The 55862-nt window shown below is 60.7% G+C and carries 56 protein-coding genes and 3 pseudogenes (2 of these 59 running past the window's edge); 39 read left to right on the forward strand and 20 right to left on the reverse strand.

Annotated elements, in window-relative coordinates; all coding sequences use genetic code 11:
* The 5 genes from HJB84_RS21485 to HJB84_RS21505 form a co-directional block, all read left to right on the forward strand.
* A protein-coding gene (locus HJB84_RS21485; protein WP_207585051.1) for an Ig-like domain-containing protein crosses the window boundary here: on the forward strand, positions 1–283 show its final stretch. 431 nt of this gene lie to the left of the window's left edge; only the last 283 of its 714 coding nucleotides appear in the window; its start codon lies off the left edge, out of view; the stop codon is at positions 281–283.
* 174 nt (positions 284–457) lie between these two features.
* Positions 458–646, forward strand: coding sequence for a hypothetical protein (locus HJB84_RS21490; RefSeq protein ID WP_207585052.1), 189 nt, complete (start codon positions 458–460; stop codon positions 644–646).
* A 482-nt stretch (positions 647–1128) separates the two neighbouring features.
* Positions 1129–2628 (forward strand): DUF4173 domain-containing protein, encoded by a 1500-nt coding sequence (locus HJB84_RS21495; protein WP_221116824.1) that lies wholly within the window; start codon positions 1129–1131, stop codon positions 2626–2628.
* Positions 2629–2675: 47 nt separating this feature from the next.
* Positions 2676–3380, forward strand: coding sequence for a response regulator (locus HJB84_RS21500; RefSeq protein ID WP_207585054.1), 705 nt, complete (start codon positions 2676–2678; stop codon positions 3378–3380).
* Positions 3380–4387, forward strand: a complete 1008-nt coding sequence (locus HJB84_RS21505; protein ID WP_221116825.1) for a HAMP domain-containing sensor histidine kinase — start codon at positions 3380–3382, stop codon at positions 4385–4387. Before HJB84_RS21500 ends, HJB84_RS21505 begins: the two co-directional genes overlap by 1 nt.
* A 63-nt stretch (positions 4388–4450) precedes the next feature.
* On the opposite strand, the gene HJB84_RS21510 is transcribed toward HJB84_RS21505, so the two are convergent.
* Positions 4451–5044, reverse strand: a complete 594-nt coding sequence (locus HJB84_RS21510; protein ID WP_221116826.1) for a TetR/AcrR family transcriptional regulator — start codon at positions 5042–5044, stop codon at positions 4451–4453.
* Between the two features lie 117 nt (positions 5045–5161).
* Here HJB84_RS21510 and HJB84_RS21515 point away from each other — a divergent pair, with 117 nt between their 5' ends.
* On the forward strand, positions 5162–5590 hold the full coding sequence (locus tag HJB84_RS21515; protein WP_207585057.1) for a Tautomerase enzyme: 429 nt from the start codon (positions 5162–5164) through the stop codon (positions 5588–5590).
* A gap of 78 nt (positions 5591–5668) precedes the next feature.
* A complete protein-coding gene (locus HJB84_RS21520; protein WP_221116827.1) occupies positions 5669–6064 on the forward strand; it encodes a VOC family protein in 396 nt (131 codons plus the stop codon).
* Between the two features lie 52 nt (positions 6065–6116).
* On the opposite strand, the gene HJB84_RS21525 is transcribed toward HJB84_RS21520, so the two are convergent.
* The 7 genes from HJB84_RS21525 to otsB form a co-directional block, all read right to left on the reverse strand.
* Positions 6117–6881, reverse strand: coding sequence for an SDR family NAD(P)-dependent oxidoreductase (locus HJB84_RS21525; protein WP_207585059.1), 765 nt, complete (start codon positions 6879–6881; stop codon positions 6117–6119).
* Positions 6882–6922: 41 nt separating this feature from the next.
* Positions 6923–7651 (reverse strand): SDR family oxidoreductase, encoded by a 729-nt coding sequence (locus HJB84_RS21530; protein WP_207585060.1) that lies wholly within the window; start codon positions 7649–7651, stop codon positions 6923–6925.
* A 27-nt stretch (positions 7652–7678) separates the two neighbouring features.
* Entirely contained in the window at positions 7679–8938 is a 1260-nt protein-coding gene (locus HJB84_RS21535; RefSeq protein WP_207585061.1) for a sugar ABC transporter permease, read from the reverse strand.
* A complete protein-coding gene (locus HJB84_RS21540) occupies positions 8935–9756 on the reverse strand; it encodes an ATP-binding cassette domain-containing protein (protein ID WP_207585062.1) in 822 nt (273 codons plus the stop codon). The genes HJB84_RS21535 and HJB84_RS21540 overlap by 4 nt, the downstream gene beginning before the upstream one ends.
* Positions 9757–9826: 70 nt before the next feature.
* Positions 9827–10900, reverse strand: coding sequence for a sugar ABC transporter substrate-binding protein (locus HJB84_RS21545; protein WP_221116828.1), 1074 nt, complete (start codon positions 10898–10900; stop codon positions 9827–9829).
* 250 nt (positions 10901–11150) lie between these two features.
* Complete coding sequence (locus HJB84_RS21550) at positions 11151–12035, reverse strand: AraC family transcriptional regulator (RefSeq protein WP_207585064.1); 885 nt, start codon at positions 12033–12035, stop codon at positions 11151–11153.
* Positions 12036–12236: 201 nt separating this feature from the next.
* Positions 12237–13016 (reverse strand): trehalose-phosphatase, encoded by a 780-nt coding sequence (gene otsB, locus HJB84_RS21555; RefSeq protein WP_221116885.1) that lies wholly within the window; start codon positions 13014–13016, stop codon positions 12237–12239.
* Positions 13017–13140: 124 nt separating this feature from the next.
* On the opposite strand from otsB, the gene HJB84_RS21560 reads away from it, so the two are divergent.
* The 13 genes and pseudogenes from HJB84_RS21560 (at position 13141) to HJB84_RS21615 (ending at position 23627) form a co-directional block, all read left to right on the forward strand.
* Positions 13141–14226, forward strand: a complete 1086-nt coding sequence (locus HJB84_RS21560; RefSeq protein WP_221116829.1) for an ROK family protein — start codon at positions 13141–13143, stop codon at positions 14224–14226.
* Between the two features lie 236 nt (positions 14227–14462).
* Positions 14463–14633: a hypothetical protein gene (locus HJB84_RS21565; RefSeq protein WP_221116830.1), complete on the forward strand. Its 171-nt coding sequence runs from the start codon at positions 14463–14465 to the stop codon at positions 14631–14633.
* A 518-nt stretch (positions 14634–15151) separates the two neighbouring features.
* Positions 15152–15991, forward strand: coding sequence for a transporter substrate-binding domain-containing protein (locus tag HJB84_RS21570; protein WP_207585066.1), 840 nt, complete (start codon positions 15152–15154; stop codon positions 15989–15991).
* A 167-nt stretch (positions 15992–16158) separates the two neighbouring features.
* Positions 16159–16821, forward strand: coding sequence for an amino acid ABC transporter permease (locus HJB84_RS21575; protein WP_207585067.1), 663 nt, complete (start codon positions 16159–16161; stop codon positions 16819–16821).
* 5 nt (positions 16822–16826) lie between these two features.
* Complete coding sequence (locus tag HJB84_RS21580; RefSeq protein WP_207585068.1) at positions 16827–17486, forward strand: amino acid ABC transporter permease; 660 nt, start codon at positions 16827–16829, stop codon at positions 17484–17486.
* A gap of 12 nt (positions 17487–17498) precedes the next feature.
* Positions 17499–18269: an amino acid ABC transporter ATP-binding protein gene (locus HJB84_RS21585; RefSeq protein ID WP_207585069.1), complete on the forward strand. Its 771-nt coding sequence runs from the start codon at positions 17499–17501 to the stop codon at positions 18267–18269.
* Between the two features lie 426 nt (positions 18270–18695).
* Positions 18696–18851 (forward strand): annotated as a pseudogene (locus HJB84_RS34135) (GntR family transcriptional regulator); the annotation flags it as partial.
* Positions 18852–19053: 202 nt separating this feature from the next.
* Positions 19054–19446, forward strand: a complete 393-nt coding sequence (locus HJB84_RS34140) for an FCD domain-containing protein (RefSeq protein WP_405048954.1) — start codon at positions 19054–19056, stop codon at positions 19444–19446.
* Between the two features lie 4 nt (positions 19447–19450).
* Positions 19451–20236, forward strand: coding sequence for a transporter substrate-binding domain-containing protein (locus HJB84_RS21595; protein ID WP_221116831.1), 786 nt, complete (start codon positions 19451–19453; stop codon positions 20234–20236).
* An 80-nt stretch (positions 20237–20316) separates the two neighbouring features.
* Positions 20317–20988 (forward strand): amino acid ABC transporter permease, encoded by a 672-nt coding sequence (locus HJB84_RS21600; protein WP_221116832.1) that lies wholly within the window; start codon positions 20317–20319, stop codon positions 20986–20988.
* Positions 20985–21644, forward strand: a complete 660-nt coding sequence (locus HJB84_RS21605; protein WP_207585072.1) for an amino acid ABC transporter permease — start codon at positions 20985–20987, stop codon at positions 21642–21644. Before HJB84_RS21600 ends, HJB84_RS21605 begins: the two co-directional genes overlap by 4 nt.
* The gene (locus HJB84_RS21610) at positions 21622–22347 is read left to right on the forward strand and encodes an amino acid ABC transporter ATP-binding protein (RefSeq protein ID WP_207585073.1); all 726 of its coding nucleotides are present in this window, start codon (positions 21622–21624) and stop codon (positions 22345–22347) included. The genes HJB84_RS21605 and HJB84_RS21610 overlap by 23 nt, the downstream gene beginning before the upstream one ends.
* Positions 22348–22745: 398 nt before the next feature.
* A complete protein-coding gene (locus HJB84_RS21615; protein ID WP_221116833.1) occupies positions 22746–23627 on the forward strand; it encodes an alpha/beta hydrolase in 882 nt (293 codons plus the stop codon).
* 66 nt (positions 23628–23693) lie between these two features.
* On the opposite strand, the gene HJB84_RS21620 is transcribed toward HJB84_RS21615, so the two are convergent.
* Positions 23694–24803, reverse strand: a complete 1110-nt coding sequence (locus tag HJB84_RS21620; protein WP_221116834.1) for a LacI family DNA-binding transcriptional regulator — start codon at positions 24801–24803, stop codon at positions 23694–23696.
* Between the two features lie 325 nt (positions 24804–25128).
* On the opposite strand from HJB84_RS21620, the gene HJB84_RS21625 reads away from it, so the two are divergent.
* The 3 genes from HJB84_RS21625 (at position 25129) to HJB84_RS21635 (ending at position 28782) form a co-directional block, all read left to right on the forward strand.
* Positions 25129–26091 carry a sugar-binding protein gene (locus tag HJB84_RS21625; RefSeq protein ID WP_207585076.1) on the forward strand — a complete coding sequence of 321 codons (963 nt, stop codon included), beginning with the start codon at positions 25129–25131 and terminating at the stop codon, positions 26089–26091.
* 81 nt (positions 26092–26172) lie between these two features.
* Positions 26173–27714: a sugar ABC transporter ATP-binding protein gene (locus tag HJB84_RS21630; RefSeq protein WP_221116835.1), complete on the forward strand. Its 1542-nt coding sequence runs from the start codon at positions 26173–26175 to the stop codon at positions 27712–27714.
* A 42-nt stretch (positions 27715–27756) separates the two neighbouring features.
* Positions 27757–28782: an ABC transporter permease gene (locus tag HJB84_RS21635; RefSeq protein ID WP_221116836.1), complete on the forward strand. Its 1026-nt coding sequence runs from the start codon at positions 27757–27759 to the stop codon at positions 28780–28782.
* Positions 28783–29098: 316 nt separating this feature from the next.
* Here HJB84_RS21635 and HJB84_RS21640 read toward each other — a convergent pair.
* Positions 29099–29209, reverse strand: a pseudogene (locus HJB84_RS21640) (fumarylacetoacetate hydrolase family protein); the annotation flags it as partial.
* Positions 29210–29262: 53 nt separating this feature from the next.
* The gene (locus HJB84_RS21645) at positions 29263–30405 is read right to left on the reverse strand and encodes an AraC family transcriptional regulator (RefSeq protein WP_221116837.1); all 1143 of its coding nucleotides are present in this window, start codon (positions 30403–30405) and stop codon (positions 29263–29265) included.
* Positions 30406–31072: 667 nt separating this feature from the next.
* Between HJB84_RS21645 and HJB84_RS21650 the strand changes: the two genes are divergently transcribed.
* Together HJB84_RS21650 and HJB84_RS33625 are read left to right on the forward strand one after the other, a co-directional pair.
* A complete protein-coding gene (locus HJB84_RS21650) occupies positions 31073–31273 on the forward strand; it encodes a hypothetical protein (protein WP_207585080.1) in 201 nt (66 codons plus the stop codon).
* A 260-nt stretch (positions 31274–31533) separates the two neighbouring features.
* Positions 31534–31770: pseudogene (locus HJB84_RS33625) on the forward strand (Curdlan synthase); the annotation flags it as partial.
* A 234-nt stretch (positions 31771–32004) separates the two neighbouring features.
* On the opposite strand, the gene HJB84_RS21655 reads toward HJB84_RS33625, so the two are convergent.
* Positions 32005–32595, reverse strand: a complete 591-nt coding sequence (locus HJB84_RS21655; RefSeq protein WP_221116838.1) for a TetR/AcrR family transcriptional regulator — start codon at positions 32593–32595, stop codon at positions 32005–32007.
* 102 nt (positions 32596–32697) lie between these two features.
* Between HJB84_RS21655 and HJB84_RS21660 the strand changes: the two genes are divergently transcribed.
* Complete coding sequence (locus HJB84_RS21660) at positions 32698–33768, forward strand: trans-acting enoyl reductase family protein (RefSeq protein WP_221116839.1); 1071 nt, start codon at positions 32698–32700, stop codon at positions 33766–33768.
* A gap of 193 nt (positions 33769–33961) precedes the next feature.
* Here HJB84_RS21660 and HJB84_RS21665 read toward each other — a convergent pair whose 3' ends face one another.
* The 8 genes from HJB84_RS21665 to HJB84_RS21700 form a co-directional block, all read right to left on the reverse strand.
* Positions 33962–35005 carry an ABC transporter ATP-binding protein gene (locus HJB84_RS21665; RefSeq protein ID WP_207585083.1) on the reverse strand — a complete coding sequence of 348 codons (1044 nt, stop codon included), beginning with the start codon at positions 35003–35005 and terminating at the stop codon, positions 33962–33964.
* Between the two features lie 20 nt (positions 35006–35025).
* Positions 35026–36744 carry a GH32 C-terminal domain-containing protein gene (locus tag HJB84_RS21670; RefSeq protein WP_207585084.1) on the reverse strand — a complete coding sequence of 573 codons (1719 nt, stop codon included), beginning with the start codon at positions 36742–36744 and terminating at the stop codon, positions 35026–35028.
* A 4-nt stretch (positions 36745–36748) separates the two neighbouring features.
* The gene (locus HJB84_RS21675) at positions 36749–37642 is read right to left on the reverse strand and encodes a carbohydrate ABC transporter permease (RefSeq protein WP_207585085.1); all 894 of its coding nucleotides are present in this window, start codon (positions 37640–37642) and stop codon (positions 36749–36751) included.
* Positions 37635–38573, reverse strand: a complete 939-nt coding sequence (locus HJB84_RS21680; protein ID WP_207585086.1) for a carbohydrate ABC transporter permease — start codon at positions 38571–38573, stop codon at positions 37635–37637. The genes HJB84_RS21675 and HJB84_RS21680 overlap by 8 nt, the downstream gene beginning before the upstream one ends.
* A 197-nt stretch (positions 38574–38770) precedes the next feature.
* Positions 38771–40063: a sugar ABC transporter substrate-binding protein gene (locus HJB84_RS21685; protein ID WP_207585087.1), complete on the reverse strand. Its 1293-nt coding sequence runs from the start codon at positions 40061–40063 to the stop codon at positions 38771–38773.
* A gap of 36 nt (positions 40064–40099) precedes the next feature.
* Positions 40100–41104: a LacI family DNA-binding transcriptional regulator gene (locus tag HJB84_RS21690; protein ID WP_221116840.1), complete on the reverse strand. Its 1005-nt coding sequence runs from the start codon at positions 41102–41104 to the stop codon at positions 40100–40102.
* A gap of 153 nt (positions 41105–41257) precedes the next feature.
* Positions 41258–41578: a hypothetical protein gene (locus HJB84_RS21695; protein WP_221116841.1), complete on the reverse strand. Its 321-nt coding sequence runs from the start codon at positions 41576–41578 to the stop codon at positions 41258–41260.
* Positions 41579–41749: 171 nt separating this feature from the next.
* Positions 41750–42454 (reverse strand): transcriptional regulator NanR, encoded by a 705-nt coding sequence (locus HJB84_RS21700; RefSeq protein WP_221116842.1) that lies wholly within the window; start codon positions 42452–42454, stop codon positions 41750–41752.
* Positions 42455–42631: 177 nt separating this feature from the next.
* On the opposite strand from HJB84_RS21700, the gene oiaX reads away from it, so the two are divergent.
* The 13 genes from oiaX to dhaL all read left to right on the forward strand — a co-directional run.
* Positions 42632–43888 carry a 3-oxo-isoapionate-4-phosphate decarboxylase OiaX gene (gene oiaX / locus HJB84_RS21705; RefSeq protein ID WP_221116843.1) on the forward strand — a complete coding sequence of 419 codons (1257 nt, stop codon included), beginning with the start codon at positions 42632–42634 and terminating at the stop codon, positions 43886–43888.
* Between the two features lie 5 nt (positions 43889–43893).
* A complete protein-coding gene (locus tag HJB84_RS21710) occupies positions 43894–45228 on the forward strand; it encodes a four-carbon acid sugar kinase family protein (protein WP_221116886.1) in 1335 nt (444 codons plus the stop codon).
* Positions 45228–45992, forward strand: coding sequence for a triose-phosphate isomerase (locus HJB84_RS21715; RefSeq protein ID WP_221116844.1), 765 nt, complete (start codon positions 45228–45230; stop codon positions 45990–45992). The genes HJB84_RS21710 and HJB84_RS21715 overlap by 1 nt, the downstream gene beginning before the upstream one ends.
* A 34-nt stretch (positions 45993–46026) precedes the next feature.
* Complete coding sequence (locus HJB84_RS21720) at positions 46027–46473, forward strand: RpiB/LacA/LacB family sugar-phosphate isomerase (protein ID WP_207585093.1); 447 nt, start codon at positions 46027–46029, stop codon at positions 46471–46473.
* 79 nt (positions 46474–46552) lie between these two features.
* Positions 46553–47380, forward strand: coding sequence for a phosphogluconate dehydrogenase C-terminal domain-containing protein (locus tag HJB84_RS21725; protein ID WP_221116845.1), 828 nt, complete (start codon positions 46553–46555; stop codon positions 47378–47380).
* 97 nt (positions 47381–47477) lie between these two features.
* Positions 47478–48419 carry a D-ribose ABC transporter substrate-binding protein gene (locus tag HJB84_RS21730; protein WP_221116846.1) on the forward strand — a complete coding sequence of 314 codons (942 nt, stop codon included), beginning with the start codon at positions 47478–47480 and terminating at the stop codon, positions 48417–48419.
* Between the two features lie 72 nt (positions 48420–48491).
* Entirely contained in the window at positions 48492–49136 is a 645-nt protein-coding gene (locus tag HJB84_RS21735; protein WP_221116847.1) for a DUF2291 family protein, read from the forward strand.
* Positions 49133–50683, forward strand: coding sequence for a sugar ABC transporter ATP-binding protein (locus HJB84_RS21740; protein WP_221116848.1), 1551 nt, complete (start codon positions 49133–49135; stop codon positions 50681–50683). The genes HJB84_RS21735 and HJB84_RS21740 overlap by 4 nt, the downstream gene beginning before the upstream one ends.
* Positions 50680–51744: an ABC transporter permease gene (locus HJB84_RS21745; protein ID WP_221116849.1), complete on the forward strand. Its 1065-nt coding sequence runs from the start codon at positions 50680–50682 to the stop codon at positions 51742–51744. Before HJB84_RS21740 ends, HJB84_RS21745 begins: the two co-directional genes overlap by 4 nt.
* A gap of 1 nt (position 51745) precedes the next feature.
* On the forward strand, positions 51746–52780 hold the full coding sequence (locus tag HJB84_RS21750) for a Gfo/Idh/MocA family protein (protein WP_221116850.1): 1035 nt from the start codon (positions 51746–51748) through the stop codon (positions 52778–52780).
* On the forward strand, positions 52777–54621 hold the full coding sequence (locus HJB84_RS21755) for a hypothetical protein (RefSeq protein WP_221116851.1): 1845 nt from the start codon (positions 52777–52779) through the stop codon (positions 54619–54621). The genes HJB84_RS21750 and HJB84_RS21755 overlap by 4 nt, the downstream gene beginning before the upstream one ends.
* 56 nt (positions 54622–54677) lie before the next feature.
* Positions 54678–55682 (forward strand): dihydroxyacetone kinase subunit DhaK, encoded by a 1005-nt coding sequence (locus HJB84_RS21760; RefSeq protein ID WP_221116852.1) that lies wholly within the window; start codon positions 54678–54680, stop codon positions 55680–55682.
* A gap of 3 nt (positions 55683–55685) precedes the next feature.
* A protein-coding gene (gene dhaL, locus HJB84_RS21765; protein ID WP_221116853.1) for a dihydroxyacetone kinase subunit DhaL crosses the window boundary here: on the forward strand, positions 55686–55862 show its 5' portion. It continues 495 nt past the right edge of the window; the window shows 177 of its 672 coding nt (coding positions 1–177); the start codon lies at positions 55686–55688; the stop codon falls past the right edge of the window.

Raw genomic sequence — 55862 nt, forward strand, 5'->3', positions numbered from 1 at the left:
CGACATTGCCGGCGACAACGGCAAGATGTTCCTCCGTCAGTTCCTGACCACGAAGGTCGACGGCAACCCGAGCGCAACCACCGACGTCGCCGGCACCTATGGTACGTTCCATGTCAAGTCGAACGGCGAATTCACCTACGAGCTGACGCACGATATCGCTGCTGGCGATCATGTCACGGAAGTTCTGCGCTACTACAAGATCTCCGATGGTGACGGCCACACGGACACTGCCAAGGTGACCCTCAACATCACCGGCACGGATGCTCTTCCCCATATCGCTTGATCAATAGATCAGCATGACACAACGCCCGCCGCGCAATCGGCGGGCGTTTTTGCATCTCCGCCTCTCTTGATGCGGGGCCTGGCGGCACCTGACATATTCGGTCGATATAATTCTTTTTAGCTAGTTCTTATAAATGCCGGGGAGGCGTAGTCTCGAAGTTCGGAGGATACGCCCTTGACCGAACACATCGAACCCAAGCAAATTGAGACCGATGAGCTGACGAAAGTCTGGTCCGTTACCGAGTTCTGCGCTCGCCATCGAATAGATACCGAGGAACAAGCGCTGTTGCTCAAACTTTTCGGACCGTTCGCGACAGCCTGCGAACTACTCCACAATGCCAGGCGCGCGCCGAGGTTCAGATAAACCTCCCTTCATTCCTTCGATGATCTTTTCACAAATGCCGGCAAAGTCAGCCGGCAAATGAGACTGCGCCAGGAATGTATTGATTGGGTGAGGCTCGTTCGCTTGGCGGATTGCTTTCCCCGATTGCTGAAATGAGTGCGGCGCCGTCCTCTGCGACCGGGGCCTCCCCGAAAAGCGGAAATGACAAGCCGTTTTCACGCCCGATACGACCTCGCGAGACTTTCCCGGCGTTTCCGCCCCGCGGGCGATTCCTGAATTGCTCCTCACTCTCTGCACAAAATCTGCAATCCGGCGCGGCATCTTCCTGCCATGAACCAGAACGACATGCCGCCCCGCGTTATACCTCCCACTTTGCCGGACCGCCTTCGCAACGACGGTTGGTGGCTGACGGAGACGTGCGGGACACAAGGCCCGCCTTCCCATGCGAGTTCCGCAGTCATGCTCATGACGATCGAAAAGCCGCATCTACGAGAGGAGCAGCAATGGACACAACAGATATCCTGACGGAAGCAATGCCGATGAGGCGGGGCAGTGGCCGGATGACCGGGCTGTTGGCGCTCGTGGCGCTTTCAGATTTTCTGATCTTTGGCCATGAACCCGGGATAAATATCTTCCTTTTTGCGCTCGCCGTCTGCGCCGCCACTTTGCTTTCGGCCAGCAAGAGACCTCGGCTTTCCCAAGCGATCATGTTGCTCGGCTTTTCGGTTCTGGCGTCGGCGCCGCTGCTGGAATCGCCTTCGCTTACGGGCATTGCCTTTTGCCTCGGCGCCCTGATGTCGGTTGCGCTCGTCAGCGCCAGGCTCCTGCCGCGTCGCCTGTCCGCCGCCCTGCCCCTGGTTTTCTTCCGTTTCGCCCTTGTCGTTCCCCTGCGGCTTGCCGAGGATATCAGGAAATATCTTGCGACACCGGGGAAACGTTACTCTTTCGCCGGAACCCGACAGAGCATCGCCCTCTGGATCATGCCGCTCATTCTTGCAGCGGTCTTCGTATCTCTCTTTGCGGCGGCCAACCCACTTATCGAGATCGCTCTGCGCAGCATCGATTTTGCCGTTCTGCTGCAGTTCCTCGATCTCTGGCGGATCGGCTTCTGGATGATCGTCGCTATTGTGGTTTGGGCGATGTTGCGGCCGCGCCTCAAGCGCCGCGGTGCGAGGTCGCAGGCCGCCAGGGCCTTCATGATCGTGCCCACCAGAAATGCGCCGCTCGGTTATGCCTCGTTGTTGCGGGCGCTCGTCCTGTTCAACGCGCTCTTTGCCGTGCAGACGCTCCTCGATCTCGTCTATCTCTGGGGCGGCGCAGATCTGCCCGATCACATGAGCCGTGCCGAATATGCTCATCGCGGCGCCTATCCGCTGATTGCGACAGCGCTTCTTGCCGCCGGTTTCGTGCTGGTCGCTATGCGGCGCGGTGGTCCCGGCGATCACAGCCCGCTGATCCGCGGCCTCGTCCACACCTGGATCGGCCAGAATATTCTGCTTTGCCTGTCGTCGATGCTGCGGCTTGGGCTTTACGTCGAGGTCTATTCGCTGACGGAATTGCGTGTCGCCGCCGGTCTCTGGATGGGCCTCGTCGCCATCGGTCTTTTCTTGATCCTGCTGCGCATTCTGCTCAGCCGATCCAACGAGTGGCTGATCGCGATGAATCTCGCCTCTCTGCTTGTAGTCGTCTACATCAGCGCCTTCATTGATTTCCCTGATATTATCGCCCGCTTCAATGTCGCCCACAGCCAGGAAATCACTGAGGAAGGTCCACCGCTCGATCTCGATTATCTCTCCTCGCTTGGCCCTTCCGCCATTCCGGCGATCGATCTCTATCTCCACATGCTGCCGGATCAGCTGATCGACAAGAGGAATCAGGCACTGGCGATTCGGTACTATCTCGTCAGGGACTTCGCGCGGCGCCCGCACGACTGGCGGAACTGGACCTTCCGGGCAGCGCGGCTGGAGACCTATCTTCTGTCTCCTGCAGCCATTGCAAGATAGAACGAGAACGATAACAACAGGCACGACAAACAACGCAGGACTGGTGGATGGCGCCCCGAATTCTCGTCGTCGATGACGAACCTCACATCCGCGATGTGATCTGCTTCGCCCTCGAGCGTGCCGGCTTGACACCGACGGCGGTCCGCAGCGGAACCGAGGCGATGACGGCATTCCGGCGCGCCAACATCGATCTCATCATTCTCGATATCGGCATGCCCGATATGGATGGTCTGGAAGTGTGCCGCCAGATCCGCAAGACATCGGGATTGCCGATCCTGTTTCTTTCCGCACGCGACGAGGAGATCGACAGGGTGCTGGGGTTGGAAATCGGCGGAGACGATTACGTCACCAAACCGTTCAGCCCGCGCGAACTCGTCGCCAGGGTCAAGGCGATCTTGAAGCGCAGCGGCAATGAACCCGCGCCTGAAAGGCGTCACGCCATCTTTATCGCCGGCGAACTCAGCCTCGATCGCCACGGCAGGACGGTCATGTTCGGCGACAGGGCCATCACGATGACGGCGCTCGAATTCGCCATCCTGGACGCATTGTTGTCACGCCCCGACATGGTCTTCAGCCGCGAACGACTGATGGAGGCGGCCTATGGCGCTGGAACCTATGTCGCCGACCGAACGATCGACAGTCATATCCGCAACATCAGGGCCAAGTTCCTGGCGGCCGGCGGCCAGGGGATCATCGCGACGGTTCACGGCATCGGCTTCAAACTCGGCGGTGAAATCGGGAGGAATGCCTGATGCCGGTACCGAAAGTCAGGATGAAATGGCGCCCGACGCTGGCGCTGATCGTCTATGTCGTGCTTCTCGCCGTCATGGCGCTGCCGATCCTGATCGTCATCTGGTTCCGCGCCGTGGAAGTGAGTTCGAACCGGATGGCGCCGGCGGAAATGGTCGCCCTCGCCGTCGTCTTCATATTGACGCTCGGCGTCGCCTATGTGCTGACGCGCACCATCACCGGCCCGATCGACGCCTTGATCGCCCGCACGGAAGAGATCGCCCGGGGCGGTAAGCGGGCGATCCGGCCGCTGGACAGCTATGGAACGCGCGAGATCGCCGTCCTGTCGCAGAGCTTCCTCGATCTCGCCGGAAGACTGGTCGATCGCACCGAATATGTCCGCTCCTTTGCCGCCCACGTCTCCCACGAACTAAAGTCGCCGCTGACGGCGATCCGCGGTGCGGCGGAGCTTTTGCGCGACGACGATGCCGAAAAGGCGATGACGAAGGCGCAGCGTTTGCACTTTCTCGATAATATCGTCGTCGATGCAGCTCGGCTCGACGCGCTGTTGCTGCGGCTGAGGGAGCTTGCCCAAGCAGAAATCCCTCTAGCCGAGGGCAAAAGCAGCATCAGGGACATCCTGTCCTCGCTGCGCCGGCAATTTCCATCCCTCGATATCTCCGGTAAAGGCGATACGGACATATCGGTTGCTCTTCCCCGAGAAGCAGCCGGCATCGTTTTTGCCAATCTCGCCGAGAATGCCTTTCAGCATGGCGCCACGCTATTGGAACTCAGCGCGTCAGCCGATGTCCGGACAACCGTTGTTCTTGTCCGAGACGACGGCGGCGGTATTTCCGAGGCAAATCGCCAACATGTCTTTCAGCCGTTCTTTTCAACCCGCCGCGAACAGGGCGGCACCGGCATGGGCCTCGGCATCGTTCGCGCCATGCTGAGCTCCCATGGCGGTACGATCCGCCTGCTGCCGACGACCGGCGCAGGTGCCGAGTTCGAAATCACCATGCCCGTGTAGTTCTCGCAGGGTTGGGAACACGTGTGCGCAGTCCTGAACCCAAACGCCATCGCCGCATGCGGATTAGCTTCCAGGCTTTATCGCTGTCAACGCAGCCTGCGCGATGACCTCTGCAATGCGTTCGGAGAGTGCCGGGTCGGAAACGGCGCGCGCGAGGGTAACACCGCCACTCAGCATGGCGAGGAGCAGGATCGCCTGGTCTTCCCGCACAATGTCGGATCGGCCGTCTATCTCCGGCAGGCCGGCGGCGACTTCTTCGACGAGGCGTTTGATCTCTGCCGTATAAGCGCTTCGCGTTTCATCGTCCGCACGCATCACATCGGGCGAAAGGCTCGGCAGAGCACAGCTCTCGCCCAGATCGCAGGTTCTTTTATAACCGAGATAGTAGCCGACGAAGGTCGTCAGCCAGTCTTTCGGTTGATTGGTCTTCAACGCGGCGATTCCTTGCCGCAGTTCTTCGAGGCCTTCCAGCACGGCTGTGCGAAAGGCTTCGGCCTTCGACTTGAAATGTCCGTAGAAGGCGCCGTTTGTCACGCCGGCGGCCTTCGTCAGCGCATCGATACCGGCACCGCCATAGCCGTCCTTGCGGAAGATCTGTCCTGCGGCTGCGAGGACGCGGGCGCGGGTTTCTGATTTGTGTTCGGCGCTATAACGCATGAATGCCTCAATAAGAGTGAACGCTCTTTATTGCTTGCTAAGAGAGCGATCGCTGTGTATCTATAAAGAGTGATCGGTATATCACAAGCGGTCACGATTCAAAGAGGGAGATATCCGATGCCTATCACACTCACCGTTCCGGAAGGCCTGCTCTCGCCGGAGGCCCAGGCGCAAGCCTTTGCCGGCTTGACGGACGCGTTGCTCGATGTAGCCGGTTTGACCGGCAATGCCTTCATGACCGCCAATGTCATCGGCACGATCAACGTGCTGCCGCGCGAGCACGTGCTTGCGGCGGGAAAGCCGATCGCTGCGGCATTCGTCGAACTCAAATTGCCGGAGGTCGCGCTGGTAAGCGCCGAAGCGAAACAGGCCTTCATCGAAAAAGCGGCCGATGTCGTCGAACAGGCCGCCGAAGGCCGGCTCAAGCGCGATCATATTTGGTCGAACATCGTCTACGCGCCCGAAGGGGCGTGGGGAATCGCCGGCCACAGCTACAGCAATGCGGATTTCGTCGGCGCCATCCAGGGCACGGCCGCCGCGTTGTAAGGGTCGCGGTGCATGCGCGGAAATCTCAGACCTGATTCAGCAATGCGTCGCCATCCGGCGGCGCGACGGAGCGAGATCATGCAGCTTGCCAACTATCTATTCTTTTCCACCGGCTGCGAGGAGGCGCTGGCCTTTTATGCCGAATGCGGGCTTGGCCGGGTCACGCAATTGAAGCGCCACGGCGCGGACGGAATGCCCATTGCCAGCGAAGCTATGCGGGGCAAGGTGATGCACGCTCGCTTCGAAGGGCTTGGTGTCTTGTTCTTCGCCTCGGACAATCACGATGCGGAGCCGATGCGAGGCTCCGCCCACATGTTGATCTTGGATGACCGCGACAGGACCGACGGGCTTTTCGCCCGGCTCGCCGAAGGCGGCAAGATAACGACACCGCTCGCGGTCCAGCCATGGGGGAGCTATTACGGCAAACTCACCGATCGTTTTGGTGTCCAGTGGATGCTCGACTGCTTGGCGTGAGCATATGCCGCTCATGGGCGATATGCTTCGCTCTCCTCTCAGTGTCTGGCCATTATCGTGTCGTATAGCCGCCATCGATCACCAGCACTTCGCCGGTGACATAGCTTGCCGCTGCCGAGCAGAGGAACAAGGCGGCCCCCGCCACCTCTTCCGGCTGCCCGACCCGTCCCATCGGGGTCATGCTGCGCCAGGTCGGGAACCAGTCGGGATTGGCGATGCCGCCGCGCGACAGATCGGTCTCGATATAGCCCGGCGCAATGGCGTTGACGCGAATATTCTCGGCGGCAACTTCGCTGGCGAGGCTCTTCGTCATCATATGAACCGCCGCCTTGGAGGTGTTGTAGGCGACCTGGTTCTGGGGAATGTTGGAGACGATGCCCGACATCGAGCCGATATTGAGGATGACACCGCCGCCCTGACGCCGCATGGGGGCGAGTGCGGCGCGGCAGGCGCGGAAGACGGCGTCGACATTGACGGTCATGATCTCGCGCCAAATCGCGTCGGAGAACGCGCCGCTGTCGCCATGAATGGCGATGCCGGCATTGTTGACGAGGATGTCGAGCTGGCCCGCCCGTAGGAGCGTCTCCGTGACGAGCGCGTCGGCGGCATCGTCTTTCATCAGGTCGGCGGCGACGAAATCGCAATCGACACCGGCCTTGGCGAGCCTGTCCTCCGCCGCTGCATTGCGCGTCCTTCCCGTGATGAGGACTTTGGCGCCAGCCTCGCCGAGCGCCTCGGCGATGGCAAGCCCGATGCCGCGCGTGCCGCCGGTCACCAGCGCTACCTTTCCATCTAAGCGAAACCTATCGAAGATCATCTCCGTTTCCTTCCGTGATTTTCAGAGCCGGTACAAACGCGTCAGATATCCGTGCTCTGCGGCAGGATGACGAGATCGCGGATCGTGATGTTGCGCGGACGCGTCAGCATGAAGAGCACCGCTTCGGCCACCTCCTTCGGCTCCATCAGGCCGCCGGCGGCAAGTGCTTCATCCAACTTCTCCTGCGGCCAGTCGCTGAGAAGGGCCGTGACGACTGGGCCTGGAGCGACGGCGCCGACGCGCAAGCCATGTTTGGCCACCTGTCGCCTCAGTGTATGGACGAATGCCTGAACCGCATGTTTCGAGGCCGTGTAGATCGGCTCCCAGACGACGGGGATCAAGCCGGCGACGGAACTGGTGAGGATGATATCTCCGGTCCTGCGTTCGACCATGTGCGGCAGCACGGCATGCACCGAGCGGAAGGCGGCATTGACGTTCAGGTTGAGCATCCGGTCCCACGCGTCGGGGTCGCCGCCCAGTACCTCGCCGCCGATATAGGAGCCGGCATTGGCGTGGAAGATATCCAACTGGCCTGCCTTCTTCAGAATCTGCGGCATCATCCCTTCGACGCTTTTCGGATCGGTTAGATCGATGACCAACGGAATGGCGTTCGCGTCGAGTTTCGAGCAGATTTCCTTCAATGCCTCCTCGTTACGATCGACCAACACCACCTGGGCGCCGGCGGCAAGCAGGGCCTTGGCGCATTCGAGGCCGATACCCGATGCCGCTCCGGTGACGGCCGCGACTTTTCCAGACAGATCCTGTCTCATTTTCTTCCTCTGCTTTCTTGATGGGTTTTAGGCCCGGCCGTGCGAAATCCGCGATCGGCGTGCCAACGAGTCGACGATGACGGCGACGGCGAGAACGGCGCCGGTGATCATGTATCGAAGCGATGACGACAGATCGAGAAGCGTCAGCCCGCTGGCGATCGACTGAATGACGATGATGCCGAGAAGGGCTGAATAGGCGCTGCCGCGCCCGCCGAACAGGCTCGTGCCGCCGATGACCGCCGCAGCGATGGCGTTGAGATTGACGTCGCCGGTGCCGGCCTGCTGACTTGCTGTCGCCAGCCGGGCAGCTGAAAGCACGCCGCCGGTTGCCGCAAGCAAGGCGCATATGACGAAGGCGCTCGTATAGATGCGCGAGACGTTGATGCCAGAGCGGCGGGCGGCCTCCCTGTTGCCGCCGACGGCATGCATGGAGCGTCCCCATTTGGTGCGCATCAGCGCATAGTTCATGACGGCAACGAGTCCGACGAAAAGGCCGAACATCCATGGAACGCCGCGCGACTGGTTGAGATAGAATGCGACAGCTTCCAAGGCGGCGGTGATGATGACGGCGCGAAGGAGCAGCCCCCGGGCCGATTTCGCCGACAGGCCGGCTGCCCGCCGGCGCGCCGCCGTGCGGTAGCTGGAGAAGAAGAATGCAATGCCGGCAAGGGCTACCAGCAGATAGGCGATCGGGTCCGGCATGACCATGATCTGGCCGAAACTCACGAGCCAGGAACCATAGGGCAGATTGATCGAACCGGTCGCTCCGAGGATATAGAGCTGCAGGCCGAGAACCGCGAGCAGCCCGGATAGGGTGGAGACGAAGCTCGGCATGCCGAAGCGGTTGAACAGGAAGGCGTAGAGAGAGCCGATCAGAGCGCCGACGACCATGGCGACGAGGACCGCCAGGACCACCGGCCAGCCCTGGTTGACCCAGAAGACGCCGACCAGCGCCGAGGCGAAGCCGCTGACCGAGCCGACGGAAAGATCGATCTCGCCCACCATCAGGATGCAGACGATACCCAGCGAGATGACGCCGACCGTCGAGCAGTCGAACAGCATGTTGACGAGATTGGCGCTGGAGAGAAACACTGGATTGAGCGCTTGGAACACCGTCCAGATGATTGCCAGGCCAACAATGACCGGCAGCGAGCCGAGGTCGCCGGCGCGGATGCGATCCCAAAAGGCGCGGATTGAGCCGGCAAGACTATCGTCATGGCGCACTCTTTCGTCACGCCGGTCGAGGAGCGCAGGTGCTGCCGGTTCATTCTGGATGGTCTTCATCATGGCCTGCCCTCCTCGTTCTGCTGGCTTTGCGCCTGGCGGCGCGACGCGCGGCGGGAGACGGAATTGTTGGATGCGCCGGTGATCGCGCTGACGAGCTCTTCGTTGGAAGCATCGGGCAGCAGAGTGCCGTTGTTGCGGCCGAGCCGAAGGACGACAATGCGATCGGCAACGGCGCGCACATCCTCCATATTGTGGCTGATCATGATGACGGCGAGTCCGCGTTCCCGTACGCGCTCGATCAGATCCAGCACTTCGGCGGTCTGGGCAACGCCAAGCGCTGCGGTGGGTTCGTCGAGCATGATCAGTTTCGGCTCGAGCAGCAGCGATCGGGCGATCGCCACGGTCTGGCGCTGTCCGCCGGACAATGAGGCGACGGGCTCGCGTACGCTTGGGATTCGGGCCGAAAGCTCGTTCAAAAGCTTCCAGGCACGGATCTCCATGGCGACCTCATCGAGCTGGAAAGGATTGAGCTCCTTGCCGAGAAAGATATTGGCGACGACATCGAGATTCTCGCAAAGCGCCAAATCCTGAAAGACGGTTGCAATGCCGAGCCCGAGGGCAGCACTTGGGCTCGGCAGATTGACTGGCTCACCCTCAAACAGGATCGCGCCTGAGCTTGGTTGGTGTACACCGGCCAGGATCTTGACCAGCGTCGATTTGCCGGCGCCGTTGTCGCCGACGAGTGCCACGACCTCGCCGGCATGGACATCGAGTTCGATATCGGTGAGTGCCGACACCGCCCCGAAGTTCTTCGATATTCCGCGCAGGCTGAGGACGGGCTGGCGGGAAGGGTCAAGAGTATGAGAGGTTTCAGACATCGCCTGGCCTTTGGAAAAAGCGAAACGGCAAGCGCGACCGGCGGACCGGCCGCGCTTTACCTTGGTTCGATTACTTGGTGATGCCGAGCTTCTTGCAGCCGTCGGCGTAGCGGCCGGTGCACAGCTCCTCGGCGGTGTTGATCTTCTTGTCGATGATCTCGGCCTTGAGGTTCTCGGCAGTGACGACCGCAGGCACGAAAAGCTGTGCCGGCGTGTCGTAAAGCGTCATTTCGGCCTTCGGCGTTTCTCCAGCCAGGAGCTTGACGGCAACGTCGGCAGCGGCAGCCGCAACGATTTCGCTCGGTTTGGAGATCGTGTTGTACTGATCCCCCGATATGATCAGCTGCAGTGCAGCGATCGTCGCATCATTGCCGGTCACCGGCGGCACGGGATCGACACCCGCTGCCTTGAAGGCTGCAATGGCGCCGCCACCGGTGCCGTCATTGGCGGCGACCACGCCGACGATCTGTTTGCTGAAGCGGGTGATCTGACCGGCTGCCCATTGCTGGGCATTCGCCGGCTGCCAGTTCGGCGTGTCGAATTCGGCAAGCGTCTTGTATCCGCCACTGGCAAGACCATCATGAATACCGTCCTTGATCAGCCCGGCAGCCGCGTCGGTCGGTGAACCGTTGATCTGCAGGATGCCGCCGCCATCGGTCGGCACTTTCTTAGCCTTCAGATGCTGGACGAGCGATTCCGCGATTGCCTTGCCGATCGCCTTGTTATCGAAGGAGACGTAGAAATCGGCTTTTCCCTTCGGGATAGGACGGTCATAGGCAATGACCTTAACGCCCTGGCTCTGGGCGAGCTGGACGAGAGACGCGGCGGCTGCCGAATCCACCGGATCGAGCACGATAACCTTGGCGCCCTGGGTAATGGCCGAATTGAACTGCTGCTGCTGTTTGGCAATATCGGCATCGGCATTCTGATAGAGAACCTTGCACGCGGCGCAAAGCTTCTTCATTTCCGCGACGAATCCTGGATGGTCGTGCTCTTCGTAACGGGTCGAGCCCTGGTCGGGCATAAGGAATGCGACCGTCGCATCCGAAACGGCGTTTTGCGCGAAGGCGGACGTGCCGCCGAGCAGGGATAGGACAACTGCTGTCGCACCTGCCACCTTGGTTGAGAATTTCATCATTTCCATATCCTCCCGTTGGAAAAAAATTGTGTAGCTTCTTCGTTGCAGTGTTTCGCTGTGGCCGTTCGGCTGAGCGAACCGCCACGCCTGTCCCGGCGGTTTGCCGTTTTCTGAGGACAAGCGTCTCCTCTCGCGAACCGCTCACTGCGCGCTCGCGTTCAATCAATGTCAGTTTTCGTTCCTCCTCCTCGTCCTCCCTATCGCCGTCTTCGGCGAAACGTCGTCCTATTCCCGGGTTCCTGTTCGCTCGGCTGGCTCAGGCCGCTTTCGCTATGTTGATATTGTCGCCCAATAGCCGCCGGAAACGGGAAGGCGTCATGCCTTTTTCCGCGAGAAATTGCCGGTTGAAATTGGACAGATTGTTGAAGCCGACCTCGAAGCAGATGTCGGTGATCGATGCATGGTCGTCGCTCATCAAGATCTGACAGGCGAGGTTGATGCGCAGTCGCTTCACATATTGCACCAGCGACATGCCGGTATGGCGGCGGAAGGCGCGCGAAAAGGCCCCGGCCGATTGCCCGGCAATCCTGGCGAGATCGGCTTCATCGAAGGATTTGGTCAGATTTTCCCTGATGTAGGCGAGTGCCTTGTTGATGCCGGCCGACATGTAGCCCGACGGATCGGGCAGATAGTTCGGGCTGGCAAGAAACTGGGAATCCTGCGCCCGGCTGAGCAGGCCGACGATCATCATGAAGAGCTCGATGCGACGCACTCCGTGAGCCTGCTGCACCTCGTTCATCAGGGGAGCAACCTGCCGGCTGGTCTCGGCGCCGAAGAGCACGCCGCGGCGGGAGGCTTCGAGAACCGGATCGAACGGGCCGAGCTCGGCCAGCACCTTCATGGTGTCGCTGATGAAATTCTCGCTGAACTGGATGAGCTGGCATCGAAGCGGAATGCTCGATCCTTTCGGGACATCGCTGATCCAGTTATGAGGAAGATTAGGCCCGGCAAGCACAAGGTTGCCTGGCTCGAACTCGCCGATGAAGTCGCCAACGAAATATCGTCCGGTTGTCGCCACGACGAGATGAAGTTCGTATTCCGGATGAAAATGCCAACGAACCGTATGATAGGGATAGCCATGGGCCTTCGTTGCGAAGGATTCGCCCGGTCTGATCTGAATGACTTCCAAGTCAGGTTCCATTGTTTCCTCCTCCGAGGACGGGTGGTAAGCCCGCGTGCCAAATTCCCTTTTTGGCTTTATTGTTAAGCGGAGTGTAGTGGGCACGTCTCACGCCCGCCACCACGATTCCCAGGCAAAACTGATACTTTTTTGACGATCGACGCTTCGCAGCTGGCGGAAAGACGACAGCAATCGGCATTGCACATCATCCGAGGACATGCTTCAGCCGGCCAAGGCGGCAATGACGTTTCTGACCAGTGCAGAGGAGGACAGCCGGCTCGTGGCACAGCTCGGGGCGCCGATCGCGCCGACCCGCACGGAAACGCCGCCGCGCGCATTGGCGATCGCAAACATCGACTCGTCGGTCAGATCATCGCCGATGGTAATCGGGCAGCGGTTCCTGAAAGGGTCGGACTGGAAAAACCGTTCCAGCGCATCGCCCTTGCTCGATCGTGCGGGACGCAGCTCGAAGACCATCTTGCCGAGCTGCAACGCCCAGTTCGACCCTGCCAGCTCCGCATAGTGGTGCATGCGGTCCTCGAGTACCTTTTCATATTCGGGCGCCAGCCGGTAATGGGCGGCAACGGCGGCGCCCTTGTCCTCGATCAAGACTCCCGGATAGTGCTCGGCTTCCGCAGTCAGCGCGTGCTTCAGCGCCTGAAACTCAGGTGTCGCCTCGACCGTCTGCATTCCCGCGGCGCTCCTGATTTCCGCGCCATGAAGGCCTGCCGTCGGAAATGCAAAGGGTTTGAACAGCGTGTCTGCATAAGCAAGCGACCGTCCGGTGACCAGTGCCAAGGCGCCGCCAAGCTTGTTCGACAGGCGGTGAAGTTGCCCGGGAAGCGCCTCCGGAACTTCGATCGCGTCCGGCGTGGGCGCAAGATTGAGCAGCGTCCCGTCGATATCGAGAAACATCGCCCAATGATCCGGCTCTTCCAAGACCAGTGAAAGCATTTCCTGGGTGGCGCTATCGTCCTGCACGGGATTCTCCAAACGCTGCAGTCATTGAAGCTAGGTCGCCAAGCGACGAGGGCAAGGTGAGCTTTCAGACTCCGGAACATCAAGCGGCTGGTCCGCGTTGTATCTCGCCGCCCGTTCGAGCACTCGCGCCGTAGAAGGTATTTTGATGGCCAAAAGCAGTTCCGAGCCCCGTGATGCGCTCAATGCCCCACTGGCACATGGCGCGTTAAACCTGCCATTGGTGACGATCGACGACTACAACAACGAGCTGCGTGACAAGAATGGTTTCGTTGGCGACAACGCCAACAAGAAGACTTTTCAAATGAAGCTCGACGATTGGAGAAAACGCATCCGCAAGGTCGGAGACGACCCGATCGGCAAGACCGCGACGCCGAAGCTTTCCAAGAAGAAGATTGATGCCTTCCTCAAGGGCGACGATATGGAGGCAGCGGCATTGATCATGGGGGCGGTGGAAGACTTCGCTCAGGACTTTGCCGACGTGATCGGAAAGTTCCTTAAGGACAAGCGCTGGGTCAAGACGGAACGCATCGTCGTTGGCGGCGGCTTCCGGCAGAGCCGGTTCGGCGAGCTGACCATCGCCAGGACCATGGTTATTCTCAAGGCGGCCGGCATAGACGTCGAGGTCGTGCCGATCGTTCACCATCCTGACGAGGCTGGACTGATCGGCTCGGTCCACCTGATGCCGCGCTGGATGTTCAAGGGCCACGAGGCGATCCTGGCCGTTGATATCGGCGGCACTAACGTTCGCGCCGGCGTCGTAAAATTCGGAAAGGACGACGCGCCGAACTTCGCGGATGCGAGCGTATGGGAATCAGCCATCTGGCGTCATGCCGATGATGAGCCAAGTCGCACCGCAACCATCGAGAAGTTGGCCGCGATGTTGCACGAACTGATCGGCAAGGCGGAGAAGGCCAATCTCAAACCTGCGCCCATCATCGGGATCGCCTGCCCCGGCATCATCAAAGCCGATGGCTCAATCGAACGCGGCGGACAGAACCTGCCGGGCGGAAACTGGGAAAGCGACAGCTTCAACCTTCCCGCCGCGCTGATGAAGGCCATTCCTGAGATTGGTGACGACAGCACATTCGTGATGATGCACAACGACGCCGTCGTGCAGGGATTGTCGCAGATCCCATTTATGACCGACGTGTCGAGGTGGGCGGTACTGACGATCGGTACGGGTCTGGGCAATGCGCATTTCACGAATCGAGAGGCAACGAAGGCGCGATAGGCTCCAACTCCACTGCCCGGGGCGAACCAACCAAAAAAGCCCCGACAGGAAAGAGTGCCCGTTTGCGGAAGATGGAGATGCGATTTGGTCAACCGGGTTAGCGGCAGCTCTGGAGGCCCCTCCCCTTTTTCGCTTGGGAAAAGATGGTGATAACTGCCACGGGTTGTTCTCGGCGGGTTCAAATTGCGCTTATCTCTCCGGCGTCACACAGGCCATGCGCAGACGAAAGATGGATCATGAACTTCAAGGGAATAAGCGCTCCGCTCAATGCTGTCCGTCTCGAACAAATGCTCGGGCTCGTTCCGTCACGCCGCGATCCTGAAACCCGTGATGCAAACGACAAATCTTCCGGCAATGAACCCGCCCGCGGGCTGGAGGCCGAAAACCAGTACCGTTCGCCTGCCTAAATGAGACGATCTGTGCAAGGTGACGGAAGCTGTTCGCGATGCGTCGGCAATGGCGTTTAGCGCGCAAAATTACCCGATTTATCAGTATTGCGTGAATGCCGACCGAGACCGCGATTGCTGAGAAGCCAAGATCGCCAGTCAGGCGCATGAAATCAATACCAACGCCACGGCGATCATGGCGGCGGCGCACGAGCAATCAACTGCGTTCGGCCTTGATGCCGACGGCTTTAAAGTCTGCCTCGCTTCCAAACAGCGAAGACATCGCCGACCGTTGAGACGCGGCACTGTTCGATTCGATATCCCTTCATTGAAACGGTCAGCAAGCCCCAAGGCGATCAGCCTCGGTGGCAACAGGAAAATGCTGCGCTGCCAAAAAAATCGCCACGCATTTCACTGCGCGTTTTTTCGGCAGTACCCATTGACAATTCATCCTTCATGGCACTTGATACATTATTCCAGTAAAACAGACATACGTCCATTATACTGGAATAATGGGAACCATCCATAAGGGGAACGCCATGACCATTTCCTTTCGCACCGGCGTGATGTCGCTGGTCGCCGCCGCCATGTTGTCCACGCCTGTGCTGGCCGACGGCAGCAAGCTCGATGAAGTGCTGGCCCGCGGCCACCTCGTCCTCGGCACGGGCAGCACCAACGCGCCTTGGCACTTTAAGAGCGCAGACGACAAGCTTCAGGGCTTCGACGTCGACATGGGCCATATCATCGCCAAAGCTCTCTTCGGCGATCCTGAGAAAATTGAATATGTGAACCAGTCCTCCGACGCCCGCATCCCGAACATTACCACTGACAAGGTCGACATCACCTGCCAGTTCATGACCGTTACCGGCGAACGCGCCCAGCAGGTTGCCTTTACCATTCCCTATTATCGCGAGGGTGTGGGCCTGATGCTCAAGGCGGACGCAAAATATGCCGACTACGCCGCTCTCAAGGCGGCTGGTTCTTCCGTCACCATCTCGGTTCTCCAGAACGTCTACGCCGAGACAATGGTGCATGCGGCATTGCCGGAGGCGGCCGTCGATCAGTATGATTCCGTCGACCTGATCTATCAGGCCCTGGAGTCGGGACGCGCCGACGCCGTCGCCACCGACCAGTCGTCGCTCGCCTGGTACATGACCCAAAATCCGGGCCGCTATAAGGACGCTGGTTACGGCTGGAACCCGCAGACCTACGCCTGCGCGGTCAAGCGCGGCGACCAGGACTGGCTGAACTTCGTCAACACCGCCCTGCATGAAGCCATGACCGGCGTCGAGTTCGACTTCTACGCCAAGTCCTTCAAGACCTGGTTCGGCAAGGATCTGACGCCACCGCAGATCGGCTTTCCTGTTGAATTCAAGTAACGGCCATGCGGAGCGGGACTGTTCTCCCGCTCCGCTGCGCAGGATGATTTCACGCCGGGTCGTCCTGAAATCTGAATCCTGTTTTCAATTAAACAGTGCGAGCATGATGTCATAAGAAAACCGCGCACAATTTTCGGCATCATGTTCAGTCTGAAAGGGCGGCCCGTATGGGTTACACGTTGAATTTCGGCGCCGTCTGGCGCAATTTCGATTTCCTTTTGAGCGGGCTCGCGCTCAGCCTCGGCCTTGCGGTGATCTCGATACTGATCGGGGCTGCGATCGGTCTCGCCGTGGCATTCGCGCTGACGTCCAAAAGCCGCTTCGCGGTCGTGCCTGCACGGCTCTATGTCACGGTAATCCGCAACCTGCCGATTCTCGTCCTGGTGCTTTTCGTCTTTTTCGCGCTGCCGCAGATGGGCTTGCGCCTCGACAAGATAAAAAGCTTCGTGCTGGTCCTATCGCTCTATTCCGGCGCCTATCTGGCCGAGGTGTTCCGCGCCGGGCTGTTGTCGATCCCGAGAGGATTGACGGAAGCCGGCCTCGCCATCGGCCTGACGGGAATGCAGATCCGCAGCTCTATCATCGCGCCGTTGATGCTGCGTAACGTGCTGCCATCGTTATCCTCGACGATCATCTCGCTCTTCAAGGACACCTCGCTCGCCGCCGCCATCGCCGTGCCGGAGCTGACCTTTGCTGCCCGCAAGATCAATGTCGAGAGCTTTCGCGTCATCGAAACCTGGATGGTCACATCGGCCCTCTACGTCGTGACCTGTTTCCTCATCGCTGCCGTGATGCGCTTCGTCGAGCGCCGCCTGGCCCTGCCGAGATAGACCTGATGACCCACACCTTTCTCGAACAACTCTGGATCGCCCGCTACGTCATCATCAATGGCGTCGGTGTGACCGTATCGATCTCTCTGCTGGCCATCCTCGCGGGTTCCGTCCTCGGCGTTTTCGTCGGCCTGGCGCTCGTCTATGGCGGCGTTGTTTTACGTGTGGCCGTGCGCGCCTATACCGATATCATCCGCGGCACGCCGGTGCTGGTGCTGGTGCTGGCGAGCTACTATGTCTCTGCCGCTGTCGGTCTCGATCTCGGGCCGTTTTCAGCCGGTGTGCTCGCCCTTGCTATCTTCTGCTCCTCGCATGTTGGCGAAATCGTCCGCGGTGCGCTTCAGGCGATCCCGAAGGGGCAGACTGAAGCCGCCAAGGCGATCGGCCTGACCTTTACCCAGACCTTCACCTCGGTGCTGTGGCCGCAGGCCATGCGCCAGTGCCTGCCGGCCTGGGTGAATACCGCCGCCGAGATGGTGAAGGCCTCGACGCTGCTCTCGGTCATCGGCGTCGCGGAGCTTCTGCTGCGCACGCAGGAGATCATCTCCCGCAATTTCATGAGCCTCCAGTTCTATTTCCTGGCCGGCGGTCTCTATTTCATCGTCAATTACGGCATCGAGCACTTCGGCAAATATGTCGAGCGCAAGACCGCCCTGCCGTCCTGAGGAGTTCCCCCGATGGCCAACACCATTCTCGACATCAAAGGCCTGCGCAAGACTTACGGCATCCACGAGGTTCTCAAAGGCGTCGATTGCGCCGTAGCGGAAGGCGAGGTCATTTCCATCATCGGCTCGTCCGGCTCCGGGAAAACCACTTTGCTGCGCTGCGTCAACATGCTGGAGGAATTCCAGGGCGGCACGATCAGCCTCGATGGCGAGGAGATCGGCTACCGCGCCGAAGGCGCTACGCGGCGCCGCAAGAGCGAGAAGGAAATTGCACGCCAGCGCGCGCTGACCGGCATGGCTTTTCAGCAGTTCAATCTCTTCCCGCATATGAGTGCCGCTGAAAACGTCATGCTCGGTCTCGTCAAGGTGAAGAAAATGACGAAGCCGGAAGCCCGCGCCATCGCGGAAAAATGGCTCGATCGTGTCGGCCTCGCCGCGCGCACCAACCACTATCCCGGACAGCTTTCCGGCGGCCAGCAGCAGCGCGTCGCGATCGCCCGCGCCATCGCCATGTCGCCGAGGCTGATGCTGTTCGACGAAGTGACCTCGGCGCTGGATCCGGAGCTGGTGGGCGAAGTGCTGCAGGTCATCAAGGGGCTTGCCTCCGACGGCATGACCATGCTGCTCGTCACGCATGAAATGCGCTTCGCCTACGAGGTTTCATCGCGCGTCATCTTCATGAACCAGGGCGTTATCTGCGAGGAGGGAGATCCGAAGGAAATGTTTGTGCGGCCGAAGACCGAACGGCTCGCAGAATTCCTCAAAACCTCGAGTTTCAACTAATGCATGTCGCCCGGAAGTGTGCAGCGGTTCCGGGACAACGACATGCATAAAAACAAAGGGCAAAAGCGCGTCGCATGCATCAAATTTGATGCGACGCGCTTTAGACGAAAAAGAGGCCGCGTGGACCATCAGCGTTGCTTACCTGCATGGCGCCCGATCCAAGGCGAGTTTCGACGCGCGGCCGCTCCGTCTTCAAGAAAGAAATCTGCCAACAGGGCAACCGATCGAGGGAACTGTTAGTCCTCGTTGCCAGTGGGCGCCGGCGGCAATGACGACCGGACCAAATGTCGGGACGAGGAGGTGCGGGCGCGCGCACAAATTTCGGTCAATCTGCATTCCCGGCAGGCAAATTCCCGGCCAAGCCTTCGAGACATCTTGAAAATCCTGAACGCAGGATTTTGGCATATGCTTTGCTTTCTCTCTTTTATGCAAGATAGCCACACACCCGAGACCGCGCAGAAGTCCATCGAGGCAACGATCGTCTCCGGGATCCTTTCGGCAAAGATTCGGCCCGGTACGCGTCTCAGCGAAAACCAGCTGGCCGCGCTCTTCGGGGTGTCCCGGACCCGGGTCAGGGAAGCCATGATGCGCTTGGAGACACGCGGCACCGTGCATGTAAGTCCCCGGCGGGGTTGGTTTGTCGTTGAGCCGTCCGCAGAAGAGGCAATCGCTGTCTATGAGGCACGGCGTGTCGTCGAGGCTGGATCGCTGCGCGGCATGCGCGTGCTGACAGATGACGGACGCAAGGCTCTTGCCGCAACATTTGAACGAGGAAAAAAGCGCAATGGCTGCCGCCGATCGCCAGCGCTTGACCTATTTGATGGGCGATTTCCACATCCGCATCGCCGAATTGAGCGGGAACGCCATCATCGTCGATATCCTTCGCGATCTAACGGCGAGGACGATCCTCATTTCGATGCTCTATCAGTCTGAATTTCACGCAGCGCAATCTCATGACGGGCATTGCCGTATCTTCGAGGCCATGCAGGCGGGCGATTTCTTCAGAGCTGCGGCGCTTTCTGTCGAACATCTTGATGAAGTGGAAATGGGCCTCGACCTCACCACGCGCCCGGACCCGCTCTCGGAACTGCGCAGCTCCCTCTCACTCCCTCCCAAGACCGTGTCCTCCTCTCCTCCATCGTTAAACTTCAAAACCACAACTCCAAAGGAGCAATGAACACATGCTGACAAGACGAGCACTCATCGGAATCGCGACCCTGGCGGCAAGCTTCGGCTTCAGCTCGCCGTCTCACGCCGATACTCTCTCCGACATCATGGCACGCGGTACGCTGCGCGTCGCTGTGCCGCAGGATTTTCCGCCCTTCGGCAGTGTCGGCACCGATATGGCGCCGATGGGCTATGACATCGATATGGCCAATCTCATTGCCGAAAAGCTGGGCGTCAAAGCCGAGCTCGTGCCGGTCACCAGCGCCAACCGCGTTCCCTATCTGCAGACGAACAAAGTCGACTTGGTCATTTCCAGCCTCGGAAAAAATGCGGAGCGTGAAAAGGTGATCGATTTCTCTGTCGCCTACGCCCCCTTTTTCAACGGCGTTTTCGCGCCGGCCGATCTTTCGGTCGCCAAGGCGGAAGATCTCGCCGGCAAGAGCATCGGCGTTACGCGCGGCGCCGTGGAGGACTTGGAGCTGACGAAGATCGCGCCGGCCGACGCGACGATCAAGCGTTACGAGGACAATAACGGCACTATCTCGGCCTTCCTGTCCGGCCAGGTTGACACTGTCGCTACCGGCAACGTGGTGGCTGCTGCGATCCTCGCCAAAAATCCCCCCAAGCGCCCCGAGCTGAAGTTCCTCATCAAGAACTCGCCCTGCTACATCGGTCTCAACAAGGAGCAGACGGCTCTTCTGGAGAAGGTAAACGGCATTATTGCTGCCGCCAAAGCCGATGGCGCGCTGAACACCATATCGCAGAAGTGGCTCGGCACCGATCTCCCGTCGGATCTGTAAGGAAACCGGTTTCACGGACGTCATCCCGCACTGGCTGGCGGGATGACATCCGCTCCGTCACCGCAAGAGGGGAGAATTTCTTGAGCTACCATTTCGAATTCGGCTGGCTGCTTCAATATTACCCTGAGATCATCAAGGGCATACTGATCACCTTGGAGCTTATCGCGGTCGGCGGAGTGCTCGGCATTTCGCTCGGCATCTTCTGCGCCTGGGTGCGCGCACTCGGCCCGATCTGGCTGAAGCCTGCCATTGCCACCTATGTCGAACTGATCCGCAACACGCCGTTCCTGATCCAGCTGTTTTTCATCTTCTTCGGGTTGCCATCGCTCGGCTTCCGGCTTTCCGAACTGACGGCCGCCAACCTCGCGATGGTCGTCAACCTCGGCGCCTATAGCTGCGAGATTATCCGCGCCGGCATCCAGGCAACCCCGAAGGGTCAGTTCGAAGCAGGCGAAAGCCTTGCCATGACGCGCTTCGAAACTTTCCGCTATGTCGTTCTCGTGCCGTCACTGCAGCGCATCTGGCCGGCGCTGTCGTCGCAAGTCGTCATCGTCATGCTCGGCTCATCGGTCGTGTCGCAGATCGCTGCCGAGGATCTGACCTTTGCCGCGAACTTCATACAATCGCGAACCTTCCGCGCCTTCGAGGCCTACATCGTCTCGACAACCATCTATCTGATGCTGGCAATCCTGCTCCGGCAGGTGCTGGGGATCGTCGGCGGCTTTATTTTCCCGCGGAGAGAAGCACGATGATCGAGTTCACATTCTGGGATATCCTGCGCAACCTGTTGCTCGCCACTCGCTGGACGATCCTGCTTTCGCTCGTCTCGTTCGTCGGCGGCGGTGCGGTCGGACTGGGATTGCTGTTCCTGCGCATCGGCAAGCGCAAGGCATTCAAGGTGCTCGCGAAATATTACATCGAACTTTTCCAGGGCACCCCGCTGCTGATGCAGCTCTTCATCGCTTTTTTCGGTCTCGGCCTTTTCGGCATCGATGTGCCGGCCTGGCTTGCTGCTGGGCTGGCGCTCACCCTGTGGAGCGCCGCCTTCCTCGCCGAAATCTGGCGAGGCTGCGTTGAAGCGGTCGCCGGGGGGCAATGGGAAGCCTCAGCCAGCCTTGGCATGGGCCGGCTGCAGCAGATGCGTTACGTCATCCTCCCGCAGGCGTTGAGGGTCGCCATACCGCCCACGGTCGGCTTCTCCGTGCAAATCGTCAAGGGAACAGCGCTGACCTCGATCATCGGCTTCGTCGAATTGTCGAAAGCGGGCACGGTGGTCACCAATGCGACCTTCCAACCCTTCATCGTCTACGGGCTCGTCGCCCTTATCTACTTTGCCCTTTGCTGGCCTTTGTCAAAAAGCAGCCAGATCCTGGAAAGGAAGCTTAATGTCGCTCATCGAAATCACTGAAGTCCGAAAGAGCTTCGGAACCACAGAAGTGCTGAAAGGCATCAATCTCGATGTGGAGGTGGGCGAAGTCATCGCCATTATCGGCAAAAGCGGTTCGGGCAAATCGACACTGCTTCGCTGCATCAACGGCCTGGAGACCATCACCGACGGCTCCATCTCCGTGGCCGGTGCGCAACTCATCGGTGACGAGATGCATCTCAAGGCGCTGCGCCTTAAGGTCGGCATGATCTTTCAGCAGTTCAACCTGTTTCCCCACCTGACCGTTGGCGGCAACGTCATGCTGTCTCAGACCGTGGTCAAGAGGACTTCAAAGCCCGATGCCGAAGCCATCGCCCGCAAGATGCTGGAGCGCGTGGGGCTGGCCCACAGGTTCGACGCCTATCCCGATGAGCTCTCGGGTGGTCAGCAGCAGCGCGTCGCCATCGCCCGCGCGCTCGCCATGCAGCCGAGCGCGCTTCTTTGCGACGAGATCACCTCGGCGCTGGATCCGGAGCTGGTTGCCGAAGTTCTGGCCGTCGTGCGCGAGCTTGCCGCTGAGGGAATGACGCTGCTGATGGTAACGCACGAGATGAAGTTTGCCCGCGACGTCTGCAGCCGCGTCGTCTTCATGCATCAGGGCCGGGTCCACGAAGTCGGCGTCCCGGAGGAAGTCTTCGCCAATCCACAGACTGCAGAACTGAAACAGTTTCTTGGCGTCAGCTAAGACGCAGTGACAACAGCCACCGTGGTGGACGCGCATTTCGCGTGCTGCGTTTGTGCCTCGATTACTCGTTCGGTGCGAACACCCGTACTGTTCCAGCTGCCGCCAACCCGATATAGGCGCCTTGCCCGCATCCCATATCGGCGAGCGATGCCGCCTGAGTTTCTCGGCAATGATTTCAATTGATGCCGGCCATGCGCTGCCGAGCGATCTTGCAGCGTTTATCCAGGTTGACGTGAGAGTAGGTGAGGTTCATTGCGCTTTCCTTGCGGGTGATAAATCATTACCCGTCGCAAGTCAGGCTTCATCCTTGACCCCACCCTTCAAAAGCAACCAATGAATCGCACCAACATCAATTTTGCTCCTCCTATCCTCTCGTGCAAACAGCAGAAAACCTTCTCATGACTAATCCTGTCTGCGTCTATTCATTGCCCGGAACGTGTTTTTTCGATCTGGCTCCGGCTGCAGGCGGCGAGCCTTATCGCATTTTCCTGTCCATTCCGGCGGAGAGACCGCCAGCGGAAGGATGGCCGCTTCTGGTTATGACCGACGGCAATGCCACGTTCCCCTTCGCGGTGGCCAGTCTGGTCACGCAGGCACCTTATCCCACCGGCACGAATGTCGGTTGGGGGGTGATCGCGGCGATCGGTTATCCGTCGGACGAGCCTTATGATGCACTCCGCCGGTCTTGGGACCTCGGCCCTCCACCGGTCAAATCCTATCCGCCCTTCGTTGAGGGCGGTCCTCCGGTTGTCATCGGAGGGACCGGTAAACTTCTGGATTTCATCGAGAACGAGTTGATAGCGCGGATTGCGGAGATGGTGACCCTGGATCCGATGCGCCGATCGCTTTTCGGGCATTCCTTCGGAGGCCTCTTTACGCTCTATGCCCTGTTCGAGCGTCCGGGTCTGTTTGCCAATTGGATTGCGGCCAGCCCAACCATCTATTGGGAGAACAGTGAAATCCTCAACAATGAGGCGCAGCGTCAACTCATCCCGGGAAATTCCGCCTTCCTGCATTTGTCCGCCGGAGAATACGAAGGCGATGAACTGGCACCCTTTCAGTATCGGAACGAGGATGCCGCCATACGCCTGGAGAAGAGGAAGATGGAGCGGACGATCCTCCTGGCGCAGGAGATGGCGGAGCGATTAAATAGCACGGCCGACGGGTTGCGTGCCGAATTCGAGCTTTACGCCGGTGAGACCCACATGTCCGTTCTTGCGACCGCCGTGAAACGTGCGGTCAGCATCGCGTTCGCGGTCGGAGGATCGACCGACAGGTGAGGTTCTTTGCAAGGGTTTCGTCGGCGATCTGTTCCCGGCCACCGCTGCCGGCCTTCGGTCCGGCGCCTATGGCGAGGTATGTACGCCATCGAGCATCTGCCGCGCCTCGGCCCTTGGCGCGGCGACGGAATGACGCTTGACGAGCGAGCATTCGAGCTTGGCAATCGGATAGCGTTTGCCGGGCATGGTTTCCGGGTTGAGATGTTCGATCGCCCATTGCCCCATGGCAAGATGTGGAAGGACCGAAGTCGTCAGCGGGGGGACGAGATGCCGTGAAATTTCCTCGTCGTCATAACCCACCACCGACATGTCCTGGGGAATGCGAAGCCCCGCATCCTTGAGCGCTTCATAACACCCGATGGCGGTGCGGTCGTTCTGACAGAAGATCGCGGTCGGCGGCTCTTTCAGAGCAAGCAGCTTCATCGTGGAGGCATAGCCGGCACCGGCCGACCAGTCGCCTTCGATGACCAATTCCGGATCGAAGGGGATATCGGCGGTCGAAAGCGCGCGCCGATATCCGGTCAGGCGGTCCTGTGCAGCCTGCATCCAGATTTCACCGGTGATCGTCGCGATGCGATGGTGCCCGTGCGTGATCAGATGCCAGGTGGAGCTCTGCCCTCCGGCGATCTCGCTCGGCACCACCGCCGGAAAGGCATGGTCCGCCGTATAACAATTCAGCAGGACCGTCGGGATGTTGAGCTTGCTGACGTAAGAAGGAAGCTCTACCTGGCGGGTATAGATCGTCATATAGATGAGCGCCGAAATGCCTCCGCTCGTCAACGCCTTGATGGCTTTCGGCTCCATGACGGGATCACTGAGTGTCTGGGTTACCAACAGGACATTGCCGGCGTTCCATGAGGCTTGCCGCGCGCCTTCGATCGCAACGATCGCTTCCGGGCTGGTGGCGAGTTGATCCACCGCGAAACCGATCACATTGTCCAGCCCCGAATAAGAGGCTTTCGTCGTATAAGTCGTTCCCGTGTAGCCAAGTGCGCGCGCCGCCTCCCATACGCGGTCGCGGGTCTGCTGTGAGATACGGGTGCCGGGTGTATCGTTGAGAACGAAGGACACGGCCGCCTGCGAGCAGCCGGCGGCGGCGGCGATATCCATCATCGTCACGCGGGCAGGCTTGTCCGCGGCGGGCTTATTGCTCTTTTGGGTCGTGGGTTGTCGCATTCGCGGAAAACTGTCTTTGCCTGGATTTGCCGTTTTGGTAATTACTATTAGCATCCATCTGAAAGCGCTGGCAATTGCATCAATTGCTGCAACGCCGCCAGTTAATGGTAATTTCCAGTACAAAATCGCGTCCGTGTCGACGCACGATGAAATGTTTTGATCTGGATTGATAATACTATTTACTAATTAAAATTCTTCTATACCGTCACGGAGCGATCGGAACCAATGCCACTCGTCGCTTTGCGGCGGCCCTGGGAGGGGGCGCATCCGGCCGGCCGTAAGTCGAAAACGGGCCCATGCACTGCGGCCCCTCGGGAGGTGTATTATGAAACAGCTGAAACGCAATGCAGCCTTGTTCTTCGCCGGGTTGATGCTGAGCGCGGCCCCGATTGCCGTATCCCATGCCGCCGACAAACCGACGCTTGCATTCGTCGTCAACGGAGCGTCCGACTTCTGGAAAGCCGCAGAGGCCGGTGTGAAGAAGGCGCAGGCCGAAATGCCGGACTATCAGATGGAGCTGAAATACCCTGAGCAGGCATCGGTTGCCGTTCAGCAACGCCTGATGGAAGACTTGGTCAGTGCCGGCGTCAAGGGTGTCATGGTCTCCGCGGTCGATCCCAAGACCCAGACGGAGGGCTTGAGCAAGATCGGCTCGCAGACGGCTCTCTTCACGACCGATAGTGACGCGCCGCAGACCAACCGCGTCGCCTATATCGGCTCATCCAATGTCGACGCCGGGATGCAGGCCGCCGAAATCGCCAAGAAGGCGATGCCGGACGGCGGCAAGTGCATCGGCTTCGTCGGCCTGCTCGGCGCCGATAATGCCAAGGAACGTATCCAGGGCATGAAAGACGGCCTGAAGGGCACGAAAATCGAGCTGACAGATGTACGCGGCGACGATATCGACCAGACGCGTGCAAAGAAGAACGTCGAGGATGCACTGGTGGCGAGCCCCGACGTCACCTGCATGGTCGGCTTCTATTCCTACAATACGCCGCGCATCTATGAGGCGCTGCGCGACGCCGGCAAACTCGGCCAGATCACCGTCGTTGGCTTTGATGACGATCCGATCACGCTGGGCGGCGTCAAGGAAGGCACGATCGCAGCGACCGTCGTGCAGCAGCCGTTCGAGTGGGCCTATCAGGGTATGAAGCTGATGGCCGCCTACCTCAAGGGCGACAAATCCGGCGTACCCAGCAACGGCTTGATCATCATCCCGACGGTGGTCATCGGCAAGGATGACGTTGACAAGTATGCCGCCAGCCTGAAGGCTATGTCTGGAAAATAGCCCTCCTTCGCGGCGGCGGCACTCGCCGCTGCCGCGATAGGCGTCTTATTCCGACACAGCATTAGCTGCCATGGACAGGCGATGAACCATAGCTCCGACATCACGTCACCGGACCCGCTTGCAACGCCGTTCCTCTCGCTTTCCGGCGTTGGCAAGACCTATCCGGGCGTCGTGGCGCTTGAGGGCCTGTCGCTCGACATCATGCCGGGAGAGGTCATCGGCCTCGTCGGCGAGAACGGGGCTGGAAAATCGACGCTGATGAAAATCCTTGGCGGCGTGATCGCACCCGACCGAGGCACGATCCTGCTCGACGGTGCGGAGCTTCGTTCTCTGACGGTGGAATCGAGTATCTCATCCGGCATTGCCTTCGTGCACCAGGAACTCAATCTCTTTGAAAACCTCGACGTTGCCGCCAACATCTTCCTGGGTCGCGAACCGCTGAAGGCGGGACCTTTCAAACTCGTCGATCGCGATCGGCTGCGCGACATGGTGAAGCCGCTCTTGAAACGCGTCGGGGCTCATTTTTCCGCCGACACACCGGTGGCGTCGCTTTCCCTTGCCGAGCAGCAGATGGTGGAAATCGCCAAGGCGCTGTCGATCAACGCCAGGCTCGTCATCTTCGACGAACCCACTTCCAGCCTGCCGCTGGCCGAAACCGAGCGGCTTCTGAGCATTATCAAATCGCTGAAAGCCGACGGAATCAGCGTCATTTTCATCTCGCATCGCCTCCACGAGGTAGAGCGCGTCGCAGACCGGGTCGTCGTCCTGCGGGACGGTACGCTTGTGGGCACGCTCGCCAGGAACGACATCGGCCACGACCAGATGGTCAAGCTGATGATCGGCCGGGTGCTTGCGGCCCGGACCGCAAAACCGCAGCGCTCGCCCGGCTCGGTTGCGCTGAAGGCAAGCGGCGTGCGCACTGAAGCCTATCCCGGCCGTCCCGTTGATCTGGAGATCAGGTATGGGGAAATCATGGGGCTTGCAGGCCTCGTCGGGTCGGGCCGCACCGAGCTTGCAAGGGTATTCTTCGGTATCGACCGGAGCTACGGCGGAACCATCCTGCAGGACGGCCGGGAAATTTCGGTCCGTTCTGCCCGTGACGCCGTCGCTCGCGGCATCTTCCTGGTGCCGGAGGATCGCAAGCGCAACGGCATTCTTCTCGATTTTCCGATCGCCCAGAACATAACCCTTTCCGATCTTCCCAGGCTTTCCAGCCGCTTCATGCTTTCTGCTGAACGGGAGACGGCGGCGGCCGAAAAGCAGCGGGTTCGCCTCGGGATCAAGGCGCCCTCCGTTTCGACGCGAACCGGCACTCTGTCCGGCGGCAACCAGCAAAAGGTCGTGCTTGCCAAATGGTTGTCGATGAGCCCGAGGGTGATGATCTTCGACGAGCCGACGCGCGGCATCGATATCGGCGCGAAGAACGAGATCTACGGCCTGATGCGAGCGCTTGCCGATGCCGGAGTGGCGATCCTGATGATCTCCAGCGACATGGAAGAGGTGATCGGCGTTTCCGACCGCATCGCCGTCATGCACGAGGGCCAGATCGCCGGCATATTGGAAGAGGACGCATTCAGCCAGGAAAACGTCCTTTTGCTTGCGGTCGGCAAAAGGGTAAAATAGCGGCTGCGGCAATACAAATAGGTATCGGGGAATGGATCTCGAATGATCAAGAAAGATCTCGGACTGCTGCTGTTGATCGTCGTCGTCGGCATTGTCGTCGCCGTCATCAATCCGCGCTTCCTGCTGCCGATCAACCTGGCCAACACCGCCAACCTGATCGGCCTGTTCGGCATTCTGTCGATCGGTCAGGCCTTTGTCATCATTACCGGCGGCATCGAGCTTTCCGTGGGCTCACTCGTCGCTCTTCTCGGTGTGCTGTTCGTCGATTTCATCGCCGTCCAGGATATGTCGTGGATGCTGGCGCTGCCGCTCATTCTCGTGCTTGGCGCAGTCGTCGGTGCCGTCCACGGCTGGTTGATCACCCGGCTCAACCTGCAACCCTTCGTCGTCACCCTCTGCGGCCTGCTGATTTATCGTGGGGCAGCGCGCTTCTATACGGCCGACGGAACGGCGGGCTTTGCTTTTGGCCAAAATTTTCCGGACCTCGAATTCCTGACCGCCGGACGGTTCTACGGCGTTCCTAACACCTTCACTGCCCTCGTGATCATTGCCGTGGTGATGTGGATCATGCTGCATCGCTCCGTCTTCGGGCGTTATCTCTACGCGATCGGGAAGAATGAGGAGGCGGCCCGCTATTCCGGTATTCGGACCAGCCGCATGATCATGTCGGCCTATGTCATCTGTGGGCTGCTGACGGCGCTTTCGGCGATTTATTTCGCCATGTACACGCGCTCGATCTCGCCGGCGAGCCATGGCCAGTTCTACGAACTCTATGCGATTGCCGCGGCCGTGCTCGGCGGCTTCTCGCTCCGCGGCGGCGAGGGATCGATCGTCGGCGTCGTGCTGGGCACGGTCCTGCTCCAGGAGCTGCAGAACCTCGTCAATCTGCTCGGCATCCCGTCGTCGCTGAATTTCGCCGTCATGGGCGGCGTGATCCTCATCGGGGTCCTGATCGACCAGCAATGGCACGCCATCCGCGCAAAGCGCCGCGTCGTTTCTGCCGCCCGGCAGACCGAAACCCGTCATTCGAACGAAGGCAGTTTGCCGGTGGCTGCCAATCAGGATTAGGTCATCCGCTGCAGATCACGCTCGCTCATCGCTATCAATGCCATCTGCAATCTCCGCCGTCATCAAAACGGGCAGAGTGTGGCATTCCAACTTTGCAGAAACAGGACATTCTAACTTTGCGGCTACAAATAATGTCAAAGCTGATTAGAGATGCGACGCCGCCAGCCAGTTAGAGATGCGACACCGGCACTGTGGATCAGCCCCCGATCCGACCGGCTGGGCCGGGTTGCAAGGGAGGAGCGGGGCGGGTGAGGGAATTGCCTCTTCGGCTTCAGCTTTGAGACTGTGAATGCCAGTTCATTCGGCTGCCTCCCTACGAGCCAATGCCGCCTGGCGTGCCGCTGACAATGACATCGCCCGACTCCATGCGCGTGAAACTGGAGCAATATTCGATCTGCCGTGCGATGTCGAAAATCATCTGACCGAGGTGGATCCTTGGGTGGATGTCAGACTGAGTTGAGGAAAGCTTAGCCCACCGCATCAACGTGCGAGCGTTAGCCAATCGCCGATCGTTGTCCCAAAACGTTGCATGGAACGTGTTGTGGGGATGGCGGGGCGCTCAGTTGCTATGGTCTTTCTCACTTCACGCGGGCTGAGCCCGAATTCATGGCTGAACGCGCGCGTGAAATTGGCTGCAACGTCGAAGCCGGCGGCCTGGGCAATCTCCGAGATCGGCCTGTTGTCGGTCGGGTTGGTAAGATCCGCATATGCCTGCAGCAATCGACGTTTGCGAATGTAGTTGAAGACGCCCCCGCTCGTTTCGAACAATTGGTAGAGCCGCGTTCGCGAGATGCCCAGCGCACGGCACATGACGTCAGGCGTCAAGCTATCTGAAAGAAGATTGAGGTGAATATAGCGATGCGCCCGCTCCATCAGCCCCATATTGGTCTGTTCCTGACCGCGATCCAAACTTGTGGATGATGCAGCGCATGCAACGACCATATCGCCGATCGTCCGTATGATCCGCGGCACCTCCTCCACCGTCAAATTGCCCAGGTTCGCCTCCAGGCCGTTGATATAGCTGACGAGCAATTCAGCGAGGCTACCGGAGGGGGCGATGTTGTTGGCGCTCTGCAGAAGAGGCGTATCACGGGTCAACAGTTCATAGGGCAAGAAGACGAGCACAGCGACTGAATCGGTCATCCGCCCGCGGTATGGGTAACCAAGAGACCTGAAAAATATCTCACCCGGGCCGGTCTCCGTTACATGGCGATTGGCCTCGGTCCAGGCCCGGCCGCTGCGAAGTACGCCGACGTTCCAGTGATCGATTGGGCTCGATCGCAGCATGGCCTGATCGCGAACATAGCTGCATGCCTGCGTCCGCTGCTGGACGATGAGGATATCGCCGAGATGCCAGCCGGTCTGTTCCGCGAGAAAACCGTCGTCCTCTGGTTGTCCGTCCGGCAGATGAATATCCACAAGCGGCGCCATATGTGATCGCCAGGACTGGAATTGTTCTTTCGGCGGCAGGTCTCGCGTCGAAAATCGCAAGGGCACCAATGCAGGCGGAACGTCCACCCGATGTTCTTTCTGCGAGGACGGTTCGCGCGGCCAGCGCCGCCGCTCGAGGTGGGCCGGCCATTCCTGTCCAGCAGCGGGGTCATCTCCAGACTCCGTAACCATCCAATTCCTCCAGCGCATAAGCCGATCCGGGCTGTTGAAACTGAGGCAAAAAATCGTTTTCGCGGCTGAAACGTCCGCGCAGCCCATCCGACAAAACCGAATCGACTGAAGTCCTACGTGCATAAGCTACTTATCATATTCCTTTACGAGCAGAAATGGACGGACCGATAATTTTCGGGATGCGGCGATAACGACAATTGCGTCCTGTTCCTGTATCTAAATGAGCAAGGGTTAGTTCCGAAGGACGTTCGGAAAGCCCAAATACTCACTTGCCAGTGCAATGCAGTTTCAAAGCACTCTCAACGTGAAACGACACTAATTCACAACAAAATATGCAAGCAGAGGAGGATAGGTCGTGAACTATCGGGGCAATATTCGTGCGCGCTTTGCGCGAGCATCGGCTTACGACAGGAATTCTTCTCCGCATAACCCTCAGGCGCCGGGAAAAATTCCTATCGCCAATAGTGCGGGTTTCCTCTGCTCACCTTCGTGCGAGACGCTCCTGATGCCGGAAATCGGCAAATAAGGACGCGAAGGGGTTGCGCGCAGGCCGAGGCCGTCTGTGTCGATGCGTAATGAGGCCGAGGCTTGCACGCAACCCTTACCATATCCACCCATTGGCGAATTTTGTAACGCTGCCCATTTCTATGGCAGATCGGAGGCTAAGATGACCACCGCATGTGATGAGAAACATATCGAATTGAAGCCGATTTCGAGCTGCAGACGAGAGGTCGAAGTCGCGATGGTGGAAATGCTCGTCACTTTGCAGAAACGTGGATGGTCGGCTGCGGAATTGGCATTGGAGCTCGCAGATGCCTCCGAAGATCTCGTCATGCTGATCGCGACCAAAAGGGTTCGACCGCATTAGAACCGGATGATTTTAGACCGACCCAGCCTAAAATCTGAATCCTGTTCTAGATTAAAGAGTTAGAGCATGATGTCATGAGAAAACCGCTCACACTTTTCGGCATCATGCTCTAGAAAAAAGATCGCGTGGAATTATGCTGTTTCTGACTGAATGAGATGGCAGCACTGTCAGGCGCGGCGCAGTGATTTCCCACTCCATCATCACCCATCACGTCAGTCGCCGCGCCGGAGATGGCTTGACCATATTGGTCAAAGCGGGAGAAACTCCCCGGCTTCGCCCCGTTCAAAGCGGAGCTCGGACAGGTCACTCAGCGACGAAGGAGCGTAAGTCGCAGCGGCGACAAGCAAGCCTATTGCCTGCACCTGTATTTCGAACTCAGCGGCGCTGCTCGCGACAGCATGATTGTCAAACTCTACACCGGTCAATATTCGCGGGATATTCGCGACATCGACAAGGTTGCCGTCTCTCTTAATCTGTTGTTGCGGTCATTCGGGTGAACGCGCACCTTGTAGCCCGGCTCATGCGAGGGTTCGTCGCGTCTTTGACGAAGTTGGCCCCGCTTGATCGCCTTGAAGGGATCCGAACCGGCGGCCAAAAGCGCCGACAGTAGATGTTGCGGTACAAATTTTGGCTGTGCCGCACGTCGACGAATGTCGGGAACTCTCGATCCCGATGCGTGGCCAGTTCCTATTGACACATTTCCCAATTCTGGGAAATGTGCCTCCAGTGAATCAATTGCGGCCAGCGGCGATCAGGGCGTGCGCGGCATCGCGGAGCAAACCCGTCGCCTCGCCGGGTTCGAAGACCTGCATGCTGACAAAAGCGCCGTTGATCAGCACCGCGAGTTGCCCGGCAAGCCGGTCGGGTGCAGCAACCGCCAGTCTCCCGGCGATGGCCATCAAGCGCCGCCGCATTTCATGCATATGGGCTTCGGCGACTTTGCGGGCGGGGTGACCGGCTTCCGGGAACTCGGCCGCCGTGTTGATCTGCGGGCAGCCCCGGTAATTATCCCGCCCGACCCTTTCGCCGATCCACTCGAAATGGGCGTCGAGTTCGGCTAAGGCGTCATCCGCATGCCGCTCGGTTACCCTATCCCAGGTGTTCCAGAAATCCAGGTCCTCGCGCTTCAGGAAGGCCGCGATCAAATCGTCCTTTGTGCCGAAATGGCGGTAAAGGCTGGTTTTGGCGACACCTGATTTTTCCACCACCAGATCGACGCCCACGGCGCGTACACCGCGCCGGTAGAAGAGTTCCGATGCAGTCTCGAGAATTCTATCCCGTACCTCATTCACGGCCGGGGCGTTCGCTGTGTTTTTCGTCATTCGCTCATCTCCAATTCAGCCACACTAGCAGAAAGCGGATTGACACGCTACAGACCTGTATGTTTTATAGCTACAGACAGGTCGGTAGCGCAGGAGAGAGCAATGACCATTCATCAAACCGACAACACTGGAACACTCCACGCCGTGGTGGCAGTCCTTGGAGCGAACGGCCATACCGGCCGGTTTGTCGTCGCCGAACTGTTGCGGCGCGGGCTGACGCCGATTGCGATCGGACGGAGTGCCAGACGATTGGCAGAGGCGGGCTTTCCGGAACGCGGCGTCGAATGCCGCGAAGCAGCGATAGAGGATGACGAGGCGCTGGACAGCGCGTTCGCAGGAGCGGCGGCGGTCATCAACTGCGCCGGCCCGTTCATGGACACGGCCGACGCGGTCGTGCGTGCCGCGCTCCGGGCCGGCATCCATTATCTCGACGTAACGGCTGAACAGCCGAGCGTACAGGCCACATTCGACCGGCATGAGGTTGCGGCCCGGGAAGCGGGCGTAGCCGTCATCCCGGCCATGGGATTTTACGGCGGATTGGCAGACCTGCTGGTGGCAGCCCTGATGGACGAATGGCTGCATGCCGACACTGTCGAAATCCGGGTTGCGCTCGACAGCTGGCTGCCCACGAAAGGCACGCGCGTGACCGGGGAGAAGAACACCGCGCAGCGCCTGGCCGTCAGCGGCGGGCAGCTTGGACCCGTGCATCAGCCGCCGGCCGAGAAGGTATCCCTTTTACCGGCCCCGTTCGGCCAGCAGACATTCGTCGAGCTTCCATTTTCGGAAGTGCCGCTGATCGCCCGCCACGTCCGGACGAAGGAGTTGCACACCTTTCTCAGCACGACAGCCCTGCGGGATGTTCGGGATCCATCGACGCCCCCGCCCCAGGCCATCGATGAAACCGGACGTTCGGCGCAGCGCTTCGCCGTTGAGGTGATCGTCACGCAAGGCGACCTGCGCCGCCGGATTCTCGCCCAGGGACAGGACATCTATGCCGTCACGGCGCCGATCATCTGCGAAGCGGTCCAGCGTATCTTGTCCGGTGATATCCGCGATACCGGCGCAAAGCCGCCGGCTGCCATTTTCCATGCCGCGAGTTTCCTGGGCGCTCTCGGCCCCAATCTGTCGGTTGAGACATCAGAAACCTCAGATTTTCAGAAGGGCCATCCATAAACGGCGTGAGGGACCGCAAGTCTCCAGCGTAATCACGGAGCCCGTTGCTGCACAAATCCTGCGGAGCCACCCGCTTTGATCTTCCCGAACGATCTATGGAAGAAGTCCCTCGCAAAAGTTGGGCATTTTGCGAGGGACCTCTGCGACACTCACAATCGGCACGCCGCCCAAAGCGACCCACAGGGCATTCATCTTAATTTAGGCGATTGCCGCCTGTTCCAAACAAATGCACCTTCGACAGGTCAGGGGCGATCGAGATTTGTTGTCCCGGCTTGAAGTCGACCCGTTCACGCAGAAGCAGCGTGATATCGGCACTTCCAAGCCTAGCGTTGATGTGGGTTTCCGATCCGGTCGGCTCGACGACGACGATGGTGGCCGGCACGCCGTCCTCGCGGATCGCCATATGCTCCGGGCGGATGCCATAGGTGACGGCGTCCGCCTCTTGCCGGCCGGGCGGCAGAGGCAGGCTGGTTCCGCCCAAAACGAAGCTGCCGTTCCTGACTTCACCTTCGAACAGGTTCATCGCGGGCGAGCCGATGAAAGAGGCGACGAAGGTGTTTGCCGGACGGTCGAAGAGCTCGAGCGGCTTGCCGATCTGCTCCACGCGGCCGCTGCGCATCACGACGATTTTGTCGGCCATGGTCATGGCTTCGACTTGATCATGGGTGACATAGACGGTGGTGGTCTTCAGTCGCTGGTGAAGCTCCTTGATTTCCGCCCGCATCGTCACACGCAGCTTGGCGTCGAGGTTCGAGAGCGGCTCGTCGAAGAGAAAGACCTGCGGGTGACGGACGATCGCGCGGCCCATGGCGACGCGCTGGCGCTGGCCGCCCGACAGCTGTTTGGGCAATCTGTCGAGGAGAGGTCCGAGCGCCAGGATGTCAGCCGCCTCCTTCACCTGCTTTTCGATCGTCGACTTGTTCTGGCCCTGGAGCTTCAGAGCGAAGCCCATATTCTCCGCGACGGTCATGTGCGGGTAGAGCGCGTAGCTCTGGAACACCATAGCAATATCCCGCTCTTTCGGCGCCACGTCGTTCACGACCCGGCCGCCGATGCGGATTTCGCCGTCGCTGATCTCCTCCAGCCCTGCTAGCATTCTGAGCAGGGTAGACTTGCCGCAGCCAGAGGGACCGACGAGCGTGACGAATTCGCCGTCCTCGATATCGACGGAGACGCCGTGGATCACCGGAACGGCGCCATAATGCTTGCGGGCTTCGTCTATCGTAACCGATGCCATGTCGTTTTATCCTCCAGCGATTAAAGACCGAGCTGCCAGATTTCAGCGGCGATTATATTTCCCTCGGATGCGGTCAGACGCGCAGCACTTACCCCCTTGACGCCGGGCAGCCGCTTGGTTCCCGTCCAGCGGCCATCGTCGGCGAAGACCTCGATCGAGCCTGCATCGAGGAAGATCCGGATGGTCGATGGGCGTGCGCCGGCGGCGATATAGCGGGGCGATGCCTTGGCATTCGCCACCGAGAAGGGAATGCTCAGCCCGGCCTCATCCAACTGAACCGCGACCGTCGCCTCGGAATGTTCGAGATCGAGGCGGAACGCATTGCCGGCTTGCCTGAGAGTGAGAAGGATTTCGACGGAGCCGTTGGCAAGATCGACGGTCCGGCCATCGAGAAAACCTCCGGCATCCAGTCGCCGTTGCCGCAGGCTTTCGACACCTGACACCGGCGGCGTGATCAGCGCCCCACTTTGCAATGCCAGCCGGCGCGGCAGGGTCATCGCCGTCGGCATGTCGATCTCTCTGGAAATATCCGTCCAGTTCGCAAGCCACGCGATGCCGATCGGGTCGCCCTCGTCGACGAAGGCCTGGAACGCGTAGGCGTCGGTGCCGAAGTCCAGTTCCTGTTCGAATTCCATTGAGAACCGTTGGCCATCGAAACGGCCGACAGTCGCAAGCGTCATGTTGCGCCGGCCCGTTGCCGGGTCGCGGCTGGTGAGCAGACCGAAGATCAGGGCCCAGCGCGTCGTCGGATCATTGGCGGGACCATCGAGCGGCACCATGCAGGGGCACTCCGCCGCCGTCATCCCGAAGCGGTTCTCACGGTGAAGCATGCCGAGGAAGTTCCATCCCGTCGCCGCAGCCGGGTCATCGGTTTGGTAGAGCAGGATAACGCCGCCCTCGCGGTCTCGCGTGCCGAGCAACATCTTCCATTGGCCGTCGGGCCCGAGGAAGACATAGGGATCGCGGAAGTCGGTCGTCAGACCGAGCCCGGCGGGACGCGCCGGCAGGATCAGGCTCGCCGGCTCGACATTGACAAGATCGCGGCTGGTGGCCGTGAACTGAACCTGTTCCTCCGGTTCCCGATCCTTCATATGCTCGGTGAAGAAAATGCGAAGGCCGGCTTCATCGCCGGGAAGAGCGATCGCGGAGCCGGAAAATGCCCCGCCCCGCCCGTCGGCCCGCGCAGCGAGTTCATCCGAAGGGAAAAGAAAGATCGGCAGATGCTTCCAGCGAAGATAGTCCTCCGAGACCGCATGACCCCAATGCATGTTGTTCCACCGAAGGCTGTGGGGATAGTGCTGGTAGAAGAGGTGCAGCTTGCCGCCGAACCTTCCAAACCCGTTGGGATCGTTCATCCAGCCGAAAGGCGGGCGGAAGTGATAGCTGCCGGGGACCTCGGGTGTGGCATTGGCAGGGCTGATATGCAGCAGCCGGACGCCTTCTTCGAGAACGTGGGGCTGAAGGAAGGCATAGAGGACCGAGACGTCGGTCGTCATGGGATCGTAGGAGAAAGCAGCCTCTCCGCCTCTTTCCAGCGTCAGCAGCCGAAACTCAAACTCATGCGGATTTGAAGTTTCGACAGCACAGGCCGGATTCCCATCGACATGTGCCGTCAACCTTCCCGGAGCGTCGCCATGCGACGCCCTGATCCAGGCATGAATCGTGGACCCTGCGGGCAGGAAGGCGCTGATCGTCTCCAGCTCCGCTTCATCGGACGGAGAAGTCGCTTGGCTTGTCATCAATTCAACCTTTCACGGCAGAGCCGATAAAGGAACTCACGAACCAGCGCTGGAATGCGAGGTAGAGCCCCAGGATCGGGATCATCATTAAAACGGAGGCTGCCATCGCACGATCCCAGTAGATGCTGTCCTGCCCGAAGAAGGTCGCGATGGCGACGGCGATCGGCCGGGCATAGTCCGTCTGCGTCACCAAGATCGGCCAGAGATACTGGTTCCAGGTCTCGATACCCATGAGGATCGACACGGTGGCGAGTGCAGGCAGGCTGAGCGGCAGGAAGATGGAACGATAGGCCCGGAAAAAAGATGCGCCATCCATCTCGGCGGCTTCCAGCAATTCCTTCGGCAGTTGCGCGAAGAACTGGTAGAGCAGGAAGATATAGAGGGGGCTGGCGATCCACGGCACGATCTGCACCGCGAAGGTATCGGACATTCCCGCCCGCGAGACCATGATAACGAGCGGCATGATGATGCTTTCCTGCGGGATCACATAGAGTGCGATCACGATCGACAGGATGACGGCGCGGCCCCTGAGCGATCCCCAGGCCAGGACAAACGCCGCCATCGAATTGACAATCAGGCCGGAACAGACCGTCGTGACCAGAATGATCAGCGAGTTGATGAGGTAGCGTCCGAAGGCGAGTTCACCCGAGAGGTGGCCGACCTCGGCATAGTTGTTAAGCGTGGGGTTCGAAACCCAGAAGGCCCGGAAGCTGCCCATATCGGCCAGAATTTGGAACCGGTCATCCTTGAGGCTTGCCACGACCAGGAGCAGCAATGGAGAGACGATCACCAATGCGATGATGAAAATGCACGTCGTCTGGATGATACGAAGAACCTTTACGGCGGAACGGGGCCGCGCTGTGCGGGCCTGCGGGATCGAGAGTGCGATATCAGACATCGAAGCGCCTCAGCAGCTGGCGCTGGATCAGCGCGATGACGAGAACGATCACGAACAATATGACCGAAACGGCGGATGCGTAGCCCATCTTCTGCTCTTCGAAGCCGGCGCGGACCATGTAGTGCACCACCGTTTCGGTGCTGCTTTTCGGTCCGCCCTGCGTGAGGATGGCGACCTGGGTATAGAGCTTGAACGCCTGGATGGTGGTGATCACCAGGACAAAGACATGGGTCGGCCGCAGGCCGGGCATGGTCACATGCCAGAAGCGCCGGAAAGCGTTCGCACCGTCGATCTTGGCGGCATCGTAGAGTTCGTCCGGAATGCCCTGGAGGCCGGCGAGATAGACGATCATCTGGAAGCCGTAGGCCTGCCAGGCCGAGAGCAGGACGAGCGAGAACATCGCCCATTGCGGATCGCCGAGCCAATCGATCGGCTGGATCGCTCCGCCTGAGAGAAAGCCGAGGATTTGGTTGAACGGCCCCGTGGGATATTGGAACAGGGTGCCCCAGATGACGCAGACCACGACCATCGAGGTGATCGCCGGCAGGAAGAACATGCCGCGCAGCAGATTGCGGAACGGCAGCTTTTGATGAAGCAGCAGCGCCGTCGCGAAAGCGAGGCCGCACTGCGCTGGAATGATCCAGAAGGTGAAGCGCGCGACGTTCCAAAGGGCGGTCCAGAAAAGATCGTCCTGGAAGATGCGGATGAAATTGTTGAACCAGACGAACCGGACGGGCGTCGGCCGCGGCACCAGAGGCTGGTTGGTCATTGCCGTCCAGAATGACAAGAGGAACGGCAGGATCAGAAAGAGGGTCAACAGGATCATGGCCGGCGCGAGCATGGCGGCTTCCTGCATCAGCCGTCCCTTGTTATGCCGGCGCGCCGGAGCCTTTCGGACGGATGTCGAAGATGTCGATTGTTGCATGACCATGCAACTCCTCCTTTCCAAGCCTAAAGCATGTCGCGCAAAAGTGAGCAGCGGCTTTGCCGCAAACGACATGCGTAAAAACAAAGAGCTAAAGCGCGAGGAGCGAATCTGAAAGATCGCGACGCGCTTTAGATGCCGGTCGCGCCCTGCGATATCTGCCTGAGACATCGCAGGGGTTCGCCTATCGGCAGCGATCACGCTTATTGCCCGTCGCCGAATGGCGGATAGCCGTCATTGTCCTCGATATCCTGATCGATTTTCTTGGCGGCTGACGTCAGCGCCTCCTTGGGATCGCCGCCATTGAACACCTGGTCGACGGCCTGCATGAAGGCCGAGGTGATTGTGGGATAGGCAGGATGTGGCGGGCGGGCGACGGCCGTCTTCGATGCCTGCTCGAAGGCGATCGCCATCGGGCCGCCAGTGGCATAGAGCGGAGATTCGGCAGCGAAGCTCTTCAAGCCGGGATAGCCCGACTGGCTTGCGGCGAAGGTCCGGAACTCCTTGTCCTTCAGCAGGAAGCTGATGAACTTGCCTGATATCTCGGGATGCGTCGAGGTCTTGGTGACCGCCCAGATCCAGGTGCCATTCGGGCTCGCGCCCTTGGCGCCGAACTTTGGAAGCGGCAGCACGACGATGTTGTCCTTCATGGTCGCGGCGGCCTCCGCATAGACCCAGTGTCCGCCGAGCGCCAGCGCCGCCGGATTGCCTTCGGCAAAGAACTGGTTGGTTCCGGCCGACTGCGGCACGACCCAGCCGTTCTTGACCCATTTCTGCATCATGGCGAGAGCATCGACGCAGGCGTCGCTATCCAGCGTGCCCTCGGATTTCCAAGCCTTGCGGTCGATGAGATCGCAGCCGGCCGATTGCAGGATCGGGCCATAGGCATAGGTGATCCATTCGGTCTTGATGCCGTAGCCGCGGAAGGTATCGATCGGCCACTTCACGCCGTCGAGCTTGGAAAGCTTTTCGAGATAGGTTTCGAATTCTTCCCGAGTCCAGGCATCGTCGACGGATTTCGGGATGCGGGCGCCGATCGCTTCGAGATATTTCTTGTTGCCGTAAAGGACGACCGACGAGTCGGTCAGTCCGAGTGCATAGAGGTCCTTGTCGATCGGGTATGTGCCCTGGGCGATATTGGACTCCGTCATATCGTCGAGGAGGTCCTTGTCGATCAGCGGCTTGATGGGTTGAAGATAGCCCGACCAGACGTAATTGGCGAGGAACGGCGCATCGAGTTCCATGACGTCGGGCAGTTGTTTGGCCATGACGGCCGCGCTGAACTTCTCGTTATAGGCATCGTGCGGCGCATAGATGAACTGCACGTCGACATCGGGGTTGGCCGCCTCGAACCGCTCGGCGACCTTGCCATAGGCGGCGACAAAGCCGGGATCGCCCTGATGCATGACCTGGATTGTGGTTTTCTCGGCTGCCTGCGCCCATGGCGCGGTCAACGCCGAGGACAGGATCAGAGACCAAAGTAAACGTTTACCCATTAGAATTCCTCCTCAATTGGATGGGCCTATCTCAATTTATACGGATGCCCGCTCCACCAGCTGGAACGGCAGTTTCTGCACCCCGACCGGGACCCGGTCTTCGGCAAGCAGGATTTGCGCCGCCTGGCGGCCCATGGCGCGGTGCGGCAGCGCCATGGTGGTCAGCGGCGGGTCGAGACGCGAGGCGATCTCGACCTGGTTGTCGAAACTCGCAATGGCGACATCGTCGGGAATGGCCGCGCCTGTCCGGTGCAGCGCGGCATAGACCTCCATGGCCACGCGGTCATTGCCGCACAGGATGGCATCGGGGCGCCGGGCGCCGCTCATCAGCTCATGCACATGTGTGGCCACGAGGCTGTGCGCCCGGTCGCTGTAGATCGCCTTGCTGACGGCAGGCAAGACGATGGCGCCGGCTCCGTCGATGCCCGCATGATCGAGCGCCTGTCGGAAGCCGAGTTCACGAAGGTCCCCGGCGAGCAGCCCCGGCAGATTGATGAAGGCGATATTGCGCCGGCCGGCATCGATCAGATAGTTGGTAATCTCGAGCGCCGCCCCCGTTTCATCCGGCACCAGCGAGGTCACGCGGTCGTTGGCATCACGGCAGTTGATCATGACTCCGACCGTGTCGGCAAATTCGGGCGGCAGGTCGACGCTCTTGTGATACATGGCGGCATAGGCAATCGCCCGCGGGCGAAAGCGGCGCATCTCGTCGAGGATCGACGCTACGCTGCGATGGCCGCCGAGCGTCATGGCGAAGACGGCCATGTCGGCGGCGCGCACGGCGCCATCGAGCCCCCTAATGATTTCGGTCGCGAAAGGCGAGGTGATCAAGTCGTCCGCGACCAGGCCGACAAGTGGCATCCAGCCTTGCCGCATGCTGCGTGCGGCGAAGTTGGTGACATATCCGAGCTCCGCGGCGATCTCCTTGATCCGCTGGCGGGTGTCTTCCGACATGCGCGCCGAGCCGCCATGCAATGCACCTGACACGGTCTTAACGGAGACACCTGCACGGGCGGCTATGTCGTTGAGTGAGGCGGTCACGGGATCTCTTTTGGGTTATCGATTACCCAAATTGATATCGCGCGTTTTGCAGTAAGTCAAGTTATGATGGAATCGCTGACGCAAATGCCGCCTGCCGGGGGGGCGGCTCGCGCAATAACCCCGCCGAAGCGGGGTTTTTTGTGGTGAGGCCGATCAGTTGTTATGGGCCGCGCAGGCCTCATCCATCGGTGTGGCGTTGCTGCTGCCGCCCTGGGTCTGGAGATTGGCGGAGTTGTTGACCGGGTTGGGGCACTTGGTCTTGTCCATTTTCATCGTGCCGCCGGTCGTCGAATTGGTCATGGTGGAATCGGTTGCCATCGGCTTTTTAGTCTTCGGGTCGCTGGTTGCACCACCACCCTGATCGGCCTGGTTCTTGTCGATCGTGGCACCGGCCGGCGCCGGATTGGATTGGGCGAAGGCTGAAGTGGCCATGCCGAGGGCGAGAAGCGAAGCTGCTACGAGTTTCATACGCATGTGGTGTCCTCCTTGGGGATCTTTGCGTGCTTGGCCTATCCACAACCTCGCCGGCACAGCATTGTTCCGCTGCTGCGGATAAATGCACGCTACCGTTCGGAAGCCGGGCCGGCCGAGGGTTGAGCGTCAGCAGGAAGGTGGGCGGCGCACCGCTCACATACAGAGTTGAGGCTATTTCGCGTAAAGCGCGCGCGAGCGTTCGAGATGCTTGAGCAGCGCTATTTCCGAGCCGTCCACGTCATTGGCTTCAAGGCGGCCGACGATTTCGTCGTGTTCGGCGAGCGTGAACTTTTCCTTGCCGGTCCAGATCAGCATCTCGGTATGATATTCCTTCAGCCAGGCGAGCATCGCTTCGCTGACGGCGACGTAGATCGGATTGCCTGAGATCTGGGCGATGCGGGTGTGAAATTCCATATCCGCGTCGATGAACGCTTCGGCCCTGCCGAGCGACATGCGCTGGCGCTCGATGATATCTCTGAGGTCGCCGATATCATTTGCCGAGGCGCGCTGGGCGGCCTCGCGTGCCATGCCGCGCTCGAAGAAGATGCGGGCGCTCTTCAGATGTTCGAGCGAATCCGCCGATTGCGACAGCATGATCTTGGCGGTGAGGTCGACCTGGCGGAAGATCGACTTTGCCGTCAGCCTCAGGACCTTCGCCCGTTCGCCGTGCGAAATGCTGACGAGTCCCTTGTTGGCAAGCGACTGCATGGCCTCGCGGATCGCCGGTCGGCCGACGCCGAAGCGCTCCATCAGCACCCGTTCGGACGGCATTTCATCGCCGGGCTGAAGCTCGCCTGAGGTGATCATTCGCTCAAGTCGATCAAACACTTCGTCGGACAATTTGCGGCGGACGATCTGTTCGAGGGGCTGGGTCATGAGATCTCGCTGGCTCAAAATGTCTCCTCCTAACAGTTTTCCGGACCAAGGACAAAGCTTGCGGCCGAAAATTTGCGCGCCTGAAGATTCCGCTTTTCAACAGTTGGAATACTCATTATACCAGATCACAAGTTGACGCCATGACAATCTGCGTGGCGAGGAGAGAGCCGTCCGTTCATGATGATTACCCTGACCTACCGCATCGAAACGCCCGGCAGCGTCGAGGCGATGGCGGACAAGATCGCCAGCGACCAGTCGACCGGAACCTTCGTGCCCGTCCCCGGTGAAACCGAAGAGCTGAAATCGCGTGTTGCCGCCCGGGTGCTGGCGATCCGTCCGCTCGAAGACACGCGCCATCCGACCTGGCCCGAGGCCGCGCCCGGCACGCTGCTGCACCGCGCCGACGTCGACATCGGCTTTCCGCTGGAAGCGATCGGCACCGATCTCTCCGCCCTGATGACCATCGCGATCGGCGGCGTCTATTCGATCAAGGGCATGACCGGCATCCGCATCGTCGACATGACGCTGCCCGAGGCTTTCAAAAGCGCCCATCCCGGGCCGCAGTTCGGCATTCCGGGAAGCCGGCGCCTCACCGGCGTCGAAGGCCGGCCGATCATCGGAACGATCGTCAAGCCGGCGCTAGGGCTGAGACCACACGAGACGGCCGAACTCGTCGGCGAACTGATCGCATCGGGCGTCGACTTCATCAAGGACGACGAGAAGCTGATGAGCCCGGCCTATTCGCCGCTGAAGGACCGCGTCGCGGCGATCATGCCGCGCCTACTCGATCACGAGCAGAAGACCGGCAAGAAGGTGATGTATGCCTTCGGCATCTCGCATGCCGATCCCGATGAGATGATGCGCAACCACGACATCGTCGCTGCGGCCGGTGGTAATTGCGCCGTCGTCAATATCAATTCGATCGGCTTCGGCGGAATGAGCTTTCTGCGCAAGCGTTCCAGCCTGGTGCTGCACGCGCATCGAAACGGCTGGGACGTGCTGACGCGCGATCCGGGCGCCGGCATGGATTTCAGGGTCTATCAACAGTTCTGGCGGCTTCTCGGGGTCGACCAGTTCCAGATCAACGGCATCAGGGTCAAATATTGGGAGCCGGACGACAGCTTCGTCTCTTCCTTCAGGGCCGTCAGCGCGCCGCTGTTCGACGCCGCCGATCGGCCGCTTCCGGTCGCCGGCTCCGGTCAGTGGGGCGGACAGGCGCCGGAGACCTATCAGCGCACCGGCCGCACCGTCGACCTCCTCTATCTCTGCGGCGGCGGCATCGTCAGCCATCCCGGCGGGCCGGCGGCCGGCGTTCGCGCGGTGCAGCAGGCCTGGCAGGCGGCGGTCGCCGACGTGCCGCTGGAGGTCTACGCGAGAGATCATCCGGAGCTTGCCGCCTCGATTGCGAAATTCAGCGGCGGCAAGGGCGCGTGACCGATATGGACGGACGTCTCGTCAGCTATTACGGGGATGATTTTACCGGGTCGACCGACGTCATGGAGGCGCTTGCCTCGAATGGTGTCGAGACTGTGCTCTTCCTCGACATTCCGACGCCGGAATTGCTGGCGCGCTTCAAACACTGCCGCGCGATCGGCCTTGCGGGCACGAGCCGCAGCGAAACGCCGGCATGGATGCAGGAACACCTTGCGCCCGCCTTCGATTGGCTGAATTCGCTTGGTGCTTCGATCTGCCATTATAAGGTCTGCTCGACCTTCGATTCCAGCCCGGGGATCGGCAACATCGGCAAGGCGATCGAAATCGGCCGCACGCGTTTCGGGCAGTCCATCGTGCCTGTTATCGTCGGCGCGCCGCAATTGAAACGTTATACGGCCTTCGGCAATCTCTTCGCCGCCTATCAGGGCCGCGTCTTTCGCATCGACCGCCACCCCGTCATGAGCCGCCATCCCGTCACCCCGATGGAGGAGGCCGATCTTGCGCTCCACCTGTCGAAGCAGACCTCCCTCCCCGTCCTGCTCGCCGATCTCGTCGCGATCACGGCGGCAGACGCCGACCGGCGGATCGACGCGCTGACATCGAATGGCGAAGGGATCCTGCTCCTCGATGTCGACTCCGAGGCGACGCAGGCGGCGGCCGGCCGGCAAATGCTGCGTCTCGCCGGCCGTTCGGGACGTTTCGTCGCCGGTTCGTCGGGGGTCGAATATGCCCTGCTCGGCGCATGGCGGCAGGCCGGCCTGATCGGCGGGGACAGTGCCGAATTTCCCGATGCCGGCCCGGTCGATCGCCTCGCCGTCGTCTCCGGCAGTGTCTCGCCGACGACCGAGCGGCAGATCCGCACGGCTGCCGAGAACGGTTTTGCGAGCATTGCGCTCGATCCGCTCGCGCTGGTTTCCGATGGCCAAGGCGCCGTGGATGCGGCCGTGCAGGCGGGTGTCCGGAAGCTGAAAGAAGGCAAGAGCGTCATCCTCTACACGGCGCTCGGGCCAGCGGCGGACCGCGGCGCCGATATCGACAGGCTGCCGGGCGCGCGTCACCGGTTGGGCAGCGCACTCGGCACGATCCTGCGGGGGCTGATCGAAGCGGAAGGCCTGTCGCGCGCCGTCGTCGCCGGCGGCGACACCTCAAGCCACGCGCTCCGGCAATTGAAGATCGACGCGCTGACGACGCTTCTGCCGCTGCCTCAGACGCCGGGTTCGCCGCTCTGCCTCGCACATGGCGACTATTCGCCGACCAACGGCCTGCAGATTGCGCTGAAAGGCGGCCAGGTCGGAACGGACGGCTATTTCGCGCAGATCCGCGACGGAAGGAAGAACTGATGGTCGTCTGGGTCGGCACCAGTTTCAAGATGAACAAGACGGTGGAGGAAGCGCTCGCTTTCGCGCACCGCCTCGCAGCGACGGATGCGGAACGCGATACCCGCGTGCAGCGCTTCGTCATTCCCGCCTTTACGGCAGTACGCGAGGTCAAGCGCCTGCTGGCCGAGACATCGGTGAAGGTCGGCGCCCAGAACATGCACTGGGAAGATGCCGGCGCCTGGACCGGCGAAATTTCTCCTCTGATGCTGAAGGACTGCCAGCTCGATATCGTCGAACTCGGCCATTCCGAGCGCCGCGAACATTTCGGCGAGACCGACGAGACCGTCGGCCTCAAGGTTTCCGCCGCGATCCGCCATGGCCTGACGCCGCTGATCTGCATCGGCGAGACGTTGCAGGAGCGCCAGGAGGGTCGGGCCGATGCCGTCCTGCGGCGGCAGGTCGAGGCCGCCTTGCGGGGGGCCGACACCGAGGCCGGCGAGGCTTCGATCCTGCTTGCCTATGAGCCGGTCTGGGCGATCGGCGCCAAGGGTATACCGGCGACCGCCGACTACGCGTCGGAGCGACACGGAAAGATCGCCGAGGTGGCGAAGTCCATTGTTGGACGTGCGGTGCCGGTTCTCTACGGCGGCAGCGTCAATCCGGAAAATTGCGAGGAACTGATCACCGAGGCGCATATCGACGGCCTGTTCATCGGCCGCTCCGCCTGGGGCGTCGACGGTTACCTCGACATTCTTCGCCGCGTCAGCGCGGCGATCGAAAGGTGATTTCCATGCCCGAGGGCGATGAAAGGAAACTGCTATGAAGATTGCAATTGGCGCCGACAGCGCCGGCAAACCGCTCCTGGATGTTATTGCCGCCCATCTCGCCGGCAAGGCGGATCTCGAAGTTCACGATCTCAGTCAGGCCGGCTTCTACGCCGATCTCTCCCAGCGTCTGGCGCAGACGATTGTCGACGGCGAACATCAGCGCGGCATCCTGTTCTGCGGCACCGGCATCGGTGTGTGCATTTCCGCAAACAAGGTGCCGGGCATCCGCGCCGCGCTGACGCACGATACCTATTCGGCGGAACGCGCGGCGAAATCGAACAACGCCCAGATCATCACGATGGGGGCGCGCGTCATCGGGCCGGAACTGGCGAAATCGATCGTCGACGTCTGGCTTGCATCCGAATTCGACCCTGACGGCCCATCGGCAGGCAACGTTGAGGCGATCGACCGGCTCGACGCCGAAAAACATGGGTCTTGAACAACTAAAGTAATGATATGGTGATTGACTCATCATACCAGTTTATGATCCTATCCAGAACTGAAAAAGTGAGGAAAACATGACCAAGATTGCTCTCTTCGGCGCCGGCGGCAAAATGGGATACCGGCTTGCCAAAAATCTCAAAGGCTCACGCTTCCAGGTGCGCCATGTCGAGGTGAGCGACGCGGGCAAGGCGCGTTTGAAGAACGATCTCGGTCTCGATTGTCTGCCTGTCGAGGCCGCGCTCGACGGCGCTGATGTTGTCATCCTCGCCGTGCCGGATACGGCGATCGGCAAGGTCGCAGCCGGCATCGTCGACAAGCTCGCACCCGGCACGATGGTGGTTGCGCTCGATGCCGCCGCTCCCTTTGCCGGCCACCTGCCGAAGCGCGACGACCTCACCTATTTCGTCACCCATCCCTGCCATCCGCCGATCTTCAACGACGAGACGGATATGCAGGCCAAGAAGGACCATTTCGGCGGCCTGTTCGCCAAGCAGCACATCGTCTCAGCGCTGATGCAGGGGCCCGACAGCGCCTATGCACTCGGCGAGGAAATCGCCAAGCTCATCTGGGCGCCGGTCATGCGCTCGCACCGGGTAACGGTCGACCAGCTCGCCATGCTCGAACCCGGCCTTTCCGAAACCGTCTGCGCATCGCTGCTCGTCGTCATGCGCCAGGCCATGGACGAATGCGTGGCGCGCGGCGTGCCTGAACAAGCAGCCCGCGACTTTCTGCTCGGCCATATGAACGTGCTCGGCGCGGTCATCTTCAAGGAGGTCGACGGCGTGTTCTCGGACGCCTGCAACAAGGCGATCGAGTTCGGCATTCCGGCGCTGATGCGCGACGACTGGAAGAAAGTGTTCGAACCGCAGGAGATCGCCGAGAGCATCCGGCGCATCACCTGAACCGGCCCGGGGAGGCAAGTCCCTCCCCCTCTACCGCCCCGGAGACGGGGCAACCGCTCCGGGGAGAACGGGGCTTCATTCACAACGGGAGGAAAAAATGAAACTGACGCGCAGACTAACACTTGCAGCCTTTGCCGGCGCGCTGGCGCTCGGAACTGCCATGCCGGCCTTTGCGGCCGACCTCATCGCCATCATCACGCCGGCACATGACAATCCCTTCTTCAAGGCCGAAGCCGTCGGCGCCGAAGCCAAGGCGAAGGAACTCGGCTACGAGACCCTCGTCATGACCCATGACGACGACGCCAACAAGCAGTCGGAAATGATCGATACGGCGATCGGGCGCGGCGCCAAGGCGATCATCCTCGACAATGCCGGCGCGGACGCTTCCGTCGCCGCCGTCAAGAAGGCGAAGGATGCCGGCATCCCCTCTTTCCTGATCGACCGCGAAATCAATGCGACCGGCGTTGCCGTCGCCCAGATCGTCTCGAACAACTATCAGGGCGCCCAGCTCGGGGCGCAGGAATTCGTCAAGCTGATGGGCGAGAAGGGCAATTACGTCGAGCTGGTGGGCAAGGAGTCCGACACCAATGCCGGCATCCGCTCACAGGGCTATCACGACGTCATCGACGATTATCCGGAGCTGAAGTCCGTCGCCAAGCAGTCGGCCAACTGGAGCCAGACGGAAGCCTATTCGAAGATGGAAACCATCCTCCAGGCCAACCCCGATATCAAGGGCGTCATCTCCGGCAACGACACCATGGCCATGGGCGCGATCGCAGCCCTTCAGGCAGCCGGCCGCAAGGACGTGATCGTCGTCGGCTTCGATGGCTCCAACGACGTGCGCGACTCCATCAAGTCGGGTGGCATCAAGGCGACCGTGCTGCAGCCCGCCTATGCGCAGGCCCAGTTGGCGGTGGAACAGGCGGACGCCTACATCAAGAACAAGACGACGCCGAAGGAAGAGAAGCAGCTGATGGATTGCGTTCTCGTCAATGCCGACAATGCCGGCAAGCTCGAGACCTTCGCCCTGACGAACTGATCAGCGCCAATTGCGGAGGGTGCAGCGTTGCGCCCTCCGCAATGCATTTTGCAAGACGTCGAGGTTCATCGCATGTTGAGAATGAAGGGCGCCCTGCTGGCCGCCGTCGTGGCGGCGGCCTTGCCCGGCTGCAAGATCATCAAGACGCCGACTGCAGAGGAGAAGGCCGCGGCAGCGGCCAAGACCGCTTTCGACCCGAATGCCAAGGTCGAGGCGATCTGGCAGCCTGACGTCGTGCCGTATTTCGAAAAGCGCGCCGGCGAGCTGAAGGACGTCATGCAGCTTGCCGCCTCCAACCCGGATGCCGCCGGCGAGAAATACGGCAATACTCGCAAGCAGAGCAGCTCGCCCTGGACCTATGCGGTGAAGATCACCGGCACGGTCGTTGCGGCCGACACGGCGTCGCGCGCGGCAACGCTTGATCTCGACGCCGATGGCGACGGCAAGGCCGATGCCAAGGTGCAGATCGGGCCGGCGCTGCGCGGCACCGCACTGCGCGACACGCTGGACTTCGTCAATTTCAATGAATTCAAGAACCAGATCGAATGGGCGCAGTTCGGCAAGGCGTTCAACGAGAAGGCTAATACCGCTGTTCTCTCCGCCGTTCCGCGCGACGGCCTGGCCGGCAAGACGGTGACGGTGATCGGCGCCTTTCCGCTGCCGAAAAGCGGCGAGCTTCCGCTCGTGACACCTTCGGAACTGAAGGTGGGCTCATGACAGCGGCAGAGGCACAAGAGGACGACATCATCCTGCGCCTCGACGATGTGTCGAAGGTCTATTCGGGCATCGTCGCCGTCAAGCGCGCCAATCTGGAGCTGCGCCGCGGCGCGGTGAACGTTCTGGTTGGCGAAAATGGCGCCGGCAAATCGACGCTGATGAAAATCATCGCCGGCGTCGAGCGCCCGACGCTCGGCCGCATCATCCTGGATGGCAAGCCCATATCCTTCGACAGTCCGGCCGACGCGCAGGCCAATGGCATCGGCATGATCTTCCAGGAGCTCAATCTCTTCGCCAACATGTCGGTGGCCGAAAACATTTTCACAAGGCGCGAGATCACCCGCGGCCTGCTCGGCATCGATCACAAGGCGCAGGTCGAAAAGGCCAATGAATTTCTGCGGCGTCTCGATGCCGGCATCGAGGCGGATACGATGGTCGAGGATCTGCCGATCGGCCAGCAGCAACTCGTCGAGATCGCCAAGGCGATGTCGCTCGATGCCCGCATCCTGATCATGGACGAGCCGACCTCCGCGCTTTCGGCGGCGGAAGTCGAAATCCTGTTCAAGGTGATCGCCGAGCTGAAAGCCCAGGGTGTGGCGATCGTCTATATCTCGCACCGACTGGAAGAGCTGATGCGGATCGGCGACTACATCACGGTGCTGCGCGACGGCCAGATCACCGGCCATGCCATGGTGCGCGATATCGACACGCGCTGGATCGTGCGCTCGATGATCGGCTCGGACGCCAAGGATTTTGCAAAATCCGTCGAGCATGCCGTCGGGGCTGAGGTCTTTCGCGCCGAAAACATCAGCCTGGCGAGGCCGACCGGCGGGCTTGCCGTCAACGATGTCTCCCTGTCGGTCAAGGCAGGCGAGATCCTCGGCATCTACGGCCTGATGGGCGCCGGGCGCAGCGAATTCTTCGAATGCGTGATCGGGCGCCATACGCATTCGACCGGCAGGATCTTCATCGACGGCAAGGAAGTGCGCGCCCGCGACACCACGCGGCGCATCCGCCGCGGCCTTGCTCTGATCCCGGAAGACCGGCAGCGGGAGGGATTGGTGCAGGTGCTCTCCATCGCCTCCAACCTGACGCTTGCAAGCCTTTCGCGCTTCACCCGGCTCTTCCATATCGACAGCGGCGCGGAAAAGAACGCCATTCAGGAGGCGATCCGCGATCTCTCGATCAAGGCGCCCAATCCAGATTTCGAGATCACCTCGATGTCCGGCGGCAACCAGCAGAAGGTCGTCATCGGTAAGGCACTGATGACCAATCCGAAGGTGCTTCTGATGGACGAGCCGAGCCGCGGCATCGACGTCGGCGCCAAGGCAGACGTCTTCCGCACCATGCGCCGGCTGGCGGCAAACGGGCTCGCCATTCTGTTTTCGACCTCCGACCTCGAAGAGGTCATGGCGCTTTCCGATCGCATCGCGGTCTTGAGCAACGGCCAACTGGTCGCTGTCTTCGACAGGGATGAGGCGACTGAGGAAGCGATCATCGCGGCTTCGGCCAAGGGACACGGACATCAAGGGAAACTCGCGTCATGATGGCGGCTACATCTACCACTCTTGCGCCAAAAGGCGCCAACGGCTCCGTGCTTCTGACATTGATGAAGCTCAGGACCTTCATCGCGCTTTTCGCCGTCATCATCTTCTTTGCGATCTTCGCGCCGAACTTCACCTCGACAGCGAACATGATCCTGATGTCGAAACATGTGGCGCTGAACGCCTTCCTGGCGATGGGCATGACCTTCGTCATCATCACCGGCGGCATCGACCTCTCCGTCGGGTCGATCGTCGGGCTGTGCGGCATGGTTGCCGGCGGCCTGATCCTCTACGGCATCGAACTGCCAATCGGCTACACCATCTATTTCAACCTCTTCGAGATCGTGCTGATCACGCTGTCGATCGGCCTTATCATCGGTCTGATCAACGGCCTCTTGATCACCAAGCTTAACGTTGCGCCATTCATCGCGACACTCGGCACGCTCTATATCGCCCGCGGCCTGGCGCTGTTGTCGTCGGATGGTCAGACCTTTCCGAACCTCGTCGGCCGGCCGGAATATGCCACGACCGGCTTCGACTTCTTCGGCGCGGGACGCATTCTCGGCCTGCCGGTCTCGATCTGGATCCTGATCGTGCTGGCGCTTGTGGCCGCCTATGTCGCCCGCTCGACGCCGATCGGCCGCCACATCTTTGCCGTCGGCGGCAATGAGCGAGCCGCGCGCATGTCCGGTATCCGCGTCGATGTCGTGAAGATCTTCGTCTACATGTTCTCCGGTCTTTGCGCCGCCATCGTCGGCGTCGTCATCTCCTCGGAACTGATGGCCGCCCATCCGGCCACGGGCGAGAGCTTCGAGCTCAATGCGATCGCGGCAGCCGTGCTCGGCGGCACCTCGATGTCGGGCGGCCGCGGCACGATCGGCGGAACGATCATCGGCGCCTTCGTCATCGGCATCCTTTCCGACGGGCTCGTCATGATGGGCGTTTCCTCCTTCTGGCAAATGGTCATCAAGGGCCTCGTCATCATCATCGCCGTGGTCGTCGACCAGGCGCAGCGCCGCCTGCAGCAGCGCGTCACCCTCATGCAGATGGCAAGGGCAGGTTGAGATGACCGAATTGAAAGGCGCGTTGATCGGCTGCGGTTTCTTTGCGATCAACCAGATGCACGCCTGGAGCGATGTCGACGGCGCCAGGATCGTCGCGATCTGCGACCGCGATCCGGAGCGGCTTGACATCGTCGGCGACCAGTTCGGCATCGAGCGCCGCTATAGCGATGCCGAGGCCTTGTTTACCGATGGCGGCTTCGATTTCGTCGATATCGCCACCACCGTCCAGAGCCACCGCGCGCTGGTGGAAATGGCCGCCGGCAATAAGGTGCCGGCCATCTGCCAGAAGCCGTTCGCCAAGACGCTGTCGGATGCGAAGGCGATGGTCGAGGCCTGCCGCAACGCCGGCGTCGCCCTGATGGTGCACGAGAATTTTCGTTGGCAGACGCCGATCCAGGCGGTTCGCAAGGCGCTCGATGCCGGCGCGATCGGCACGCCCTTCTGGGGCCGCTTCTCCTTCCGTTCGGGCTACGACGTTTTTTCCGGCCAGCCCTATCTCGCCGAAGGCGAGCGCTTCATCATCGAAGATCTCGGCATTCATACGCTCGACATCGCTCGCTATATCCTCGGCGATGTCAGCTCGCTGACGGCGCGCACCAGGCGGGTCAATCCAAAAATCAAGGGCGAGGACGTCGCGACCATTCTGCTCGATCATGAAAATGGCGCCACCTCGGTCGTCGATGTCAGCTACGCCACCAAGCTTTCCAAAGAGCCGTTCCCGGAGACCCTGATCGAGCTCGATGGCACCGAGGGCACGATCCGCCTGAGCCAGGGTTATGGCCTCGAAATCAACAACGCCGAGGGCACCACCAAAATGGATGTCTCTCCGAAGCTGCTATCATGGGCCTCTCGGCCCTGGCACAATATCCAGGAGAGCGTCTACGCGATCCAGCAGCATTGGGTCGACCAACTCAAGCGCGGCGCGGATCACTCGACGTCAGGCGTCGACAATCTGAAGACCTTCGCCCTTGTCGAGGCTGCCTATGACAGTGCTGCCGGGGGAAAGACCATCGACGTCGGGGCGATGCTGCAATGACGGGCGATGCCTTCCAGCTTTACGGCACCCATGCTCTGGAAACGCCGCCGGTTCGCCTGACGGCCGGAAAGCTGGCCGCCGATCTCGCCGATGGCAATCTCCGCACCATCCGTTACGACGGTGTCGAGGTGCTGCGGGCGATTTCCTATCTCGTTCGCGACCGGGACTGGGGCACCTACAGCCCCGAGATCGCCGATCTCAGGATCGAGCAGGGCGACGACCATTTCGAAGTCGCTTATCGGGCACGTTGCGAGGCATCCGACGGAACGAGCCTCGTCATCGACGTCCGCATCATCGGATATCAGGACCGGCTCGATTTCGAGGCCGAAGCCACGAGCGAGACCGGCTTCGAGACCAATCGCTGCGGCTTCTGCATCCTGCATCCGATCGTCGGTGTCGCCGGTTCAGCCGCGACGGTCGAGCATGTCGACGGCCGGATCGTCGAGACACGCTTTCCCGATGTGATCGAACCCTGGCAGCCGTTCCAGGATATGCGCGCTATTTCCCATGAGGTCATGCCTGATGTGACGGCGGAATGCCGGATGGAAGGTGACACCTTCGAAATGGAGGATCAGAGGAACTGGTCCGATGCCTCTTACAAGACTTATGTCAGGCCGCTCGCCCTGCCCTGGCCTTATCGGATTCCCGCCAACCAACCGGTTCGGCAGAAGACGTCGCTGATGATCAGGGACGCCAGCCGTTCCGCAGCGGTCTCAGCCGCGACGTCGAGCGATGTCATAAGGCTCGAACTTGGAACACGGACCGGCACCATGCCCGATATCGGTGTGGTCGTTACGCCGCAGGAGGCCGATGCGACCCTCTCGGCTCGGTCCCTCCTGTCGGAGATCGCGCCGCGCGAGCTTCTCTTCCATTTCGATCCGAACGCGGGACATGGCGTCGAAGCGCTGCAGAAATTTGCCGCTATCGCTGCCGACCATCCTGGCCGTACGACGCTGGAGATCGCGCTTGCCTGCAAGTCGTCGCCATCAAGCGAAGCGGCCGAGATTGCCCGCCAGATGCAGCGCGCGGACTTCGAGCCGGAAGCGATCCTGATCTCGCCTTCCGTCGATCGGCAATCGACGCCGCCTGGCAGCAAATGGCCGGACTGCCCTCCCCTCGAAGAGATCTATGCCGCGGCCCGCGCCGCCTTCCCCGGCACTCGCATCGGCGGCGGCATGCTGAGCTATTTCACCGAGCTCAACCGCAAGCGCGTGCCATCAGGCGAGATCGATTTCGTCAGCCATTGCACCAATCCGATCGTGCATGCGGCCGACGATCTCAGCGTCATGCAGACATTGGAAGCGCTGCCCTTCATCACGCGATCCGTCCGCGCGGTCTACCGCGACAAGCCCTACCGCATCGGCCCGTCGACGATCCCGATGCGGCAGAACCCTTATGGTAGCCGCACCATGGACAATCCTGCGGGCGGACGCATCCCGATGGCCAATCGCGACCCGCGCCACAACGGGCGTTTCGCGGAGGCTTTCGCGCTCGGCTACGCGATCCGGGTGCTGAATGCCGATCTCGAATGCCTGACGCTTTCGGCACTGACCGGCCCTTTCGGCCTGATCGCCGGCCCGGATGAACCGGTCGAGCAAGGCGGGCGGCGGCCGCTGTTCAACACGGTGCGGACCTTGTCGGCCCTCGCCGGCGCGTCCTGGCAGGAATGCGTCTCGTCTTCGCCGTCCGAAGTGCTGTCCTTCGTGGCGCGGGATGCCGCAGGCGCCAGGATCTATGTGGTCAATCTGACCAGCAAAGAGCGAAGGGTCGACGGCGGTGCTCTGGATAAAGAGCTGCGGCTCGCGCCTTTCGGGACGGTCGTCTTGCCGCTGGCGGATTGACCTCCGGCGATACAGCCGCATCTATGCAGTCGGAGCTCGTTCTGGGGAGGATCGGCGTGAAGACGAAAAAGCTTATCAATGCAGGCGCAGATGCCGTCGATGAGATGCTGCAAGGCGTTCTCGCGGCCCATCCCGAGCACCTTTATGCCGTGGACGACATGCCGCGCGCCATCATTGCCAGAAACGGACCGCGCAAGGGCAAGGTCGGGCTGGTGATCGGCGGCGGGTCCGGGCACGAACCGACATTCCTCGGCTATGTCGGCAAGGGGCTGGCGGATGCTGCCGCGATCGGCAATGTCTTCGCCTCGCCGCCCCCCGATCCGATCATCGCCTGCGCCAAAGCCGTCGACGGCGGCGCCGGCGTGCTCTTCATGTACGGCAATTATGCCGGCGACGTCATGAACTTCGACATGGCCGCCGAAATGCTGGCGCTTGACGAGATCGAGGTGCGCACCGTCCTGACCACCGACGATGTCGCGTCCGCCCCCGCCGATCAGAGGGACAGGCGGCGCGGCGTGGCGGGCAATGTCTTCATCTTCAAGGCCGCTGGTGCTGCCTGCGATCTTCTCTATTCCTTCGACGAGGTCGAGCGCGCCGCCCGCCATGCCAATGCGCGAACCTATACGATGGGTGTGGCGCTCGCGCCTTGTTCGCTGCCGCAGACCTTGAAACCGAATTTCCTGATCGGCGACGGCGAGATGGAGATCGGCATGGGCATCCATGGCGAGCCCGGCATGGCCCGCGAGCCGCTGAAGGCGGCCGACGCGGGGACCGACGAACTGATGGACAGCATCCTCCGCGAGATGAAGGCAGAACGGGGCGACCGTGTCGCCGTGCTCGTCAACTCGCTGGGCTCCACGCCGATGATGGAGCTCTACATCATGATGCGGCGCGTGAAGGTGCGGCTCGACGAGGCGGGGCTTGTCATCCATAGCTCGCTCGTCGGGAATTACTGCACGTCGCTCGAAATGGCCGGCGCTTCGGTGACGCTCATGCACCTCGACGACGAGCTTCAGCGGCTGATCGACCATCCCTGCGATTGCGCCATGTTTACGAGGTGATCGATGCTGATCACGACGAAAGACCTGCAGCACCTCTTTATCCTTATCGCCGAGGACATCGCCGCGCAGCGCGATCATCTCTGCGAGCTGGATGGCGCCATCGGCGACGGAGATCACGGCCTTGCCATGGACGCCGGCTGTGAAGCCGCCGCCAAGGCGATCAGCGGGCTCGATGCCGCG

Source organism: Rhizobium sp. NZLR1b (genome assembly GCF_019685155.1).
In the GTDB taxonomy this organism is placed as follows: Bacteria; Pseudomonadota; Alphaproteobacteria; order Rhizobiales; family Rhizobiaceae; genus Rhizobium.

What these genes read in the sequence shown, in the direction of transcription:
- HJB84_RS21750 (WP_221116850.1), top strand. Translation starts at nt 51,746, where the DNA reads ATGACCGAATTGAAAGGCGCGTTGATCGGCTGCGGTTTCTTTGCGATC.
- HJB84_RS21745 (WP_221116849.1), top strand. Translation starts at nt 50,680, where the DNA reads ATGATGGCGGCTACATCTACCACTCTTGCGCCAAAAGGCGCCAACGGC.
- HJB84_RS21615 (WP_221116833.1), top strand. Translation starts at nt 22,746, where the DNA reads ATGACTAATCCTGTCTGCGTCTATTCATTGCCCGGAACGTGTTTTTTC.
- HJB84_RS21695 (WP_221116841.1), bottom strand. Translation starts at nt 41,578, where the DNA reads ATGCGTATGAAACTCGTAGCAGCTTCGCTTCTCGCCCTCGGCATGGCC.
- HJB84_RS21660 (WP_221116839.1), top strand. Translation starts at nt 32,698, where the DNA reads ATGACCATTCATCAAACCGACAACACTGGAACACTCCACGCCGTGGTG.
- HJB84_RS21525 (WP_207585059.1), bottom strand. Translation starts at nt 6,881, where the DNA reads ATGATCTTCGATAGGTTTCGCTTAGATGGAAAGGTAGCGCTGGTGACC.
- HJB84_RS21595 (WP_221116831.1), top strand. Translation starts at nt 19,451, where the DNA reads ATGCTGACAAGACGAGCACTCATCGGAATCGCGACCCTGGCGGCAAGC.
- HJB84_RS21580 (WP_207585068.1), top strand. Translation starts at nt 16,827, where the DNA reads ATGACCCACACCTTTCTCGAACAACTCTGGATCGCCCGCTACGTCATC.
- HJB84_RS21755 (WP_221116851.1), top strand. Translation starts at nt 52,777, where the DNA reads ATGACGGGCGATGCCTTCCAGCTTTACGGCACCCATGCTCTGGAAACG.
- HJB84_RS21510 (WP_221116826.1), bottom strand. Translation starts at nt 5,044, where the DNA reads ATGCGTTATAGCGCCGAACACAAATCAGAAACCCGCGCCCGCGTCCTC.
- HJB84_RS21495 (WP_221116824.1), top strand. Translation starts at nt 1,129, where the DNA reads ATGGACACAACAGATATCCTGACGGAAGCAATGCCGATGAGGCGGGGC.
- HJB84_RS21735 (WP_221116847.1), top strand. Translation starts at nt 48,492, where the DNA reads ATGTTGAGAATGAAGGGCGCCCTGCTGGCCGCCGTCGTGGCGGCGGCC.
- HJB84_RS21575 (WP_207585067.1), top strand. Translation starts at nt 16,159, where the DNA reads ATGGGTTACACGTTGAATTTCGGCGCCGTCTGGCGCAATTTCGATTTC.
- HJB84_RS21520 (WP_221116827.1), top strand. Translation starts at nt 5,669, where the DNA reads ATGCAGCTTGCCAACTATCTATTCTTTTCCACCGGCTGCGAGGAGGCG.
- HJB84_RS21530 (WP_207585060.1), bottom strand. Translation starts at nt 7,651, where the DNA reads ATGAGACAGGATCTGTCTGGAAAAGTCGCGGCCGTCACCGGAGCGGCA.
- HJB84_RS21675 (WP_207585085.1), bottom strand. Translation starts at nt 37,642, where the DNA reads ATGTCTGATATCGCACTCTCGATCCCGCAGGCCCGCACAGCGCGGCCC.
- HJB84_RS21725 (WP_221116845.1), top strand. Translation starts at nt 46,553, where the DNA reads ATGACCAAGATTGCTCTCTTCGGCGCCGGCGGCAAAATGGGATACCGG.
- HJB84_RS21620 (WP_221116834.1), bottom strand. Translation starts at nt 24,803, where the DNA reads ATGCGACAACCCACGACCCAAAAGAGCAATAAGCCCGCCGCGGACAAG.
- HJB84_RS21515 (WP_207585057.1), top strand. Translation starts at nt 5,162, where the DNA reads ATGCCTATCACACTCACCGTTCCGGAAGGCCTGCTCTCGCCGGAGGCC.
- HJB84_RS21605 (WP_207585072.1), top strand. Translation starts at nt 20,985, where the DNA reads ATGATCGAGTTCACATTCTGGGATATCCTGCGCAACCTGTTGCTCGCC.
- HJB84_RS34140 (WP_405048954.1), top strand. Translation starts at nt 19,054, where the DNA reads ATGGCTGCCGCCGATCGCCAGCGCTTGACCTATTTGATGGGCGATTTC.
- HJB84_RS21665 (WP_207585083.1), bottom strand. Translation starts at nt 35,005, where the DNA reads ATGGCATCGGTTACGATAGACGAAGCCCGCAAGCATTATGGCGCCGTT.
- oiaX (WP_221116843.1), top strand. Translation starts at nt 42,632, where the DNA reads ATGATGATTACCCTGACCTACCGCATCGAAACGCCCGGCAGCGTCGAG.
- HJB84_RS21715 (WP_221116844.1), top strand. Translation starts at nt 45,228, where the DNA reads ATGGTCGTCTGGGTCGGCACCAGTTTCAAGATGAACAAGACGGTGGAG.
- HJB84_RS21630 (WP_221116835.1), top strand. Translation starts at nt 26,173, where the DNA reads ATGAACCATAGCTCCGACATCACGTCACCGGACCCGCTTGCAACGCCG.
- HJB84_RS21540 (WP_207585062.1), bottom strand. Translation starts at nt 9,756, where the DNA reads ATGTCTGAAACCTCTCATACTCTTGACCCTTCCCGCCAGCCCGTCCTC.
- HJB84_RS21710 (WP_221116886.1), top strand. Translation starts at nt 43,894, where the DNA reads ATGGACGGACGTCTCGTCAGCTATTACGGGGATGATTTTACCGGGTCG.
- HJB84_RS21610 (WP_207585073.1), top strand. Translation starts at nt 21,622, where the DNA reads ATGTCGCTCATCGAAATCACTGAAGTCCGAAAGAGCTTCGGAACCACA.
- HJB84_RS21670 (WP_207585084.1), bottom strand. Translation starts at nt 36,744, where the DNA reads ATGACAAGCCAAGCGACTTCTCCGTCCGATGAAGCGGAGCTGGAGACG.
- HJB84_RS21650 (WP_207585080.1), top strand. Translation starts at nt 31,073, where the DNA reads ATGACCACCGCATGTGATGAGAAACATATCGAATTGAAGCCGATTTCG.
- HJB84_RS21740 (WP_221116848.1), top strand. Translation starts at nt 49,133, where the DNA reads ATGACAGCGGCAGAGGCACAAGAGGACGACATCATCCTGCGCCTCGAC.
- HJB84_RS21700 (WP_221116842.1), bottom strand. Translation starts at nt 42,454, where the DNA reads ATGACCCAGCCCCTCGAACAGATCGTCCGCCGCAAATTGTCCGACGAA.
- HJB84_RS21645 (WP_221116837.1), bottom strand. Translation starts at nt 30,405, where the DNA reads ATGGTTACGGAGTCTGGAGATGACCCCGCTGCTGGACAGGAATGGCCG.
- HJB84_RS21685 (WP_207585087.1), bottom strand. Translation starts at nt 40,063, where the DNA reads ATGGGTAAACGTTTACTTTGGTCTCTGATCCTGTCCTCGGCGTTGACC.
- HJB84_RS21625 (WP_207585076.1), top strand. Translation starts at nt 25,129, where the DNA reads ATGAAACAGCTGAAACGCAATGCAGCCTTGTTCTTCGCCGGGTTGATG.
- HJB84_RS21565 (WP_221116830.1), top strand. Translation starts at nt 14,463, where the DNA reads ATGAACTTCAAGGGAATAAGCGCTCCGCTCAATGCTGTCCGTCTCGAA.
- HJB84_RS21680 (WP_207585086.1), bottom strand. Translation starts at nt 38,573, where the DNA reads ATGGTCATGCAACAATCGACATCTTCGACATCCGTCCGAAAGGCTCCG.
- HJB84_RS21570 (WP_207585066.1), top strand. Translation starts at nt 15,152, where the DNA reads ATGACCATTTCCTTTCGCACCGGCGTGATGTCGCTGGTCGCCGCCGCC.
- HJB84_RS21545 (WP_221116828.1), bottom strand. Translation starts at nt 10,900, where the DNA reads ATGGAAATGATGAAATTCTCAACCAAGGTGGCAGGTGCGACAGCAGTT.
- HJB84_RS21720 (WP_207585093.1), top strand. Translation starts at nt 46,027, where the DNA reads ATGAAGATTGCAATTGGCGCCGACAGCGCCGGCAAACCGCTCCTGGAT.
- HJB84_RS21505 (WP_221116825.1), top strand. Translation starts at nt 3,380, where the DNA reads ATGCCGGTACCGAAAGTCAGGATGAAATGGCGCCCGACGCTGGCGCTG.
- HJB84_RS21655 (WP_221116838.1), bottom strand. Translation starts at nt 32,595, where the DNA reads ATGACGAAAAACACAGCGAACGCCCCGGCCGTGAATGAGGTACGGGAT.
- HJB84_RS21585 (WP_207585069.1), top strand. Translation starts at nt 17,499, where the DNA reads ATGGCCAACACCATTCTCGACATCAAAGGCCTGCGCAAGACTTACGGC.
- HJB84_RS21730 (WP_221116846.1), top strand. Translation starts at nt 47,478, where the DNA reads ATGAAACTGACGCGCAGACTAACACTTGCAGCCTTTGCCGGCGCGCTG.
- HJB84_RS21500 (WP_207585054.1), top strand. Translation starts at nt 2,676, where the DNA reads ATGGCGCCCCGAATTCTCGTCGTCGATGACGAACCTCACATCCGCGAT.
- HJB84_RS21635 (WP_221116836.1), top strand. Translation starts at nt 27,757, where the DNA reads ATGATCAAGAAAGATCTCGGACTGCTGCTGTTGATCGTCGTCGTCGGC.
- HJB84_RS21560 (WP_221116829.1), top strand. Translation starts at nt 13,141, where the DNA reads ATGGCCAAAAGCAGTTCCGAGCCCCGTGATGCGCTCAATGCCCCACTG.
- HJB84_RS21535 (WP_207585061.1), bottom strand. Translation starts at nt 8,938, where the DNA reads ATGATGAAGACCATCCAGAATGAACCGGCAGCACCTGCGCTCCTCGAC.
- HJB84_RS21550 (WP_207585064.1), bottom strand. Translation starts at nt 12,035, where the DNA reads ATGGAACCTGACTTGGAAGTCATTCAGATCAGACCGGGCGAATCCTTC.